Genomic DNA, 41,985 nt, shown 5'->3' with positions numbered 1-41,985 from the left:
GGCGAAGCCGCCGTCCCGGCAGCCGCGCCCTGGGGTGGGCCGTCGCCGCCGCCACCCTGATGCTGTTCTTCCTCGGGTTCGCGGAGAACTACTGGGAGGTCCCGCAGGCCATCCTGGTCGGGGCCATGCTGCTGAAGGCCGAGTACGCCACGATGGCGGCCCGGGCTATGCCCCTGGCCGAGCCCGGGCAGCGCCCCGGCATCCGGCGGGTCGCCGCGGCCCGGCCCGCCCCGACGGTGGCGTAGGGGGGAGCATGCGGGCCGACGCGATCGTGGTCGCCTACCGCTCTGGGGACGTCATCCGGCGGTGCCTGGAGGCCCTCCGGGCGGACCGCGCGGTCGACGCCATCGTGGTCGTCAACAACAGCCCCGGCGACCATACGGAGCGGCGGGCTCGGGCCGTGGACGGGGTCGTCTATCTCGAGTCCCCCGGGAACGTGGGCTTCGGCCGGGCCGTGAACAGCGCCAGGCCGTACGTGCGGCAGCCCCATGTCGTGCTGGCGAACCCCGACGCGATCCAGGAACCCGGGACCGTCCAGGCGCTGCTCGAGTTCCTGGAGTGGCACCCGCTGGCCGGAGCGGCCGCTCCCCGCATGACCACCGGCGACGGCACGCCGTTCCCGAACTCCCAGCGCGACCTCAGCCTCGGCCGCCTGGTCGCGGAAAGCGTCGGGCTCCCGGCGGCGCTCGGTGTGGCCCGGCCGCTCCGGGACCACCAGCGGGCGCACCGCACGGAGTACGTCATCGGGTCGTACCTCCTCGCCCGGGCCAGGGCCCTGGACCGGATCGGGTGGTTCGATGAGTCCATCTTCCTGTTCGGGGAGGACCTGGACCTGTGCCGGCGGATGCGACGGGCCGGCTGGGAGGTGTGGTTCGTCCCGGTTGGCCGGGTCCGGCACCTGTCGGGGCATTCCTGGAAGCAGCTGCCGGATCGGGCCCGGAGCCAGTTCATCGAGGCGCGGCACCGGGAGCTGGCCAAGGCCCGGGGCCCGGTCGAGGCGGAGGCCTATCGGGTGCTGGTGACGGCCAAGGAATGGGTAAATGGTCTGGGTGCGCGCGTGCGCCGCGTGCGCGCCCGGGAATCGCGCGTGTGGGCAGGGGGCAGCTGATGGTCAAGATCCGCTCCGTCGCTCTGGCCGGCGTCCTCCTCGTGGCCATGGGATGCTCGGCGGCCCCGGCCATCCCGGGAGCGGCCGGGGGCGGCGGGCCCGTCTCCGTGGCGGCGGGGTGCACGGTGGGCAAGGAGATCCACCCGTTCACGCCGCCGTTGCACGTGTGCGGGACCGCCATCGTGGATGCCCACAACCGGCGGACCCGACTGCTCAGCCTGAGCTTCGTCCATCTCGGTGTGGGCGACGGGACCGAGGGAACCACCGCGGACGGATGCCCGGGCTGGCAGCCGATCCCGTCCTTCGCCGCCTCCGACGTGAAGAGCTGGGGGTTCAACTCGGTCCGCGTGAACGTCTCGTGGGCGAACCTCCAGCCCAAGGGACCCCAGTCCTACAACCAGGCCTACCTGAAGGCTCTGGACGACGCGCTGGCCAGCTTCCGTGCGGCCGGCGTGCCGGTGATCCTCCAGATGTACCAGGCCCGGTGGTCGCCCGCGTTCAAGGGGCTCCCGCTGTCCGACGGGTCGATCCAGTGCGAGGGGTGGGGGCTTCCGGCGTGGCTGTACCCGAAGGGCGGCGGCCAGGCGGAGCTGGTGAAGGCGGAGAAGGCCTTCTTCTCGAGCAAGAAGCTCCAGCTCCAGTTCGCGGGGGCCTGGAAGTTCCTGCTCCGGCGCTACAAGAGCGATTCCAACATCGTCGCGCTCGACATCATGAACGAGCCGTACGACCTGCTGACCGGCCCCTACCCTCCGGCCCTGGTGAAGGGCCTCCGACCGGCCGACCTGAACCTGGCGGCGTTCTATGAGCGGGTGGCCAAGCAGATCCGAGCGGTGAACACGCGGGCCGTGCTGATCTTCGAGGACCACTTCAGCAGGCGGCTCGACACGTGGTCGGTGAACCGCAAGCCGCAGCTCTCCGACGCCGTGATGGCCGACCACTTCTACGCCCTCAACTGGGCCAAGGGCGCGCCCACCATGAAGCAGTCCGTGCAGCGGGCCGCGACGTTCCACGTCCCGCTGTGGATCGGGGAGTTCACGGCGTTCAACCGAACGATAGGGGATCCCTATCCGCAGTGGCAGGCCAGTCTGCGGAAGCTGATGGCGTTCTGCAAGAAGAACGGGGTGGGGTGGGCGGTGTGGCTGTACGGGGCCGGCGCGTTCGAGGAGCAGGACGACATCCACACGCCGAAGGCCGGGCTGCTTCCCATCCTGAGGGGTGGGTTCTGACGGCGACCGGTCGCCGGCTCCGGGTGCTCGTGGTGGGACAGACTCCCCCTCCCTTCCACGGCCAGGCCGTCGTGATCCGCGCGCTCCTGGATTCCCGGATGCCGGACGTCACGCTGGCCCACGTCCGCATGGCGTACTCGGATTCGATCGAGGAGGTCGGCCGGCTTCGGATCCGCAAGGGGGCCCACCTTGCGTCGGTGATCTGGAGGACCCTCAGCGCCATCCGGCGGTTCCGCCCCGACGTCGTCTACTACCCGCCGTCCCCCCGGCCGGTCCCCTTGGTGCGGGACGCCGTCACGCTCCTGGCCATCCGGCCGTTCTGCCCTCGGATCGTGTTCCACTTCCACGCGGGGGGACTGTGTGAGGCGCTCCCCCGTTACCTCCGGGTCCCGGTCGTGGGCAGGGCCGTGCGGCGTGCCTTCTTCCATCCCGACGGCGCGGTCATGCTGAGCCGGTGGTCGCCGCCAGACGGCCAGTTCCTGGGGGCCCGGCGCATCTACTACCTCCCCCACGGCATTCCCGACGAGGGCCGCCGGGCCGGGCCGGAACGCAGGTCACGGGCTCGCCCCCGGGTGCTGTTCGTGGGGTCCGTGACGGCCGCCAAGGGGGCCGACGACCTGGTTCGGGGGTGCCGGCTGCTGTGGGATGGCGGCCGCGACTTCGACGTCGTGCTCGTGGGGACGTGCCAGGACTCGTTCCGCCGCGAGCTGGAGCGGATGGCGGGACCGCACCGCGGGAGGATGCGGTTCACCGGAGCTCTGAGCGGCCAGTGGAAGTGGGATCGGTACGCGGAGGCGGACGTCTTCTGCTTCCCGTCGAAGCACCCAACGGAGTCCCTTCCGGTCGTGTGCATGGAGGCCGCGATGTTCGGCCTGCCCTCGGTGGCCACGAGGTGGAGGGGGATCAGGGACACGGTGGAGGACGGAGCCACCGGCTATCTGGTCGACCGGGACCGGCCGGACCAGATCGCCGATCGGCTCGACGGGCTCCTCGCCGACGCCGAGCTTCGCCGTTCCATGGGGCGGGCTGCCCGTGCCAAGTACGAGCGGGAGTTTCGCGCCGAGCGGTTCGCGGAGGACTGGCGCCGCGTCTTCCGCGAGGTCGCCCGGGGCGGGGACCCGACGACCTCCGGGCGGCCGGCGCAACACGGGCGGGAGCCCTCCACGCTTGCGGAGGTCCCCGCTTGAGGCAGCTGGCGGGACGGCGCGCTCCACACCCCGAGACCGTGGACGTGGCGGGCATCGAGGCGGAGCCCACGGACCGCTGCTACCTGTGCGGGATGCCGGGCCCGGTCGTGCTCCGGAGGCTCTCGGATCGGCTCGTCGGCGTGCCCGGGACGTGGAGCCACCGCCGATGCCCGGGGTGCGGGCTCCAGTGGCTGGATCCGCGGCCGACTGAGGCGGACATCCCGAAGCTCTACGCGGACGGGTACTTCACCCACCAGGAGGAGGCGTGGCGGCCCGGGCGGGTCCGTGAGTTCCTGACCCGCGAGATCCTGGCGGGCCGGTTCCAGTATCCGACGGTGGCGGGCTGGCGGGTCGGCCTGGGCCGGGCCCTGGCGGCGATGCCTCCCCTGGTCGACTCGGCGGGACAGTTCGTGCTGTGGCTCGACCGGCGCCCCGGGGGACGCCTGCTGGACGTGGGATGCGGGAGCGGCGACCTGCTGGAGCGCATGCGTGGCCTGGGGTGGGCGGTGCGGGGCGTCGAGCCCGACCCCGGGGCCCGGGAGGTGGCCACCCATCGCCTGGGGCCGGAGGTGGTCGCCCCCGACCTCGGGACCATCGTTTTGCGCGGGGAGGCCTTCGACGCCGTCTCGCTGGTCCACGTCATCGAACACGTTGCGGACCCGGTCGGGACGCTGGCGGCGTGCCGGCGGGTCCTGCGTCCGGGGGGCGTGGTGGTGATCCGCACGCCGAACCTGTGCAGCCTTGGCGCCCGGCTGCTCGGCGAGTTCTGGCTGGGGCTCGACGTGCCCCGGCACCTGTTCGTGTTCTCACCCGCCACCCTCCGGACCTGCGCGGAGCGGGCCGGCCTGGAGGTGCAGGAGATCAGGACTCCGGCCGTCATGGCCCGGACCATCTGGCATGCCGCCCGGCAGTTCCGTCAGCAGGGAGACCGGGAACCCACCGGCGCCATCCGCATGGGCCTGTCGGGGCTGCTGTTTCGGGGCGTGGAGGAGGTGGCCGTGAGGATGCGGCCGTTGGGGGAGGAGATCCTGCTCGTGGCGCGCGGGGGCTGAGATGAACCGCCCGAGCCGCCGGAGCGTGTGGGCGCTCGGGAAGCGGCTGAGCCTGGGCGTGGTGGACCAGTCGATCTCCAGCCTCACCAACTTCGTGGCGGCGGTGCTGGTGGCGCGGGCCCTGTCGCCGGCCGAGTTTGGGGCGTTCAGCGTGGCCTTCGCGGCGTACCTCGTCCCGCTCGGCATCTCCCGGGCCCTGGGCTCGGAGGTGCTGGTGGTTCGCTTCGCCGCCCAGTCGCAGGAGGACCGGCGCCGGGGGGTGCAGGCCTCCGCCGGTTCGGCCCTCCTGGTGGCCCTGGCCGGCAGTGCGGCCAGCCTGATCGGCGTGGCGTCCACCTCGGGACCGTTGCAGCGCACGCTCGTCGCGCTCGCCGTCACGCTCCCGGGGCTGCTCGTCCAGGACGCCTGGCGGTACGCCTTCTTCAACGAGGGCCGTGGAGGGAAGGCGGTCGCCAACGATCTGGTGTGGGCGTTCGCGCTGTTCCCCGCGCTGATCCTGCTGACGGATGCCGGGATCCTGAGCTCGTCACTGGCCTTCCTGGCCTGGGGCGGGTCGGGGACCGTGGCCGCCCTGGTCGGGATGGTCCAGGCCGGAACCCTTCCTCGCCCCGATCGCGCGCCGGCGTGGTGGCGGGCCCACCGGGACCTCGGCCCCCGCTACGTGGGCGAGTTCATGGCTTTCGGCGCCTATCAGGTGGCGGTCCTCGCCGTGTCGGTGGTGGCCGGCCTCGGCGCGGCGGGCGCCTTCCGGGCCGGCCAGCTCCTGATGGGCCCGATCACCGTCCTGTTCACGGGGGTGGGGCTGGTGACCATCCCGGAGGCGGCCCGCCTCGCCGCCATGTCCCTCGACCGGCTCCGACGGGCCATGGCGGTGCTCTCCTGGGGCCTGGCGGCTCTGGCCGCCGCGTGGGGCGCCGCGGTGGCCGTCCTTCCCGGCGCCGTTGGCCGGGGGATCCTGGAGCGGGCCTGGGGACCGGGGCACGCCATCGTCGTCCCCCTGGCCCTGGTGATGGTCGGGCTGGGGGCCACCGGCGGCGCCTACACGGGGCTGCGCGCGCTCGCGGCGGCCCGGAGAGGACTTCGCGCCAGGACCATCGCCGCCGTGCTCGTCCTCGCTTGCACGGTGGCAGGGGCCGCGGTGGACGGGGCGCGGGGGGCAGCCTTCGGCATGGCCGTGGCCACGTGGATGTCCCTGGCCCTGTACTGGTCGCAGTGGCGTCGCGCCCTCGACGAGTCCCGTCGCCGAGCGGCTCCCGCCGGTCGCGAACCCTCCTCCGCGGCTCCCCGGGGTTCGTGGGTATAGTTCCGAACGCTCATGCCGGAGAAGTACCGGATCATCGTGGCCAAGCCCGGTCTGGACGGGCACGACCGGGGCGCGAAGGTGGTGGCCCGGGCCCTCCGTGACGCCGGCTTCGAGGTCATCTACACGGGCCTGCACCAGACGCCCGAGCAAGTGGTGGAGGCCGCCATCCAGGAGGACGCCGACGGCGTCGGCCTCTCCATCCACTCCGGAGCGCACATGACCCTGTTCCCCAAGGTCGTGAAGCTGCTCCGCGAGCAGGGCGCCGACGACGTGGTGGTGTTCGGCGGCGGGATCATCCCGAAGGACGACATCCCGAAGCTCAGGGAGGCCGGCATCGAGGCGATCTTCACGCCGGGAACCCCCACCGGGGACATCGTGGCCTGGCTGAACGAGCGCCTGGCCCGAAAAGACCGGGCCCCGGCCGGCTGATGGACCTGTACGAGCACCAGGGCAAGGAAATCCTCGCCCGCCACGGCGTCCCGGTCCCGGACGGCGCCGTGGCCACCACGCCGGAGGAGGCGCGGGACATCGCGGAGCGCTTCGACGGGCGGGCGGTGGTCAAGGTCCAGGTCCAGATCGGCGGCCGGGGCAAGGGCGGGGGGATCGTCCTGGCGGGCTCGCCGGAGGAGGCGGAGGCCGCGGCCCGCCGGATGCTGGAGGAGGGCTTCCAGGGCACCCCGGTGTCCCGTGTGCTCGTGGAGCAGCTCGTCGACATCGCCGCCGAGTACTACGCCGCGCTGACGCTGGACCGCCGGGCCAGGAAGTATCTGGGGATGGTGTCGTCCGAGGGCGGGATGGACATCGAGCAGATCGCACGGGAACACCCGGCGGCGCTCCGGAGGGCGCACGTGGACCCGCTGTTGGGTATCCAGGCCTACCAGCTGCGGTGGCTGACGGGCGGCCTGCGGCCCGAGGCGCGCCAGGGCGCCGCCGACGTCCTGCGCAGGCTGTACGAGGTGGTGCTGTCGGCCGACGCCACCCTGGTCGAGATCAACCCGCTGGTGCTGCTGGCGGACGGCCGGGTGATCGCGCTGGACGCGAAGGTCACGGTGGACGACAACGCCCTGTTCCGCCAGCCGGAGATCACCGAGCTCCGGAGCAGCTTCCCCGTCGATCCCACGGAGGCCCGGGCCAGGGACAAGGGCCTCCAGTACGTGAAGCTCGACGGCGAGGTCGGGATCATCGGCAACGGCGCCGGGCTGGTGATGTCCACCCTCGACCTGGTGCAGCAGGCCGGAGGCCGCGCCGCGAACTTCCTGGACGCGGGGGGCGGGGCGGGCGCCGACGTCATGGCCACCTCGCTCGAGGTGATCCTGTCCGACCCCGACGTCCGGGCCGTCCTCATCAACATCTTCGGCGGGATCACCCGGGGCGATCTGGTGGCCCAGGGGATCCTGGAGGCGCTGGGCCGAGTCCAGGTGAACGTGCCCATCGTGGTCCGATTGGACGGCACGAACGCCGAGGAGGGACGCCGGATGCTCCAGGAGGCCGCCCACGACCGGGTGGTGGTGGCCGCGACGATGCAGGAGGCGGCGCAGCGAGCCGCCGACCTGGCCCGGAAGGCGGCGTAGGGTCATGGCCATCCTGATCGACGAGCGGACCCGCCTCGTGGTGCAGGGCCTGACGGGGGAGCAGGGGCGGTTCCACTCCCTCCGGAACCGGGAGGCCGGCACGCGGATCGTCGCCGGCGTCACCCCGGGCAAGGGCGGCCAGGACGTCGAGGGCATCCCGATCTTCGAGACGGTCACCGAGGCCGTGGCGGAGACGGACGGGAACACGGCGGTCGTCTACGTCCCGGCGCGGTTCGCCGCGGAGGCCATCCTGGAGGCGTCCGACTCCGGAGTCGACCTGGTCGTATGCGTGACGGAGGGCATCCCGGTGACCGACATGGCCCGGGTGGCCAGCCATATCGAGGGCCGAGGCCCCGTGCTGGTGGGCCCGAACTGCCCCGGCCTGATCTCGCCCGGGAACGCCAACGTCGGGATCATCCCGGCGGAGATCTGCCGGCCCGGACGGGTCGGCATGGTGTCGCGTTCCGGGACGCTGACCTACCAGATCGTGTACGAGCTGACCCAGCGCGGGATCGGCCAATCCACCTGCCTCGGCATCGGCGGCGACCCCGTGCACGGGATCGGGTTCATCGAGGCCCTGGAACGGTTCGAGGCCGACCCCGACACCGACCTCGCCGTGCTGATCGGGGAGATCGGCGGCGACGACGAGGAGCGGGCCGCGGAGTTCGTCGCCCAGCGCATGACCAAGCCCGTCGTCGCCTACATCGCCGGCTTCACCGCGCCGCCCGGCAAGCGCATGGGCCACGCCGGCGCCATCATCACGGGGTCCTCCGGTACGGCGCAGGCCAAGGCGGAGGCCTTCGAGGCGGTGGGGGTGAAGGTGGGACGCACGCCCACCGAGGTGGCCGAGCTGGTCGAAGCGGCCCTGGCGTGAGTCCAGGCCTCGCGCTGAGCTCTGGCCTCGCGCTGAGCCAGGGCGGAGCGTGAGCCGGGGCGGGACCGGATTCTCCTGGCGACCCCGGCCGGACGACGGGGAGGCGCCCTGGTCCGCCGCCCTGTTCCGCGGCGAGATCGCGTTCGTGGTGGTGGCGCTGGTCGGGGAGGTCCTGGCGTTCGCCCAGGACCTGTTCGGGAACCTCCCGTTCTCGACGGCCACGGTGGCCCGGATCGGCGGCGTCTACTTCTTCGCGTTCCACCACGTCCCGGTGGCGTTCGAGGCCACCCGGTCCCAGGTGCACGGCCCGTTCCTGGAGGCCTCGGTGGCCATGCTCACGGTGACGGGGCTGGCGGCGTTCCTGCTGTTCCGGGGGGGACGGGCCGTGGGGGACCGCGCCGGCGGCGGGACGGTGCGGCGCTCGCTGTGGGGAGCCGCAGTGGCGGTCCCCTACGCGGGCCTGGCCCTGTTCCTGTCGTACGTGGTGACGGTTCACGTGCCACTCCCGCTGGCCCTGGAGGGGGGAACGCTCCGGATCTCCGTGTCGCATCTATGGGCCTTCGTATGGCCGTTCGGGATCGCCGCCGTCGCCGGGGCCGCCGGAGGCCTGTGGTCGGCCCGCCCCGGAACCGCCAGACGATCAGCCGAGCCCTCGTGGGGTGGGCGGGCGGTGGCGGCGCTGGGGGGCGGATGGCGGATGTTCCTGTACGCCCTGGGGCTGTCCCTGGCCGGACTGTTGATCCTCGGAGCGGCCCACCCGGACGCGGCCCGCGCGTACGCCTCCGGGACCGTCGGGGGCGGCGCCCGGGGGCTGGATGCCCTGGTCCACCACGTGCTCGTGCTGCCGAACCAGTCGGTGTGGGTCTCCGCGCCGGCCCTGGGCGCGTGCGACGGCGTGTACGGAGGGACGACCTCGGTGGATCTGCTGTGCTACGGGCGGGTTCCCCGGGATGTGTTCTTCAGCCGGCTGGTGTCCTGCCCGGGCGGCCGCCCCTGGGAGTGCGTCCGGTTCGGCTCCGCGCCGCCGGGCCTCCTGGCGTTCCTGCTGGTGCCGCTCGGTGCGTCGGTCCTGGCGGGACTGGCCATCGGTTCGCGGGCGGCCGGGGCCGCGGACGCTGCGGCGCGCGGCGCGCTCGCCGGGGTCGTGTTCGCCGCCCTCATGGCCGTGGCCTCGGTCCTGGGCGGCCTCTCGATCACGGTGCGCTCCGAGACCGGGCCGCCGGCCACCACAATGGTGGGGCCGCGGCTGGGGCCGACGGTGCTGCTGGCCCTGGGCTGGGGGATCGGCGGGGGCGTGGCCGGCGCGCTGATGGCGCGGCGACGGGCGCGCCAGGGCTCCATGGCGGCCGCGCCTACCGGAACCCCCGGGGTGTCGACGTCGTGAAGATGACGATCACGATCACGCTCACCACGATGCCGGTGATCAGCATGTTCCGGGCCACGCGGCGATCGGCGTCCCGGGTGAGCAGCCATGCGATGAGTCCGCCCAGCCATCCGGCCAGGATGGGCAGGAGCCACCAGGCCGGGCTGACCCTTCGGGGCGCCACCGGCGCAGGGCTTCTGGTCGGTGCAGGTACCCCGCCCGCCAAGCCGACCTCGGTCGGGTTCGGCTCCAGCGAGCGGTAGCGGGTCCAGGCCTCCGACCACCCGTCGTCGGTGCGGGGGAAGCGCTCCACCGGCGGTCCGGGCCGGCTCCGGTCCCAGATACCGAAGAAGCCTTCACCCCATCCCAGCAGGTACTGCTGGCCCGAGTGGGAGAGCTGGATGGGATCGACCCCAGCCCCGGCGCCGGCCGAGGGCAGGGCGGAAGCGCTCGTGCCCGCGCCGGGCGGCGGCGCCTCGGAGACGCCGGGTGGAAGGGGGGCCAGCATGCTCCCGCACCACCGGCACTTGATCGCCTCGTCCTGGATCTCCTCGGCGCAGTAGGGGCACTTCTTCATGGCATCCGGAAGGCTACTCGGGGAGCCCTCCCTGGGCGGTCGGAGGCGGCGTCGCGGGGGCCTGGCCCTCTCGCCACCGCAACCAGCCGCCGTATGCGATCGCGATGGTCAGCAGCAGGCCGACGAACGCCCAGATGTAGATGTGGCTCGAGCCCACCAGCACCTTGATGACCGTGAACAGGAGCAGGCCGGCCGCCAGCCCTGCCTCCACTTGCCGCCGGCGCTTCGGCAGCAGGCCTGGGTCGGCGTTCGTCACCACGAGCACCTCCGTCACCACGAGCGCCAGCGCCAGGAGCATGTCGATGATGCCGACGCCCTGGGCCAGGCCGTTCTGGGTTCCGCAGTGGACCCCCAGGGCCCCGTAGTCGTAGCACAGCCGCCGCCACGACAGGAACAGGTCCAGGAAGTACAGGACCCCGCCGCCCAGCAGCAGGATGCTCGCCACCGGGAGCCTGGAAAGGTCGAGGCGCGGTCGAGTCTCGTTCACGACATTGGCTTGCGAGCCCGGGTCCGTTTCCTGGACGCCATCGGCAAGCAGGCTATCAAGGCCGGAGCGCCGGGCGGAGTCGGACCGCCCGAAGAAGTGAAAGGCCCGGCGCCGGAACGCCGGGCCTTTCCTCGGATCGGTCGTCAGGTCGGCTAGGCGGAGAACCCACCTGGAGAAGGAGGCGGAGGAGGCGTGGGGCCAGCTGTCTGTGGCTCCTGGTACTTCATGTAGGCGCCATAGCCCCACGCGATGGCCAGAAGAAGGCCGACGATGAGCCCCCATGAGAAACCGGCCACTCCGGCGTACTTGACCACGAGGCCGAGAAGCGTGAAGAGGATGGCCAGGCCGGCCAGTCCCATGTCGATGAACGCGAGTGGAAAGTTGACCTGGAGGTTCTTGGTGATGCCTGCCAGGCGCAGTCCCGCCCAGATGAGGGCGATGAGGGACAGCAGCGCTGCGAAAAAGGTCGTGGAGTGCCATGCGCTGAAACCCTGGCTGCATTTCAGGCCAGGCACGGAGGCGCAGCCCGGGATGGAATAGTGGAACCAGAAGGGCAGGAACGACCAGATGAAGAATGCGCCGGCTCCCCCAAGGATGAGCTTGTCCGCTTGGGACAGCTTCGACATGTCGAAACTGGGACGTTGCGCCATGAACCCCCGCTCCTTTCGAACCTCCCGGGTTGGCCCAGGGGCGGGCCTCCGCGATTTAACGCTGTGCGACCTTGCCAGTCAACTACGCGGCCCGTGGCCGAACCACTCGGGAGGCCCTGTTCACGGCGCCCCGGACCGTGTGCGGCGGGCCAGGCGGCCGTCCCACAGGAGCCCTCCGAACGCCGTGGCGGCCGCCCCCAGGGCCACCCACGGTCCAAGCCACGGGCGGCTGAACGGCGGCGGCGCGATCAGGTAGAGGACAGCGCCCGCTGCCACGAGCACGGCCATGGTCAGCAGCGCCCACCGTGCCGTCTCCCTGCGGCCGGCCTTCCATCGGGCCACCGCCCACACCGCCCCACCGATCACGGCGGCCACCGCCGCCACCAGCGACCACGAGAGCGGTGTGAACCCCCAGCCCCCGAAGAGCCCCGAGGCGTGGCTGCTGAACTGGGTGCTCCACGGTAGCGCCGAGGCGACGAGCGCTCCGGCGAACCCCACGCCCGCCAGGGCCAGGCCTGGCTGCCTCGGCTGGCGCGAGGGCGCCGCCGCCTCCCGCGCGAGATCGGGGCCCAGGACCTCCCCGACGCACTCCGGGCCCAGGATCTGGCCCCTGACCGGCACGGCGCATCCGATGCACAGCAGGCGCCCGCAGGACTCGCACCGGCCCACGGCGGCCCGGCCGGGGTGGGTCTCGCACCGGCCGCTGACCGCGACCTCGTTCGTCGACACGAGTTGCACTCTATCCGCGCCGATGGCGGAGAATGCCTGGCGCGGCGGGCGCTCCGGTGGGCGGGCCCGGCGATCGTTTCGAACGAAGGAGATGAAGTGCGGAACCGGATCATGGCTCTGCTGGGCGTGGCGATCCTGGCCTTCTCGCTCGACGGGTGCTCGAAGAGCGGGGGGAGCTTCGCGCTCCACGGGACCATCAAGTACCAGGCCACGGTGGGCTGCGCGGGGAGCCTGGCCAACGCCGTCATTACCGTGACGGGCACCGGCGGGGTGGTGGGCACGGGGAAGCCGACGTCTGTGACGGGGCAGGTCTGCGACCAGGCGGCCCTGTATTCGATCCCCATCCAGAGGTCCACCTCGTACGCCGTCTCCCTCGAGCTCAGCGCGGCGGCCAACTACACCTTCGCCCCGTACCCGTTCTCCCGGCTGGAGGGCACCCAGTTCCGGCTGGACATCAACGTCATCGGGGGCAAGCCCACCACGACGCCGGTCGCCGGTTGACAGCCGGCGGCACGGCCTCCTAGCGTCGCCGGCCGTGGACGCGCGGGTGGCCGTGCTCGCCTCTGGAGCCGGGACCAACCTCCTGGCGCTCCTCGACGACCCTGTGGTGGGGCGGTCGATCGCGCTGGTGGTGTCGGACCGCCCGGGCGCGGCCGCGCTGGAGCGGGCCCGGGCTCGCGGGGTACGGGCAGAGTTCCTGGACCCGGCCCAGCATCCGGACCGTACCGGGTACGGCCGGGCCCTCCTGGAGCTCCTGGACCGGGAGGGCGTCGAGCACGTCGTCATGGCGGGGTTCATGCGCATCCTGGCCCCGGAGGTGGTCCGGGCCTTCGAGGGGCGAATGCTGAACATCCACCCGTCGCTGCTCCCGGCCTTTCCCGGGGCGCACGCGGTCGGCGAGGCGCTCTCCTGGGGGGCCAAGGTCTCTGGGGTGACCGTCCACCTGGTGGACGAGGAGGTCGATCACGGGCCGATCGTGCTCCAGGAGCCGGTCCCGATCTCGCCCGGCGATGACGAGGCGGCCCTCCACGCCCGGATCCAGGAGGTCGAGCACCGGCTGTATCCGCGGGCCGTTCGCCTGCTCGTGGAGGGACGGCTGAAGGTGGAGGGAAGGATCGTCCACGTCCTGGGGGAAGAGCATGACCTCGAATGATCGCCGCCCGGTCCGGCGGGCCCTCCTGGCCGTGTCCGACAAGGAGGGGCTCGTCGCGCTGGCCCGGGGGCTGGCCGACCTGGAGGTCGCCCTGGTGTCCACGGGGAACACGGCGGCGGCCATCCGCGACGCCGGCCTCCCGGTGACCGCGGTGTCCGAGGTCACCGGCTTCCCGGAGATGCTGGGAGGCCGGGTCAAGACGCTGCACCCGGCCATCCATGGCGGGATCCTGGCCGACCGGCGCGACGCCGGACACATGGAGGAGCTGGCGGGCCACGGGATCGAGCCGTTCGACCTGGTCGTGGTGAACCTCTACCCGTTCGAGCGGACCCTGGCCGCCGGGGCGGCGCCGCCGGAGATCGTGGAGCAGATCGACATCGGCGGGCCGACCCTCCTGCGTGCCGCGGCCAAGAACTTCGAGTCCGTGGCCGTGGTGGTGGCGCCGGCGCGCTACGGCTCCGTCCTGGCCGAGCTTCGGGACGAGGGGGGCCTGTCCCGGGACACTCGCCTCGCGCTGGCGGCGGAGGCGTTCGCCCACGTGGCGGCGTACGACGCCGTCATCGCCGCGTGGTTCGAAGAGCTCACGGATGAAGCGGGGAGCCTGCCGGAGCGCCTGTTCCTGGTCCTCCAGCGGGAACAGGACCTTCGCTACGGCGAGAACCCGCATCAGCGGGCGGGCCTGTACCGAGCGGCCGGCTCTCCCGGCGCCCTGGCCGGCGCGCGCGTCCTCCAGGGCAAGGAGATGTCCTTCAACAACTGGCTGGACGCCGAGGCGGCCATGGCCCTGGCCGGCTCGCTTCCGGCTCCGGCCGCCGTGATCGTGAAGCACAACAATCCCTGCGGGGCGGCGGTGGCCTCGACCGCCGCCGAGGCGTACCGTCGGGCGCTCGCGTCCGACCCCGTGTCGGCGTACGGCGGCGTGGTGGCGTTCAACGTGGCGGCGGACGCGGAGGCCGCGCGCGCGGTGACCGGCGTGTTCACGGAGGTCGTCGCGGCGCCGGGGTTCGAGCCCGAGGCGCGAGAGCTGTTCGGGAAGAAGGCGAACCTGCGGGTGCTGGAAGCGCGGCCGGAGCCTGGCGCTGGCATCGAGGTCCGCCCCCTGGCGGGAGGCGGCGCGCTGATGCAGGACCGGGACGTCGTGACCGAGGGTCGGGCGGATTGGTCGGTCGCTTCATCCCGCCAGCCCACCGAGGATGAATGGCGCGACCTGGAGTTCGCGTGGACCGTGGCCGCCCGGGTGAAGTCGAACGCCATCGTGCTGGCCGTCGGCGGCGCGACGGTGGGGATCGGCGCGGGGCAGATGTCCCGGGTGGACTCGGTCGATATCGCCTGCCGCAAGGCGGGGGCCCGGGCCCGCGGGGCCGTGATGGCGAGCGACGCCTTCTTCCCGTTCCGCGACGGGGTGGACCGTGCCGCGGAGGCGGGCGTCACCGCCGTCATCCAGCCCGGCGGTTCGGTCCGGGACCAGGAGGTCCTGGACGCCGCCGAGGAGCACGGCATGGCCATGGTCCTGACCGGACGCCGGCACTTCCGGCACTGAAGGGCTCACGTGGACGGGGACGTGGACCAGGACGCGGCGCTGGTGGAACGGGCCCGGGAGCTCCTGCGGCGGGCACCTGTGGTCGACGGCCACAACGACGTGCTGTGGGAGGCGCGGGACCGGGTCGGCTACCACTTCGACCGCCTCGACCTCGCGGAGCCGTGCCCGGACCTGATGACCGACATCCCGCGGATCCGAGCGGGCGGCCTGGGCGGCCAGTTCTGGTCGGTGTACGTGCCCTCGGACCTTCCGGGCGACACCGCGGTCACCGCCACGCTGGAGCAGATCGACGCGTTCCACGCTCTGGTTCGGCGCTACCCCGAGACGTTCCAGGAAGCCCGCACGGCGGACGACGTCGAGCGGGCCACGGCGGCGGGCCGGGTGGCATCCATGGTCGGCGTGGAAGGCGGGCAGTCCATCGGTTCCTCGCTGGGCGCGCTCCGGGTCCTGGCGTCGCTCGGCGCCGCGTACATGACCCTCACCCACAACCACAACACGCCGTGGGCGGACTCGGCCACGGACGCGCCGGTCCACGGGGGGCTGACCCGGTTCGGCGAGGAGGTGGTGCGGGAGATGAACCGGCTGGGCGTCCTGGTCGACCTCAGCCACGTCTCCGCCGACACCATGGCCCACGCCATCGAGGTCAGCGAGGCCCCCGTGATCTTCTCCCACTCCTCCGCCCGCGCGCTGTGCGACGTGCCCCGCAACGTCCCCGACGAGGTCCTGGTGAAGCTCGCCGGGAACCGCGGGGTGGCGATGGTGACCTTCGTGCCCGTGTTCCTGACCCCGGCGGGAGCGGAGGCCAACGCCGCGGGATGGGCGGAGTACCGGCGCCTCCAGGCGGAGCATCCGGACGACCGGGAGGCCGTGGCCGCCGCCATGGAGGCCTGGTTCGAACAGAACCCCGGTCCGTCCGCCTCCGTGGCCGACGTCGCCGACCACGTCGACCACGTCCGCGAGGTCGCCGGGATCGACCACGTCGGCGTCGGGAGCGACTTCGACGGTGCGCCGTCCATGCCGGAGGGCCTCGAGGACGTCTCGTGCTACCCCAACCTGTTCGCGGAGCTCATGGCGCGCGGTTACTCGGAAGAGGACCTCGCCGGGATCAGCCGGGGGAACGTGCTGCGGGCCATGCGGGAGGCGGAAGCCACGGCGGAACGCCTCCAGGCGGAGCGCCAGCCCTCCCTGGCCAGGATCACGGATCTCGACGGCCGGTAGGATCGGGAACCAGTGACCGCGCGCATCATCGACGGGAAGGCCATCGCGGCCGAGGTCCGGGCCGAGGTGGCCGAGCGGGTCCGGACCCTCGCGGAGCGGGGCGTCGTGCCGGGGTTCGTTGACCTGCTGATCGGCGACGAGGCGGCCTCCGCCACCTACGTCCGGATGAAGAACAAGGCCTCGGCCGAGGCCGGCATGAGGGCCCTCGACCGAACCCTTCCCGCCACGGCCACGGCCGAGGCGGCCCTTGGCGTGATCCGGGAGCTGAACGCGGACCCCACCGTGCACGGCATCATCGTGCAGAGCCCGCTCCCGGAAGCCTCCCCCATCGACATCTTCGACCTCCAGCGGGCCATCTCGCCGGAGAAGGACGTGGACGGATTGCATCCCGAGAACCAGGGGCTGCTGGCCATGGGGCGGCCCAGGTTCGTGCCGGCCACGCCCGCCGGGGTGGTGGAGCTGCTCCGCCGGAGCGGCATCGAGGTGGAGGGCCGGCGGGTTGTGATCGTGGGCCGTTCCACGCTGGTGGGCCGGCCGCTGTCCATCCTGCTGTCCTCGAAGGGACCGGGGCTGAACGCGACCGTCACCATCTGCCACACGGGGACGAGGGACCTGGTCGTGGAGACGCTCCGAGCCGACGTGGTGATCGTGGCGGCCGGTAAGCCACGCACGCTGACCGGCGACATGGTCGCTCCGGGAGCGGTCGTGGTCGACGTCGGGACGAACCGCGGTCCCGACGGGAAGCTGGTGGGGGACGTCGACTTCGACCAGGTGTCGAAGGTGGCCCGCGCCATCACGCCGGTGCCGGGCGGAGTCGGCCCCATGACCGTGGCCATGCTGCTGCACAACACCGTCACCGCGGCCGAGCGCCAGAGCGAAGCGCCCCCGGCGACGTGATCCGGGCCGGAAGCCGCCTGGAGCGCATCCTCCACCAGGGAACGTTCGCCGTGACCGCAGAGGTCGTCCCGCCGCGCTCGGCGGACGGATCAACGGTGACCGCGCAGGCCCGGGCCCTGGTCGGCTACGCCGACGCGGTGAACGTCACCGACAATCCGACGGGGGCCGCCCACATGTCGCCGGTGGCCGGCTCGCACCTGGTGGCCGCGGCCGGGCTGGAGCCGGTCCTCCAGCTGACCACCCGGGACCGGAACCGCCTGGGTCTGACCGGGGACCTCCTGGGGGGCTGGGCCCTAGGAGCCCGGAACGTCCTGTGCCTGACCGGGGACCCGCCTGGCGGCGACGACCGCGGGGACACGCGAAGCGTCTTCGACCTGACCGTGCTCGAGCTGATCGGGCTGGCGGCGCGGCTCCGGGACGAGGGCCGCCTCCTCTCCGGCGCCGAGGTCGACCCCGCACCCCGCTACTTCATCGGGGCGGCGGACCTCCCGCTGGCGAGGCCCTATGATCCGAACCGGCTGGAGCAGAAGGCCGACGCCGGCGCGGACTTCGTGCAGACCCAGATCGTCCTGGACGTGGATGCCTTCGGGGAATGGGCGGAGTCGATCCGCCCCCGCGGGATCTTCGAGCGCATGTTCCTGCTGGTGGGGGTGGCCCCGCCCCGCAGCGCGAAGACCGCCCGTTTCATGCGCGACCACCTTCCCGGCGTGGTCGTCCCGGACTCGCTGATCGCGGAGCTGGAGGCCGCCGGCCCACGGGCCGAGGAGGTGGGGGTCCGGCTGACCGTGGACATCTTGGCCAAATTGCGAGCTATCCCCGGGGTGGCCGGCGTCCACGTCATGGGCCTGGGCCAGGAGGACCCCGTCCGCAAGGTCATCGAGGGCGCGGGCCTGCATCCGCGTCCGGCGTTCCTCCCGCAACAGGCCGACCGCTCCGGCCAGTAAACGAACGCCAACCGGCTACCGGCGGGTCTCCTTCCCGTCCCAGACATCTGTTGCTACGCTCCCCAACCATGGCCGGCGGCGAGCGCATCGGCAGCCTCGTGGGGAGCTATCGCATCGATTCGCTGGTGGGCCGGGGGGGCATGGGGGTCGTCTATCGGGCCCAACACACCCGACTGAAGCGCCTGGCCGCCCTCAAGGTCCTCGCTCCCGAGGTGGCAGACGAGCCCGACTTCCGGGAGCGGTTCGAGCGCGAATCGGAGCTCGCTGCCGCGATGGACCACCCGAACATCATCCCCATCTACGACGCCGGAGAAGCCGACGGGACCCTGTACATCGCGATGCGGTTCGTCGAGGGCACCGACCTCCGCGCCTTGCTCGAGGGAGTGGGCCCGCTGACGGCCTCGCGGGCTGTGGACCTGCTCGAGCCGGTGGCCTCGGCGCTCGATGGGGCTCACCGTCGTGGCCTGGTACACCGGGACGTGAAGCCCGGGAACGTGATGGTCGAGCAACGGGGGGGTGAGGCCGACGAGCACGTCTTTCTGACCGACTTCGGACTGGTCAAGCGGGTCGACGCACCGGGTGGCCTCACCCGTACCGGCTACTTCGTGGGGACCGTCGACTACGCGGCACCGGAGCAATTCCGGGGGGAGCCTCTGGACGGCCGCACGGACCAGTACGCGCTGGGGTGCCTGCTGTACCACTGCCTGGCCGGGCACCCGCCGTTCCCTAGGGACGACCACGCGGCCACGATGTTCGCCCATCTGTCCGAGCCCCCGCCGTCCCTGGGGGAGGTGGCGGGAGGGTCCGTCGGGCTCGACCCGGTCATCCGCAGGGCCATGGCGAAGTCGCGGGACGACCGTTACGCCACGTGCCTGGACTTCATCCGGGCGGCTCGCCAGGCATTCTCCGACGCCGCGGGCCGGTCCACCGAGCCGCTCCTTGTGCTTCCACGGCCGACGCCGCCAATGCCGCCCCCGGGCGCAATCCCCTTGTCCGGAGCGTCGATGCCTCCGGGATTCGCCGAGCCCTCAGCTCGTTCGGCGGCCCGGCGCCCGACGCTGCCCCTGACCCCGATCGAACGGCCATCGAGGGCTCGTCGCCGCGGACTGCTCGCCGCCGCGACCGTCGTCCTGGTTGCGGCGGTCGTGGCCGTCGTGCTGGCAATCGGCAGCCGGGGGAAATCGACGCCACCCCACACTTCGCCGTCTTCCCAGGGCAACTCGGGCCTGGCCCGGTCGACGTTCGTGTCTTCGCTGAAGCCACAGGGTCCTCCGCCAGTTGTCGCAGCGACCAGGATCTCCGGCTTCCTGTTCACCCACAGCCTGATCTACCAGCCCAGCTTCCAGGCAGCCACCACTGCCTACGCTCTCCCGGGGAACTTCACCACCTTCAGCTCGCAGCTGGGATGGGAACCAGATGTGAACAACCTCTCCTCTCAATGCCCCAGTGTCACGTTCAAGGTGCTAGCGAACGACGGGAGCACGTCTCTGCAGCTACTCGATCAGACCGTCTACCCGGGCCGTGGCGACCACGTGAGCGTCCCCCTCGGGAATGCGAGGCACATCGAGCTTCAGACGATCTTCCCCTCGGACTGTTCGGGCACCGCGGTGTGGGGAAACCCCGCGCTGCTCGGATCGGGTCCGGCGCTCCAGGACGCCGGCCAGCCCGAGGTGACGCCCGGTCGCACCGGCTACCTTGCGGACCTGGACCCTGCGCTGGCCCAGTTCGAGGGACCCCCACCGGGCGTTGCCGCCGAGGACCTCGGGGACCAGGCGTTCCCCGAGAGCCTCACCTATCGGCCAGAAGGAGCCGGCACCGCCACCTACGAGCTGGGCGGCAGCTACGCGAGGTTCACCGTGACGCTCGGGTGGCTCCCGGACGCGAACAACCTCTCCTCGCAATGCCCGGCCGTGGCGTTTCAGGTGCTCGGGGACATCACGGACTCTTTGTTCAACGTGCAGGTTTCTCCGGGCCACCCCGTTCCCGAGAGTGTGTCTGTCAAGAATGTCGGGGAGATCCGTCTGGTCACGACGTTCCCCTCGGACTGCTCCGGGACGGCCGTGTGGGGGAGCGCGAAGGTCATCGGCACCGGGTAGGCGGACGGCGCGGGGGCGTCGTCGGTTCGAGGCCTACAGGGCACGGTCAGAGCCGACCGGTTGAGCGGGTCCCGGGACGCCAACTAGACTCGGCCGACTCGAAACGGGGAGGGATCGATGGCCGAGGTGCTGAACATCGGGGGTCAGGAATTCAAGAAGCGGAGCCCGCTGGGGTCCTGGGGTCTGCTGTTCCTGACGATCGGGATCTACTACTTCGTCTGGTACTACAAGATCAACGACGAGTCACGCCGCTATCTGGGCGACGAGAACATCAAGCCGGGAGTCTCCTTGCTCGCCATCATCCTGGGGTGGGTCCTGATCGTCCCGCCGTACATCTCGCTGTACCGGACCGGGCAGCGGATCCAGCGGATGCAGCAGAAGGCCGGCGTCACCCAGGAGATCTCTCCGGCCCTCGGGCTGCTGGCGTCGTTCTTCCTGGCGGTGAACGTCCCGTACATGCAGGAGAACCTGAACAAGGTGTGGCGGCGCTACGAGCAGCCCGCGCCCCAGGCTGGAGTCCCGGCCCCCGGGCAATTCACCGGGTAGCTCTGGCTCAACCGCTAGTCCCAGACGCCGCGTTCGATGCGGCGGAGGCGCTGCGCGCGGGCCAGCTGGCTCGCGTCCACCAGCTGCTGGAGCGCCTCGGGCTCGTTCAGCGCCCCGGCCAGCACCCCGGCCAGGTCCCGCTGGGAGATGATCCCGACTACGTTGCCCTGCTCCACCACCGGCAGGTGACGGATCCACTTGTCGGCCATGACCGCCGCGGCCTCCCGCAGCGTCATGGCCGGGGGCACCGTGACCAGGTCCTTGGTCATGGCCTCGGACACCCGGGTCCCATCCAGCGGCCGCCCGGTGGCCACGGCTCGGAGGATGTCCCGTTCCGTGACGATGCCGAGCAGCTCGTCGCCGTCCATCACCAGCAGCGACCCGGTCTGCTGCTCCCACATCTTGCGGGCGGCCTCGGCCAGCGTGTCGTCGGCCCGGTCGGTCACGGCGGCCTCGGTCATGATCTCGGAGACCTTCACGACGCCACCTCAGACTCCGACTCGGACTCGGAGCGCTCCTCGATCGGGACGTAGTGCTGGTCGAGCGGCCCGATGTACTCGGACTCCGGCCGGATCAGCCGGTTGTCCGCGTACTGCTCCCGTACGTGCGCGGTCCATCCGGCCATCCGGGCCAGCGCGAAGATCGGCGTCATGAGGTCCGTGGGGATGCCCATGGAGTGGTACACGCTGGCCGCGTAGAAGTCGACGTTCGGGTACAGGCCCTTCTCGTCGAACACGACCTTCTCGATGCGTTCCGAGATCTCGAACCACCGGGTGTCGCCGGTGCGCTCCCCGAGCTCGCGGGACAGCCGGCGGAGGTGGGTGGCCCGGGGGTCCTCGGTCTTGTAGACGCGGTGCCCGAACCCCATGATCCTCTGCTTCCGGGCCAGGCGCTCCTTGATGTACGCCTCCGCCCGGTCCACGTCGCCGATCTCCTCCAGCATCTTCATCGCTTCCTCGTTGGCCCCGCCGTGCAGCGGGCCCTTGAGGGCGGCGATGGCGCCGGTGATCGCGGAGTGCATGTCGGACAGCGTCGACGCGATCACCCGAGCCGTGAAGGTGGAGGCGTTCAGGGTGTGGTCCGCGTACAGCACCAGCGTGATGTCGAGGGCCCGGGCGGTCTCCTGGTCCGGCTCCTCGCCCAGGAGCATGGCCAGGAAGTTCGCCGCGTGCGGAAGCTTCGGGTTCGGCAGGACCGGCTCCTGGTCCGTGCGCAGGCGGTGGTAGGTGGCGAGCAGCGTTGCGGTCTTCGCCACCAGGCGCAGGGCCTTGCGGAGGTTGGCCTCGGAGCTCTGGTCCCACCCGTCCGGGTCGTATGCGGACGCCGCCGAGATGGTGGTGCGAAGCATCGACATCGGCGAGGTCTGCCGGGCCAGCGTGGGCATGAGGTCGTACAGGAACCCGGAGATCTCGCGCTCCCCGGCCAGCTGCTCGGTGAGGTCGTCCAGCTCGGGCTGGGTGGGGAGCCGCAGGTGGTGGAGGAGGAACACGACCTCCTCGAACGTGGACTGGGTGGCCAGGCCGTTGATGTCGTAGCCGACGTACCAGAGCCGCCCCAGCTTGCCGTCGATGTCCGACAGCTTGGTCTGCGCTGCGACGACCTCTTCCAGACCTGACTGCTTCGCCACTCGGGCTCAGCTCCCGCTCTCGAGACCTGTCCCAATTTCACCACAATCCGCTGGAGCCGGTTCCACCCCCCGGATGACGGGCGGCCGGGACGCGGGCCGGGGGGCCGCGGAGGATGCCTGCGGGGGATGTCCAAGGTCCGTGTCGAAACGGCCATTCGGCCCCTCGGCTGGCCCGCTGCTTCTCGCCGATATGTCCGAGAAGCAAGCGGGCTGAACGCCCAGGGAGAGGAGTGGTCGTGGAAGACATCAAGCTGTGGCTGAAGAGAGCGGGCGTAACGGTGGCCGTGCTCGCCATCGCGCCGGCCGGCGTGCTCATCCGCACGGCGGGAGCATGGGCGCACGGGGCATCCGGGGCGACGACGTCCGCCTGCACCGCGTCGTCCGCGGACACCGACCGGGACGGCATCCCGGACTGCTGGGAAGGGCCCAACGGTCTCGTGGTGGGGGTGCGTGACGCCGGTACGGACAAGGACCACGACGGCCTGAAGGCCAAGGTCGAGTACACCCTGGACAAGGCGACCACCGCCGACGGCTTGTTCGCCCCCTACGTCGCGAACCTCGACGACTCCGACGGGGACGGAGTCGAGGACGGCGACGAGGACCTCGACGGCGACGGGCTCACCAACGAGGACGAGGGCGAGTCCGGCACGAACGCGCTGGTCTCGGACTCCGATCACGACGGCATCGGGGACGCCCAGGACGACACCGACGGCGACGGCCTGACCAACGAGACCGAGGCCGGTTCGGCCGACGAGGACGGCGACACCCAGGGTGTCGACGACGTGGTGGACGAAAACGGCGACGGCATCAACGACACCAACCAGGACTTCGACTGCGACGGCGTCTCCAACGGGGCCGAGCTCAACCCGCGATCGGCCGACTCCGACCAGGACGGCGAGTCCGACGCCCTGGACGACGACGACGGCGACGGCATCGACAACGTCGACGAGCAGGGCTTCGACGACCAGGGCCTCGACGAGGGCGTCCTGGACGAGGACGCGAACGACGACGGCGTCGTGGACGGCGACGAGGACCAGGACGGGGACGGCCAGAACGAGGGCGACGAGGACCAGGACGGTCCGGACGACCAGGGCAACTGCGACTCGCAGGACGGCCAGGCGCTGACGTTCCACCTCACCGGCGGGACGTTCCGCATCGCCGTCAGGTAGCCGGTTCCCAGGAAGGGAAGCCTCGACCAGGGGCGGGCCAACGGCCCGCCCCTGGTGCTTTCTGGGACCACGCACCACCCGGTTCGCGGCCGAGTTGCCGGTCGGGCCGGTCGGGTAGCATCGGCTGACGACATCGACCGCCCGTTCGAGGAGGCCCAAGCCGATGGCACACCGCGTGACGCTCATCTCCGGGGACGGGGTGGGGCCCGAGCTGTCCGAGGCCACCCGGCGAGTCCTCGAGGCCACCGGCGTGGAGTTCGAGTGGGACGTCCAGGACGCCGGCGCCGACGTCGTCGACCAGTACGGCACCCCCCTTCCCGAGCACGTCCTGGAATCGATCCGTGAGAACGGCGTGGCCATCAAGGGACCCATCACCACGCCGGTGGGGAAGGGTTTCCGCAGCGTGAACGTGGCCCTGCGCAAGGAGCTCGACCTGTATGCCTGCCTCCGCCCGTGCAAGTGGTATCCGGGGGTGCGGTCGCGCTACGAGGACGTGGATGTGGTGATCGTGCGGGAGAACACCGAGGACCTGTACGCGGGCATCGAGTTCGAGCAGGGAACGCCCGAGGTCCACAAGCTCATCGACTTCATCGCCGACCAGACCGGCAAGCGCATCCGGGAGGACTCCGGCATCTCCATCAAGCCGATCTCCGTGACCGGGACCCGTCGCATCGTCGGGTTCGCCTTCGACTACGCGAAGCGCTACGGCCGCAGGAAGATCACGGCCGTGCACAAGGCCAACATCATGAAGTTCTCCGACGGGCTGTTCCTGGAGACGGCCCGCGAGGTGGCCACAGAGCACCCGGACGTCGAGTTCGAGGACCGCATCGTGGACAACCTGTCCATGCAGCTGGTCCAGCGGCCCGAGGAGTACGACGTCCTGGTGCTACCGAACCTGTACGGCGACATCGTCTCGGACCTGTGCGCCGGGCTGATCGGCGGCCTGGGAGTGGCCCCCGGCGCCAACATCGGCGACGACGCCGCGGTGTTCGAGGCCACCCACGGCAGCGCGCCCAAGTACAAGGGCCTGAACCGGGTGAACCCGATGGCCATGATGTTCTCGGGCGTGCTGATGCTCCGGCATCTCCAGGAGGACGAGGCCGCCGAGCGGCTGGAGGCGGCGCTGGCCGCGGTCATCGCGGAGGGGAAGTCGGTCACCTACGACATGAAGCCGAGCCGCGACGACCCCACGGCGGTGGGGACGTCGGACGTGGCGGACGCGGTCATCGAGAAGCTTCGGGCATAGGGCGGGAACGAAGGGAGTGCACCACGTGGAGGAACGGAACAACCTGACCCGGGACGAGGCCCGCGCGCGCGCCTCGCTGATCTCCGATCCGGACTACCGGGTCGACCTGGACCTGGCTGCATCGGACGAGCACTACCGCTCCGAGGTCGTCGTGCGCTTCGCGTGCTCCGAGCCTGGAGCCTCGACGTTCCTCGACCTGATCGCGGACGAGGTGGAGTCGGTCGAGCTGAACGGCGCGGCGATCGACGCGCCCTACGACGGCGCCCGGATCGCGCTGCGGAACCTGGCCGGCGAGAACGAGGTCCACGTGGTGGCGCGGTGCCGGTTCAGCCACACAGGGGTCGGCCTGCACCGCTTCACCGACCCCGTGGACGACCGGGTCTATGCCTACACCGACTTCGAGCCGTTCGACGCCCACCGCGTGTACGCCTGCTTCGACCAGCCCGATCTGAAAGGGGTCTTCCGGTTCTCGGTCCGGGCGCCCCAGGGGTGGGAGGTCGTGTCGAACATGGCCGCCGCCGCCGACCCCACGCCCGACGACGGGGCCATGCGGTGGGAGTTCCGACCGACCCCGCGCATGTCCACGTACATCACCTGCGTCGTGGCCGGCCCGTACCACGCGGTCCGGGACCGCCACGGCGAGATTGACCTCGGGATCTACTGCCGGCAGTCCATGGCCCGGCACCTCGATCCCGACGAGATCTTCGAGATCACCAAGCAGGGCTTCGACTTCTTCGAGCAGTCGTTCCAGTACCCCTACGTGTTCGGGAAGTACGACCAGGTCATGGTGCCCGAGTTCAACTCCGGGGCCATGGAGAACGCCGGCGTCATCACGTTCAACGAGAGCTACATCTTCCGCTCGAAGGTCACCGACGCGTCCAGGGAGCGGCGGGCCGAGACCATCCTGCACGAGATGGCGCACATGTGGTTCGGCGACCTGGTGACCATGCGGTGGTGGGACGACCTGTGGCTGAATGAGAGCTTCGCCTCGTTCGTGTCCGTGCTGGCGATGGTCAAGGCCACCCGGTTCACCAACGCGTGGACCACGTTCGCCAACAGCGAGAAGACGTGGGCGTACCACCAGGACCAGCTGCCCACCACGCACCCCATCACCGCCGACATGCCGGACACGCTCTCCATCCGGAACAACTTCGACGGCATCACCTACGCGAAGGGGGCATCCGTCCTGCGCCAGCTGGTGGCGTGGGTGGGGGAGGACGAGTTCCTGGCCGGACTGGTGGCCTACTTCCGCCGCCACGAGTTCGGGAACACCGACCTGTCCGACTTTCTGGCAGCACTGGAGGAGACCTCCGGCCGGGACCTCCACGCGTGGGCCAAGGAATGGCTCCAGACCGCCGGGCTGAACACCCTGCGGGCCTCGTTCGAGACCCGGGTGGAGGACGACCAGGAGGTGTTCGACTCCTTCGCGGTGCTCCAGGAGGCCCCCGCCGAGTGGCCCAACCTGCGGCCCCACCGCCTCGCCATCGGCCTGTACGACCGGACCGACGACGGGCTGGTACGGCGGCGCCGGGTGGAGCTCGACGTGGCCGGTTCCAGCACGGCGGTGCCCGAGCTGGCGGGCGAACGCGTCCCCGACCTGGTGCTGGTCAACGACGACGACCTGGCCTACACGCGGATTCGGCTGGACCCCCGCTCGCTGGCCACGGTGACGACGGGGCTCGGCGAGCTGCAGGACTCCCTGGCTCGGGTCCTGTGCTGGGGGGCGGCGTGGGACATGGTCCGGGAGGCCGAGCTGCCCACCCGCGACTTCACCACGCTGGTCCTGGGAGCCATCCACGCGGAGGATGACATCGGCGTCGTGCAACGGGTCCTCGCGCAGCTGTCGTTCGCCATCGACGTGTACGGCGACCCCCAGAACCGCGACGCGGCGAGGCAGGCGCTCGCGGAAACCGCGCTCGAGGCGCTTCGGGGGGCCGAGCCGGGGTCGGACTTCCAGCTGGCATGGGCGCGGACCTTCGCATCCGCCGCTTCCACCGCCGACCACCTGGCGGTGGTGGCCAGCCTGCTGGAGGAGACCGAGGTGGTCCAGGGGCTGGCCATCGACACCGAGCTGCGGTGGCACTTCATTGGCGCACTATCGGCGGCCGGGAAGGCGACCGACCAGGCCATTGCCGCGGAGCTCGAACGGGACCCCACCGACCAGGGCCGAAGGCACGCCGCCGCGGCGCTGGCCGCCCGCCCCACCGAGCGCGCCAAGCGGGAGGCCTGGGACGCCGTGGTCGGCGACCCGTCCCTGTCCATCGCCACGATGTCCGCGCTGATGCGCGGGTTCCAGCAGCCCCGACAGGTGGAGCTGCTGCTTCCCTACGTCGGGCCGTACTTCGAGGCGTTGGGTCCCACGTGGGAGAGCCGGTCGCTGGAGGTCGCGCTGGCGTTCGCCGGGGGCATGTACCCGACCTTCGTGGTGTCGGAGGACGTCGTGGCCAGGACGGATCGGTATCTGGAGGAGTCCCAGCCGCCCGGGCCCATCCGTCGCACCGTGGTGGAGGGACGCGACGGCGTCGCGCGCGCGCTGCGGGCCCGGGCCCGAGACATCGCCGCCCGTTCGTAGCACACGCGAGCCACCTGAGGAGTGATCCCATGCGAGTGACCGTCGTCGGGAGCGGGTTCGTCGGGGCCACCACGGCCATGCGGGTCGTGCAGAAGGGCCTGGCCGAGGTGGTCCTCATCGACATCATCGACGGGCTGCCCCAGGGCATCGCCCTGGACATCCGGGAGTCCTCGCCGGTGGAGGGGTTCGAGCCCCGCATCACCGGCACGAACGACTACGCCGACACGGCCGGCTCCGACGTCGTGGTCATCACGGCGGGCCTGCCCCGCCAGCCCGGCATGAGCCGGATGGACCTGCTGGAGAAGAACGCGGGCATCGTTCGCGGGGTGGTGGAGCAGGTCCGCGAGGGCTCGCCCCAGGGCATCCTCATCGTGGTCACCAACCCGCTCGACGAGATGACCTACCTCGCCGCCGAGGTCTCGGGGTTCCGCCGGGAGCGGGTGATGGGCATGGCCGGCGTGCTGGACTCCGCCCGGCTGCGCTACTTCATCGCCGAGGAGCTCGGCGAGTCCCCGCAGGGCGTGGAAGCCATGACGCTCGGCTCTCACGGAGAGTCGATGGTACCGCTTCCCCGCCAGGCCACGGTGAACGGCAAGCCGCTGACCGAGCTGGTGGACGAGGCGACGCTGGAGCGACTGTACCAGCGCACCCGCGACGCCGGCGCCGAGATCGTGGCCCTGCTGAAGAAGGGAAGCGCCTACTACGCGCCCTCGGCGTCGATCGCCCAGATGGTGAACGCGATCGCCGGCGACACCAAGGAGGTCTTGCCGGTGTGCGCGTGGTGCACCGGCCAGTACGGCATCGACGGAGTGTACGTGGGTGTGCCGGCCCGGCTCGGGGCGGCCGGCGTGGAGGAGATCGTCGAGCTCGATCTGACCGACCCAGAGCTGTCGGCGCTGCGCGAGGCCGCGGAGGGCATCCGCGCCAAGTGCGCGGACCTGGCCAACCTGTAGCGGCATGGACGGCGCCGTTGACATCAACGCCGTCGCCGCCTCCATCGAGGAACCCTGGAAGCCCGTCGACCTGGTCACGGCCAACGAGGCGATCGTGCGGGTGGCCCGCCTGCACGGCGAGTTCCCATGGCACCACCACGACGAGGACGAGCTCTTCCTGTGCTGGTCCGGCTCGTTCCGCATCGAGCTCGAATGGGACGAAGTCGTAGAGCTCTCCGCCGGCACCCTGTTCGTCGTCCCGCGCGGCGTGCGCCACCGGCCCGTGGCCGAGCAACCGGCGGTCGCGCTCCTCCTCGAACGCCCCGAGACGAAGCAGTACGGGAACTGACGAGCGCTCCGGTGGGCCGGTTGACCATTGTGTCGTACCGGCCATCCATGCTCGGACGCGGTGAGGGTGCGCTTCCACACTCGAATCCGTTCGTCAAGCGAGATGACGATGTGGCCGGGGCGGTGGGAGGATCGGCCTCATGGCCCAACCCCATCTCGCGCGCCTCCTCCAGGAAGCCCAGCGGACGCTGTCGGGCGAGCTGGTCCAGGGGCTGGTGGAGCGGGGGTACCCGGACGCCCGGGCCGGGCACGCCGCCGTGTTCATGAACATCGACCGGCGCGCTGGTACGCGCCTGACCGAACTGGCCCGGCGTGCCAGGATGAGCAAGCAGGGAATGATGCTCTTGGTGGACGACCTCGAGGGTCGGGGCTACGTCCGCCGGGTCCCCGACCCCGAGGACGGGCGGGCCAAGGTGGTCCGCCTCACGGCCCGGGGGCGGCGTTACGTCGCGGAGGCGCGGCGGACCCTGCTGGCGGTGGAGGGCCGGGCCCGGCGGCAGCTGGGCGATCGCCGGTACGACCAGCTCCGGTCGTCGCTGGAGATGCTGATCGGCGAGGAGGAGGAGATCGAAGCGTGACGGAGACCGGGCTCCAGGGGGCTGTCCAGGACCGGCTGGCCGCGTTCCAGGAGGAACACATCGGCCGGCGGATCTGGGAGAAGGACCACACGGTGTGGAGCCCGGACCCGACGGAGATCACCGACCGCCTGGGGTGGCTCACCGTGGCCGCCGACATGCGCGAGCACGTCCGCGAGCTCCGTGCCTTCGCCCGGGAGTGCGCGGACGACGGTCTCACCACCGCGGTGCTTGCCGGGATGGGCGGCTCCAGCCTGGCCCCGGAGGTGTTCCGGGAGACCTTCGGCGCCGCTCCGGGCGCGCTCGACCTGATCGTGCTGGACACCACGAACCCGGATCAGATCCTGGCGGTCCAGGAGTCGCTCGACGTATCGAAGACGCTATTCGTGATCGCCAGCAAGTCGGGGACCACCACGGAGACGCTGTCCCACCTGGCGTACTTCTGGGAGCAGATCCCCGACGGATCGCATTTCGTGGCGGTCACCGATCCTGGCACGTCCCTCGGCCAGACGGGACGGGACCGGGGGTTCCGGCGGGTGTTCGAGGCGGATCCCAACCTCGGGGGGCGCTACTCGGCGTTGTCGCACTTCGGGCTGGTGAACGCGGCCCTGGTGGGAATGGACCTGGACGGACTGCTGGAAGGCGCCGTGCGGATGGCGTCGGCGTGCGGGCCCACGGTCCCCGCCGAGGACAACCCGGGGATGGCCCTGGGGGCGACCATGGGCGAGGCCGCCCTGGCCGGGATGGACAAGCTCACACTGGTGCTGCCGGTGCCCATCGCCAGCTTCGGGTACTGGGTCGAGCAGCTCATCGCGGAGTCCACCGGCAAGCAGGGGCGGGGCATCCTTCCCGTGGAGGGTGAGGACGTGGGCCCGCCCGAGGTCTACGGCGACGACCGCCTGTTCGCCGTGATGGGCGAAGCAGGCAAGAGCGTGGAAGCCATGGCCGTGGCCGGCCACGCGGTGGTGCGGCTCCCGTTCGAAGAACCGATCGAGCTGGGCGCCGAGATGTTCCGGTGGGAGTTCGCCACCGCGGTGGCGGGGGCGGTGCTGGGCATCCAGCCGTTCGACCAGCCAGACGTCCAGTCGGCGAAGGACGCCACGAAACGGATCCTGGCCGCCGGCGAGATTCCGGCGGTCGACCCGGGCCACCTCGACCAGCTGCTGGAGCAGGCGGAGCCCGGGAACTACCTGGCCATCCAGGCGTACGTGCCCCGCAACGACGGCACCATCCGGCGGCTCCACGGCGTCCGGATGCGGCTGCGGGACCAGCTCCGTCTGGCCACCACGGTGGGGTTCGGCCCACGCTTCCTGCACTCGACCGGGCAGCTGCACAAGGGCGGCCCCAACACCGGGCTGTTCGTGCAGGTGGTGGAGGAGCCGTCGAGGGACGTGCCGATCCCCGGCCAGCTGTACACGTTCGGGCACCTGCTGGCGGCGCAGGCGGCGGGGGACCTCATGGCCCTGCGCGACCGGGGCCGGCGCGTCGTCCGGGTGTCGTTCCCGGAGCTGGAGAGCGCGTGAGCCGGGAGCTGCGGGTGGTGGACGACCTGCCCGGGGCGGCCGTCGACCTGTTCCTGGAGGCGGAGCCGAGGACGGTCGCGCTGTCGGGCGGCTCCACGCCCCGGCCGGTCTACGAGCGCCTCGCCGAGACGCCGTATCCCTGGGACGAGGTCGACGTGTTCTTCGGGGACGAGCGCTGTGTCCCGGCCGACCACCCCGACTCGAACTTCGCCATGGCCAACCACGCCCTGCTGTCGAAGGTGCCGGCCCGGGTGCACGCCATGGTGGCCTGCGATCCCGGGGGGTACGAGGAGGCGCTGCGGTCGGTGTTCGGGGACGGGGTGCCCCGGTTCGACCTGGAGTTCCTTGGGCTGGGAGAGGACGGGCACACGGCGTCGCTGTTCCCCGGCGACCCCGCGCTCGATGTCACCGACAGGCTCGCCCTGCTGGTGGAACGCCCCGACCACACCCGGATGACCCTTACCCTGCCGGTGCTGTCCGCGGCCCGGCTGGCGGTGTTCCTGGTGGAGGGGGAGAACAAGCGCGGTCCGCTGGAGCAGCTCCTGTCGGACGGAGACGTCCCGGCGGCGCGGGTGGCGGCGGGCCGGGTGGTCGTGCTGGCGGACCGGGCCGCCGCGGAGGGCCTGCCCGGCTGACTGGAGCAGCGCCGCTCAGACCGTCGCGCCGCCGACGTGGAGCAGGCGTCCCACACCGTACGTGATCCCGGCGGCCACGGCGCCGACCAGCAGCATCCGGACCCCGGACGTGTAGAAGCGCTTGCCGGTCAGGATCGACATCGCCGCGCCGACGGCGAACAGTGTGACGGCGCTGGCGGCGATGGCGGCGAGCGCCGCGGCCACGCCGGAGCCCACCATGAAGGGGATCAGCGGCACGATGGCGCCGAAGGCGAACGTGACGAACGACGATCCGGCCGCTCCCCACGGTGACCCCAGGCCCGACTGCGGGTCGAGCCCGAGCTCCTCGCGGGCGTGCGTCTCCAGGGCCAGGTCGGGGTCGCGGTGCAGGACCTCCACGAGCTGCTCGGCGATGTCCGCCGGCACGCCCTTGTTCCGGTAGATCTCGATCAGCTCCTCGCGCTCCTCCTCCGGCTCGGTGGCGAGCTCGTGGGCCTCCAGGTGGATCAGCCGCTCGAACACCTCGCGCTGGGTCCGCATTGAGATGTACTCGCCAGCGGCCATGGAGAACGCCCCCGCCATCAGCCCCGCCACGCCGGCCAGCAGGATGACGCGGTTGCCGACGCCGGCCCCGGTGACGCCCATGATCAAGCTGAGGTTCGACACCAGCCCGTCGTTCACGCCGAAGATGGCGGCACGGAGCGTCCCACTCTTCCCGGTCGCGGCCACGGGCTTGTCGTCGTCGGTGGCCACCGGCCCGCGGTGCGGGCTGATGGGTGGCGTCCTCGGTCTCAGCAGGCCTCGAAGCACATTTCCCCCTACCGCTCCTCGCCGTCCCGGCCCTCCTGTCCGATGTCGCGGAGGAACCGTTCGACCTCCGCGGCCAGGGACTCGCCGGACACGTTCGGCGTGGGAGGGGTGGCGGCAGCCTCTTCCAGCCGCCGGACGTACTCGGCGAGGGTCTCGTTCTCTTCAACGAGCTCCGTCACGCGTTGTTCCCATGCGGTGACGGCCGGCGAGAGCTCCTCCACGTCCACCGGGACGTCCAGGAACGAGCCGATCCGGGACACCAGCGCCAGGACGGCCTTCGGATTGACCCCCGCCGGCACGTAGTGGGGGACCGCCGCCCAGAAGCTCACCGAGGGCAGGCCGGCCCGGTTGGACAGGTCGTGCACCACGCCCACGATGCCGGTGGGGCCCTCGTAGCGGGAGGTGGCGAGGTCGAGGCGGACGGCTTCCTCGGGGTCGGGCGCGGAGCCCACCACCGGGACCTCGCGGGTGTGGGCCACGTCGGCCAGGAACGCGCCCAGGGTCACCAGCCGCTCGGCGCCCAGGGTCCGGCCCATGTCCACGATCGCCGTGGCGAAGGTCCGCCACCGCACGTTGGGCTCGCCCCCGATGAACAGCACCACGTCCCGCCCCGCCACCCGGGCGTGATGGAACTCGTTGGCGGGCCACTCGATGACCCGGCTGACCCCGTCCACCAGTCTCACCACGGGCCGGGTCACCTGGAAGTCGAAGAACTCCTCGGGGTCGAGCCGGGCGAACATGGTGGCCTTCCACCGGTCCTTGAGGAACGAGGCGGCGGCGCTGGCCGACTCGCCGGCGTCGTTCCATCCCCGGAACGCCGTGACCAGCGTGGGCCGTTCCAGCGTTGGATGGCTCGAGAACAGGATGGGGTCCACGCGCAGAGATTACCCCGCGGTCGTGACGGCCAACGTGAGCGGCTCAGGCGCCGGCGCAGGCGGGCTGGGGGCCGAGGTCGGCCGGGAGGGTGGGCAGGAGCCAGGCCCGAGCCGTGGCCCCCACCACCTCCGCCAGCCTGCCCGGGACGCCGGAGTGCGAGCCGGCGTCGCCGTCGATGATGCCGCGGATGAGCTCCTGCACCTGGGCGCTCTGGACCAGGCCGCCGTGGGTGGACGCGATGACATAGGTGGGCACGCCGGGGGGCGCCGCGGGGGGCGGGTCGACCCAGTCGGCCAGGGCCTCTACCTGTACCTCGGTCACCCCCGGCGGTGGTGGGGACGCGGCCTGCTGGGAGAGCGTGGTCCGGCAGTCCAGCACCTCCCGCATCAGGGGTGAGTCCGCGGAGAGGTCGAGCGGGGCGATGGCGCCGAGCAGGTGGGCCAGCCCTCGCAGTCCCCACCCCGTCCCGACGCCCCATCCCTGCTGTCCGCGGGGCGGGAAGTACACCCCGGCCACGCCGGAGGGCATGTCGAGCGTGATGAAGCGGTCGACGTCGTGGGAGTCGGGCCGGTAGAACTTCAGCAAGTAGGTCCGGGCCACCAGGGCTCCCTCGCTCTCGCCCACCAGCGTGACGGGCTCGCCGTAGGCGCGGTGGAGCTCCTCGACCTGCAGGGCCATCAGCCGGGCCGACCCTGCCAGGGAATGCTGCGTGGCCCCTGGGCCATACGGCAACGGCCGGCCCTTGCCGTCCAGTCCCCGGTAGGAGAACCGCCACCCCACGTAGCCGCCGGGCAGGTCGAGCGGGGGGACCGGTGCCAACCGGCTGTGCAGGCCCGCCGCGAGCAGCACGGGGTGCTCGCCGGGCTGCGCCGCGGGAGGGGGACCGACCGCTTCCGACCGGTGGCCGTGGCCCGAGGTCACCGCGAACCCGATGGCGGTTCCGCCCACCGTCACGGCGAAGATCGCGCCCACCAGAGCGGGCGCCAGCGCCCGGAGGGGCCGGCGCTCCCGGCGGGTGGCGATGTCCTGGACCACCCCGAACCACGCCCGGGCATTGGCCAGCCCCGCGGCGGCCGCCGCGAGCACGGCGACCGGCAGCGGAGTCGTCGCGGTGATCGCGCCGGCGGCGCTCAGCCACATGAACGCGGCCAGGACCCAGCCCGCGCTCCGCCAGGTGGGCCGCCATTCCCACAGCCGTCCCGCCGCGTGGCTGGCCGCGGCCCGGGGCAGGACGGCCGCGATGGCCAGCGCCGGCGGGAGGGCAGCGAAGAACAGGAACGAGACGTGCGAGATGGCCTGACCGGCCAGAACGATGACCCAGGGCACGAACAGCACGATGGCGATGGAGTAGAAGATGGCCACCCAGCGTGCCGAGGCCAGCAGCGACGGCAATGGTTTGGACGGCGGGTCCTGTCCAGGGCCCAAGGGGCCAGAGCCGTCCGACGGCCAGGACCGGTGGACCGCCCAGGCCACCCACAGGCTCCGCAGGGCCACCATGGCGGACAGCTCGAGCGCGAGCCCGATCCACGAGTTGTGGAACACGGAGATCCAGCGGAGGTCGTGGAACAGGTCGAGCGGAGGCGGTGCGGTGACCTGGGGGGCCAGTGCGGCCGAGCCCGCCGGTCCCTGGAGCCGGACCGCGATGGTCTCCACCACCGGCCCCAGCACCGCCGGGAGCAGAAGCCCGGGGCGCCGGAAGAAGCCCGCATCCCTCATCTGCTGTCTCCAGTGCGTCCAACCGATGTTCTACCTCGTTTGATTCCCCGGCGAAACAGCGAACCAAGCTCGGGCTAGGACCTTCGTCTCAAAGCTGCTGGGCCAGCTAAAGGCCCCCCATCCGGAGCCGACATCTCCTGTGACCGCCCTGGTGCAGGGTGATGCGGGAGGAGTTCGTGCAGGACCTCAGGGCGTCCGTGGAAGCGGACGGTTCACATCGCGTGCTCTCCGACGTGGCGCGGCTGCTGGTGTCGGAGTCCGATCTCACCCGCCTGCTCGATTCCATCGCGGACGCGGTGGCCACGCTCATCCCGAACGACTCGCTGATCATCTACGAGGCGGACGCGGCGATCCGCGAGCTCCGGGCGGTGCTGGTCCGCGACCCGCACGAGGACGAGATCCTGGCCCAGGGCATCTGCCGGTTCGGGGAGGGCATCACCGGGGCCGCCGCCGAGCGCCGGGAGGCCGTGCTGGTGAACGACGCCGACCTCGATCCGCGAGCGCGCCACATCGAGGGCACCCCGGTGGAGGAGGAGTCGCTGCTCACGGTGCCGCTGGTGGCCCGGGGCGAGCTCAAGGGCATGCTGAACCTGTACCGCCACGGCCGCGGGAACGGCTTCGCCGAGACCGAGCTGGAGCTGGCGGAACGGTTCGCGGAGCTGGCGGCGCTGGCCGTTGACAACGCCAAGATCCGGGAGCGCCTGGAGGCGGAGATCGTCACCGACGCGCTGACCGGCGTGTACAACCACCGCTACTTCCAGGAGCGCCTGGCGGAGGAGCTCCGGCGGGCAGCCAGGGGGCGGGTGCCGGTGTCCCTGGCCCTCATCGACATCGACGACTTCCAGCGAGTCAACCAGCAGCACGGCCACCTGGCGGGCGACCACGTCCTGGCCGGATTAGGAACCTTGATGCGAACGGAGTCGCGGCCCCGGGACGTGGTGTGCCGGGTGGGCGGCGAGGAGTTCGCGGTCATCATGCCGGTGACCGGCTCGGCGGACGCCGTCTCGCTGGCGGAGGCCCTCCGGGAGCGGATCGCCGACGCCGCCTTCAACGGGGACCCCACCAAGGTGACCGTGAGCATCGGCGTGGCCGAGGGGCCCTCACAGGCCGCCGGGCCGCAGGAGCTGATGGCCTGCGCCAACCACGCGCTGCTCACGGCGAAGTCGGCGGGCCGCAACCGCGTGTCCTCCTACCTGGAGGAGGAGTGGAGCGGCGTGCGCGCCGTCCCGCAGCACGAGGCCCGGATGGTGGGGCACCTGAAGCTGCTCCAGACCCTGTCCAGCAAGCTGAACCGGCTCCAGGACGTCCGGCGCATCGGCGAGACCGTGCTCCAGGAGCTCCGCAACCTCCTCGACTACCACAACTGCCGGATCCACCTGCTGGAGGGCGACGGCCGGACCCTGGTGCCCGTGGCCTTCAAGGGCGAGCTCACCGAGTACCAGGGGGAGACCTACGAGCACCTCGTCACCATGGTGGGGGAGGGGATCACGGGCCGGGTGGCGGAGACCGGCGAGCCCATCTACGCGGCCGACGCGGCGCAGTGCGAGTTCGCGGTGCTCATCCCCGGCACGCCGGTGATCGACGAGTCGATCCTGGCCGTGCCGATGAAGTTCGACAACCGACCGATCGGGACCATCGTGCTGTCGAAGCTCGGGCTGAACCAGTTCGACGCCGACGACCTCCGCCTGCTGGAGTCACTGGCCTCCCACGCCGCGGTGGCCTTCCAGAACGCCCGCCTGTTCGAGGAGGAGCGGCAGTCCGCCGAAACCGCGAACGCGCTGCTCCGCGTGTCCCAGGCCCTGACCCGGACCCGCGACCCCGGCCGGGTCACGGCCGAGGTGGTCGGGTCGCTCTCGGAGCTGTTCGGGGGCATGAGCGTGTCGGCGTGGCTCCAGGGCCCCGAGGGGAGCTTCCGGTGCCGCGCCACCGTGGGGTTCTCGAGCGCGGATGCCGATCGACTGCGCGTCATGACCTTCCCCGCCGAGCTGGGCCAGCGCTACCTGCTGTCGGTGGAGGAGCCCTTCTTCCTGCCCGCCGAGGTGGTCGCCGAGATCCCCGAGAAGTTCCATCTGAATCCGGCCGGCCAGCCCACGCTGGTGGCTCCCATGCGGTGGGAGCCGGACGGTCTGGGCGTCCTGGTGGCCTCGGGTCCACCCGAGGCGACCTTCTCATCGCGCCAGTTCCGCCTGGCCCGGGGGGTCGCGGACATCGCGTCGCTCGCGCTCGGCAACGCCACCCGGTTCGCCGACCTGGAGCACGCGTTCCTCCAGACCGTGGAGGTGCTGGCGAACGCGCTGGAGGCCAAGGACGAGTACACGCACGGCCACGCCCGGGAGGTCGCCGAGCTGGCCCTGCACGTCGGTGAGGACATGGGGATGACCGACGAGGAGCTCCGGACCCTCGAGCTCGCCGGCATCTTCCACGACATCGGGAAGATCGGCGTGTCGAGCGACATCATCAACAAGCCGAGCGCCCTGACCGAGGAGGAGATGGCCGTCATGCAGCGGCATCCCGAGATCGGGGAGCAGATCCTGGCCCCGGTGGAGTTCCTCCAGCCGGTCCGTCCCGTCGTGCGTTCCTGCCACGAGCGGTGGGACGGCATGGGGTACCCCGACGCCCTGGCCGGCGAGGACATCCCGCTGGCCGCCCGGATCATCTTCGTGTGCGACGCCTACCACGCGATGACCTCGGACCGGTCCTACCGGAAGGCGCTCCCGGAGGAGGAGGCGCTCCGCCGGCTGCGCGACGCGGCGGGGGCCCAGTTCGACCCGAATGTGGTGCAGGTGTTCCTCCGGCTGCATGCCGGCGGGCTGCGCCACCACTCGAACGACGCCCGGTAGTCCTCGGCGCGCCGCGCGGCCGCGGGCCGCGGCCGAGGCCATCCAGCCAGGCCCGGCGGACCCTCAGGTGCAGGAGATGGTCACATCCGCGGGCGGCGCTGCCACTCCGGGGATGGAATGCCGCAGGGTGACGCTGCCGTGCGCCGGGACCGGCGGGGTGAGCACCATGTCACCCGCGACCTCGGTGTGGCTGGCGTTGCGTGCCGAGATCCGGCAGGTGGACCGGGCCGCTTTGGAGCCCTGGTTCTCCACGGTCGCCACCACCGTGAGCGACTGGCCCGCCGAGAGCCGGAACTGCGTGACCGAGCCCTGGAACGGGCCCACGCCGTGGTGGGACCAGAACGCGAACACCGCGATGCCCACCAGCACCAGGAAGACCGCGACCATGACGGTGGCGTGGTACTGGACCGGGCTGGGGCGGGGCATCTCCGGCGGCCACCGGCGGACCCGCTCCTGAAGCTCCGGCGGGGGACGGCGCTCCCTCGTGGCGGTGGCCCCGGTGGTCCTGGTGGCGACCGGCCCGGGACCTTCCTCCCGGCACACGGCGCACAGGTGCTCCCCGGGCTCGACGGGCCGCCCGCACCGGGCGCATCGGTCCTTTACGGCACCCACGGTCCTCCAGGCTACTTCCTCGGCGCGAGGGACGGTCGGGAGGCCCGGAAGCGCTCCAGGGGCACGGGCGGGGGGTCGCCGGTGGCCAGCGCCGCGAGGCACTCGCCGATCAGCGGCGCGAACTTGAACCCGTGCCCGCTGCACGCCGAGCCCACCACGATCGGGCCGAGGCGATCCAGCACGAAGTCCTCGTCCGGAGTCGTCGTGTACAGGCAGGTCTCCGATACGCGAGGGCGGAGGCCGGCGAAGCGCCGGGCCGCCCAGGCGTGGACCCGGGCCTCGGCGACCGGGTCCGGGTCGAAGGTACGAAGCTCGGGGTCGACCACGGGACCGGCCAGGTGCTCGCCGAGCTTGAGCGTTCCCGGGAGGCTCGGGTCGGGCACCGCGTACCGCGCGGGGCCGGGATCGGTGGGATCTGGCCATTCGATGAGCGTCGGGAGGCCGGATGGCCGCCGTTGTTCGAAGTAGGTGACCTGTTCCCGGGTGACTTCGAGGGCCAGCGGCGTCTCGAGGCCCATCGCGGGAAGGAGCGCCGGCATCCACGCCCCCGCCGTGAGGACCGCGACACGGGCCCCGATCGACCCTCCCGGTGTCCGAACCTCGACGCCGTCCCCGTCCGGGGTGACGGCTTCCGCGGGCGTGTCCTCCCGGATCTCGGCGCCGGCCCTCCGGGCCGTTCGGGCCATTGCCAGCAGGGCCGCTCCGGCCGACACCACGCCGGCGTCCGCCTGAAACAGAAGCCGCTCACCGGCCCGGACCACCAGTCCGGGCCACCGCTCGGCCGCATCCTCCGGGCGCATCCACTGGAAGGGCACGTTGGCCTCGGCCAGGGCCTCGGCCGCCACGCCGGCTCCCGGCCCGACGTCGAGCCCGCCGGTGGTGTGGAGCAGATTCTCCCCGGCCCCGCGCTCCAGCTCTCGCCATCCGTCCCGGGCTGCCACGGCCAGCCGCACGTAGTCGGGATGGTGGTAGGCGAAGCGGAAGATGCGGGTGGGCCCGTGCGAGCTTCCCCGCCGGTGGCCGATCTGGAAGCGCTCCAGCAGCAGCGTGCGCCGGCCCCGGCGGGCCAGGGCCCAGGCCGCGGCGGTGCCCATGGCCCCACCCCCCACCACCACCGCGTCCCACCGTTCTCGCACGACGGACAGGGTAGTGGCCGCGGCCGGCGAGGATTCCCCCGGTTCGTTCATCTTCCGGCCTCCCAGAGCCGATACTCCGTCAGGGCCCCACGTCAACGGCCCCATCTGGCATGTCCGAACCTCACATCGAACTCCCGCTCGGCCGCCTGCCCCACGGACCCGTTGGCCGGACGATGGCGGAGGCCCGGCCGCACCCTCGCGGGGCCGTGCTGGAAGCGGTCGCCCACGCCGCCGAGGCCCTGCTGGGGGCCGCGTCGTGGGAGGACGTCGTCGCGGATGTGCTCGCGGCGCTGGGCCAGGCCGCCGTGGTCAGCCGGGCCCACCTGTTCCAGAACGCGGTCGCCGGGGGACAGCGCACCGCGGTGCTGCTGGCGGAGTGGACGGCGCCCGGCTCGAAGCCGCGGGAGCCCGCGGCGGAGCTGCCCGGCCCGTTCGACACCGGGTTCGAGCGGTGGGCGAGCTCGCTGGCCCGCGGCACTCCCATCCACGGCCGGGTCGACGCGTTCCCGGAACCGGAGCGCCGAGCCCTGGAGGGGCACGGCCTGCACTCGATCGCCGTGGTCCCGGTGTTCGCGGGGAAGGAGTGGTGGGGGACCCTGGGGTTCGACGACTTCGACGACTCCGGCGAGTGGTCGCCGGGAGGGCTCGAGGCGCTGCGGGCCGCGGCCGGCGTGCTGGGCGCGAGCGTCCAGCGGCACCGGCAGGACCAGGCCCTGATGGAGACGGAGGAACGGTACCGGAGCCTGGTCGAGCTCTCGCCCGACGCCATCGCGGTGCATCAGCATGGCGTGGTCGTGTTCGCCAACACGGCGGCGGCGCGGTTGCTGGGGGCCCGCCTTCCTGACGAGCTGCTGGGCCGGTCGTTGCTCGAGTTCGTCCACCAGGACTCCCGCCCCGGGGTCCTCGGCCGCCTCCAGCGGCTCCGTGAGGGGAAGAGCGTCCCGCTGGTCGAGGAACGGTTCGTGAGGCTCGACGGGACGCCGCTCGACGTCGAGGTGGCAGCCACGCCGTTCACGCTCCACGGTGAGAGCGCGGTCCAGGTGGTGGTGCGCGACGTCACCGATCGCAAGGTCGGGGAACGGCGCCTCCAGGCGCAGCGCGAGTACCTGGAGGCCCTGCACCAGACGGCGCTCGGCCTGGTCCGCCGGCTGGACCTGGACGACCTGCTGGAGGCCATCGTCAGCCGGGCCGGGGCATTGGTGGGCACGGAGCACGGCTGGGTCTACGTGGTGAACGAACCCGAGGAGGCCATCGAGGTCCAGGTGGGCCTGGGCCTGTTCGCGGGGAGCGTGGGCTTTCGCCTGCGCCGCGGGGAGGGTCTCGGCGGAAAGGTGTGGGAGACGGGCGAGACACTCTGCGTGAAGGACTACGACACGTGGGACGGGCGCGCCCCCGACTGGCCCACCGGGATGTTCCACGCGGGGATGGGAGTCCCGCTCACCTCCGGCGACAAGGTGATCGGGGTGCTCGGCCTGGTCCACGTGGAGCCGGGGGCCACGTTCACCGACGACGACGTGGCCGTGCTGTCGCGGTTCGCCGAGCTGGCGTCCCTGGCCCTCGACAACGCCCGGCTGTACACGTCGGCCCGGACCGAGCTCACCGAGCGGCGCCGGGCCGAGGAGGCCTTGGGGTTCCAGGCGCATCTGCTCGACATCGTGGAGAACGCGGTGGTGGCCACCGACGGCGACGACCGGATCACGTACTGGAACGCGTTCGCCGGGCGGCTGTTCGGCCGGTCCGCCGAGGAGGCCATCGGGCGGCGGTTCCGCGAGGTCATCCCCATCCCCGCCGACCTCGCGGTCCGCGTGAACACCGAAGCCGTCGCGGGCGACACGTGGTCGGGCGACTTCGACGTCCTCCGTCCGGACGGGACCTCCTTCGTGGCCTCGGCCCGGGTCTCGCCGATCCGTGAAGGGGACGGGGAGCGGGTCGGGCTGATCGGGGTGTTCATGGACGTGACGGAGCGCCACCGGGCGGAGGAAGCGCTGCGCGTCGCGTTCGAGCGGGAGAAGGACGTCTCCAGCCGGCTGCTGGCGCTGGACGAGATGAAGAACACGTTCCTGGAAGCCGTGTCGCACGAGCTGCGGACGCCGCTGGCGGCCATCCTCGGGCTGGCCCTGACCATGGAACGCCAGGGCGACCATCTCCCGCCGGACCGGTCACGGGAGATGCTGGAACGGCTCTCGGTGAACGCCCGCAAGCTGGACCGGCTGCTGTCCGACCTCCTCGACCTGGACCGGCTGTCCCGGGGCATCGTGGAGCCGCGGCGCCGTCCCACCGACGTCGGGGAGCTGGTCGAGCAGGTGGTGGCGGGCCTCGAGCTGGCCGGGGACCGCGCGGTCGAGATCGAGGTGCAGGACCCGCCGGTGACGGCGGAGGTGGACGGCGCGAAGGTGGAGCGGATCGTGGAGAACCTGGTGGCGAACGCGGCCCGCCACACGCCGGACGGACTGCCCATCTGGGTGCGGGCCCGCCGCGACGGCGACGGCGTGCTGATCACGGTGGAGGACTCGGGCCCCGGCGCGCCCGAGCACCTCAAGGAAGCCGTGTTCGAGCCGTTCCGGCAGGGGCCCCAGTCCCGGTCCCATTCTCCCGGCGTCGGCATCGGGCTGTCCCTGGTGGGCCGGTTCGCCGAGCTGCACGGAGGCCGGGCGTGGGCGGACGACCGCCCCGGCGGCGGCGCCGCGTTCCACGTGTGGCTGCCCGACCGCCATCCCGCGGAGGACGAGGCGCCCTAAGGGTCCGGAACGGAATTACATGACTGTAGTTAGCCGGCGGGCGACGGCGGGACGATCGTGTAGTTCCACTCACCATGGAACGTGTGCCCCTTGATGCGCGGGCCGATCGCGGCCATCTCCTCATCGCTGA

Annotated in this window: 39 protein-coding genes; 28 read left to right on the top strand and 11 right to left on the bottom strand. The window is 71.7% G+C overall.

The window, feature by feature from the left end:
• The 10 genes from M3Q23_14905 to M3Q23_14860 all read left to right on the top strand — a co-directional run.
• The coding region (locus tag M3Q23_14905) for a hypothetical protein (protein MDP9343349.1) at positions 1 to 245 on the top strand (245 nt) is incomplete at its 5' end.
• An 8-nt stretch (positions 246 to 253) separates the two neighbouring features.
• Positions 254 to 1,108 (top strand): glycosyltransferase family 2 protein, encoded by an 855-nt coding sequence (locus M3Q23_14900; GenBank protein ID MDP9343348.1) that lies wholly within the window; start codon positions 254 to 256, stop codon positions 1,106 to 1,108.
• Positions 1,108 to 2,334: a glycoside hydrolase family 5 protein gene (locus M3Q23_14895; protein MDP9343347.1), complete on the top strand. Its 1,227-nt coding sequence runs from the start codon at positions 1,108 to 1,110 to the stop codon at positions 2,332 to 2,334. Before M3Q23_14900 ends, M3Q23_14895 begins: the two co-directional genes overlap by 1 nt.
• Before the next feature lie 32 nt (positions 2,335 to 2,366).
• Positions 2,367 to 3,521, top strand: coding sequence for a glycosyltransferase family 4 protein (locus M3Q23_14890; protein MDP9343346.1), 1,155 nt, complete (start codon positions 2,367 to 2,369; stop codon positions 3,519 to 3,521).
• Positions 3,518 to 4,573, top strand: coding sequence for a class I SAM-dependent methyltransferase (locus tag M3Q23_14885; protein MDP9343345.1), 1,056 nt, complete (start codon positions 3,518 to 3,520; stop codon positions 4,571 to 4,573). Before M3Q23_14890 ends, M3Q23_14885 begins: the two co-directional genes overlap by 4 nt.
• 1 nt (position 4,574) lies before the next feature.
• Positions 4,575 to 5,876 (top strand): hypothetical protein, encoded by a 1,302-nt coding sequence (locus M3Q23_14880; GenBank protein MDP9343344.1) that lies wholly within the window; start codon positions 4,575 to 4,577, stop codon positions 5,874 to 5,876.
• Positions 5,877 to 5,888: 12 nt separating this feature from the next.
• Positions 5,889 to 6,305 carry a cobalamin B12-binding domain-containing protein gene (locus M3Q23_14875; GenBank protein MDP9343343.1) on the top strand — a complete coding sequence of 139 codons (417 nt, stop codon included), beginning with the start codon at positions 5,889 to 5,891 and terminating at the stop codon, positions 6,303 to 6,305.
• Positions 6,305 to 7,447: an ADP-forming succinate--CoA ligase subunit beta gene (sucC, locus tag M3Q23_14870; GenBank protein MDP9343342.1), complete on the top strand. Its 1,143-nt coding sequence runs from the start codon at positions 6,305 to 6,307 to the stop codon at positions 7,445 to 7,447. The genes M3Q23_14875 and sucC overlap by 1 nt, the downstream gene beginning before the upstream one ends.
• Before the next feature lie 4 nt (positions 7,448 to 7,451).
• Positions 7,452 to 8,321, top strand: a complete 870-nt coding sequence (sucD, locus tag M3Q23_14865) for a succinate--CoA ligase subunit alpha (GenBank protein ID MDP9343341.1) — start codon at positions 7,452 to 7,454, stop codon at positions 8,319 to 8,321.
• Between the two features lie 49 nt (positions 8,322 to 8,370).
• Positions 8,371 to 9,705 (top strand): hypothetical protein, encoded by a 1,335-nt coding sequence (locus M3Q23_14860; GenBank protein MDP9343340.1) that lies wholly within the window; start codon positions 8,371 to 8,373, stop codon positions 9,703 to 9,705.
• Here the strand turns inward: M3Q23_14860 and M3Q23_14855 are convergent.
• The 4 genes from M3Q23_14855 to M3Q23_14840 form a co-directional block, all read right to left on the bottom strand.
• Positions 9,674 to 10,261: a zinc ribbon domain-containing protein gene (locus M3Q23_14855; protein ID MDP9343339.1), complete on the bottom strand. Its 588-nt coding sequence runs from the start codon at positions 10,259 to 10,261 to the stop codon at positions 9,674 to 9,676. The two genes, M3Q23_14860 and M3Q23_14855, sit on opposite strands and share 32 nt — an antisense overlap.
• 13 nt (positions 10,262 to 10,274) lie before the next feature.
• Entirely contained in the window at positions 10,275 to 10,748 is a 474-nt protein-coding gene (locus tag M3Q23_14850) for a hypothetical protein (GenBank protein MDP9343338.1), read from the bottom strand.
• Between the two features lie 152 nt (positions 10,749 to 10,900).
• Positions 10,901 to 11,398, bottom strand: coding sequence for a hypothetical protein (locus M3Q23_14845; protein MDP9343337.1), 498 nt, complete (start codon positions 11,396 to 11,398; stop codon positions 10,901 to 10,903).
• A gap of 120 nt (positions 11,399 to 11,518) precedes the next feature.
• Positions 11,519 to 12,127 (bottom strand): B-box zinc finger protein, encoded by a 609-nt coding sequence (locus M3Q23_14840; GenBank protein MDP9343336.1) that lies wholly within the window; start codon positions 12,125 to 12,127, stop codon positions 11,519 to 11,521.
• A gap of 96 nt (positions 12,128 to 12,223) precedes the next feature.
• Between M3Q23_14840 and M3Q23_14835 the strand changes: the two genes are divergently transcribed.
• The 8 genes from M3Q23_14835 (at position 12,224) to M3Q23_14800 (ending at position 20,521) form a co-directional block, all read left to right on the top strand.
• Positions 12,224 to 12,628, top strand: coding sequence for a hypothetical protein (locus M3Q23_14835; protein MDP9343335.1), 405 nt, complete (start codon positions 12,224 to 12,226; stop codon positions 12,626 to 12,628).
• Between the two features lie 34 nt (positions 12,629 to 12,662).
• Positions 12,663 to 13,280, top strand: coding sequence for a phosphoribosylglycinamide formyltransferase (gene purN / locus M3Q23_14830; protein MDP9343334.1), 618 nt, complete (start codon positions 12,663 to 12,665; stop codon positions 13,278 to 13,280).
• Positions 13,267 to 14,820: a bifunctional phosphoribosylaminoimidazolecarboxamide formyltransferase/IMP cyclohydrolase gene (gene purH / locus M3Q23_14825; GenBank protein ID MDP9343333.1), complete on the top strand. Its 1,554-nt coding sequence runs from the start codon at positions 13,267 to 13,269 to the stop codon at positions 14,818 to 14,820. Before purN ends, purH begins: the two co-directional genes overlap by 14 nt.
• Positions 14,821 to 14,829: 9 nt before the next feature.
• A complete protein-coding gene (locus M3Q23_14820; GenBank protein MDP9343332.1) occupies positions 14,830 to 16,038 on the top strand; it encodes a dipeptidase in 1,209 nt (402 codons plus the stop codon).
• A 12-nt stretch (positions 16,039 to 16,050) separates the two neighbouring features.
• Positions 16,051 to 16,935 (top strand): bifunctional 5,10-methylenetetrahydrofolate dehydrogenase/5,10-methenyltetrahydrofolate cyclohydrolase, encoded by an 885-nt coding sequence (locus M3Q23_14815; protein MDP9343331.1) that lies wholly within the window; start codon positions 16,051 to 16,053, stop codon positions 16,933 to 16,935.
• Positions 16,932 to 17,879, top strand: coding sequence for a methylenetetrahydrofolate reductase (locus M3Q23_14810; protein ID MDP9343330.1), 948 nt, complete (start codon positions 16,932 to 16,934; stop codon positions 17,877 to 17,879). The genes M3Q23_14815 and M3Q23_14810 overlap by 4 nt, the downstream gene beginning before the upstream one ends.
• Positions 17,880 to 17,947: 68 nt before the next feature.
• Positions 17,948 to 19,975 (top strand): protein kinase, encoded by a 2,028-nt coding sequence (locus M3Q23_14805; GenBank protein ID MDP9343329.1) that lies wholly within the window; start codon positions 17,948 to 17,950, stop codon positions 19,973 to 19,975.
• 117 nt (positions 19,976 to 20,092) lie between these two features.
• Entirely contained in the window at positions 20,093 to 20,521 is a 429-nt protein-coding gene (locus tag M3Q23_14800; GenBank protein ID MDP9343328.1) for a DUF4234 domain-containing protein, read from the top strand.
• A 14-nt stretch (positions 20,522 to 20,535) separates the two neighbouring features.
• Here M3Q23_14800 and M3Q23_14795 read toward each other — a convergent pair whose 3' ends face one another.
• Positions 20,536 to 21,000, bottom strand: a complete 465-nt coding sequence (locus M3Q23_14795; protein ID MDP9343327.1) for a CBS domain-containing protein — start codon at positions 20,998 to 21,000, stop codon at positions 20,536 to 20,538.
• Complete coding sequence (locus M3Q23_14790) at positions 20,997 to 22,148, bottom strand: citrate synthase (GenBank protein MDP9343326.1); 1,152 nt, start codon at positions 22,146 to 22,148, stop codon at positions 20,997 to 20,999. Before M3Q23_14790 ends, M3Q23_14795 begins: the two co-directional genes overlap by 4 nt.
• A 236-nt stretch (positions 22,149 to 22,384) precedes the next feature.
• On the opposite strand from M3Q23_14790, the gene M3Q23_14785 reads away from it, so the two are divergent.
• From M3Q23_14785 to pgl, 8 genes are all read left to right on the top strand, one after another.
• Entirely contained in the window at positions 22,385 to 23,317 is a 933-nt protein-coding gene (locus tag M3Q23_14785; protein MDP9343325.1) for an MSCRAMM family adhesin SdrC, read from the top strand.
• Positions 23,318 to 23,480: 163 nt separating this feature from the next.
• On the top strand, positions 23,481 to 24,563 hold the full coding sequence (locus M3Q23_14780) for an isocitrate/isopropylmalate dehydrogenase family protein (GenBank protein ID MDP9343324.1): 1,083 nt from the start codon (positions 23,481 to 23,483) through the stop codon (positions 24,561 to 24,563).
• Between the two features lie 25 nt (positions 24,564 to 24,588).
• On the top strand, positions 24,589 to 27,135 hold the full coding sequence (gene pepN, locus M3Q23_14775; GenBank protein MDP9343323.1) for an aminopeptidase N: 2,547 nt from the start codon (positions 24,589 to 24,591) through the stop codon (positions 27,133 to 27,135).
• 29 nt (positions 27,136 to 27,164) lie between these two features.
• Positions 27,165 to 28,088: a malate dehydrogenase gene (gene mdh, locus M3Q23_14770; protein MDP9343322.1), complete on the top strand. Its 924-nt coding sequence runs from the start codon at positions 27,165 to 27,167 to the stop codon at positions 28,086 to 28,088.
• A 4-nt stretch (positions 28,089 to 28,092) separates the two neighbouring features.
• A complete protein-coding gene (locus M3Q23_14765; protein ID MDP9343321.1) occupies positions 28,093 to 28,416 on the top strand; it encodes a cupin domain-containing protein in 324 nt (107 codons plus the stop codon).
• A gap of 139 nt (positions 28,417 to 28,555) precedes the next feature.
• Positions 28,556 to 28,993 carry a MarR family transcriptional regulator gene (locus M3Q23_14760; protein ID MDP9343320.1) on the top strand — a complete coding sequence of 146 codons (438 nt, stop codon included), beginning with the start codon at positions 28,556 to 28,558 and terminating at the stop codon, positions 28,991 to 28,993.
• Entirely contained in the window at positions 28,990 to 30,513 is a 1,524-nt protein-coding gene (locus tag M3Q23_14755) for a glucose-6-phosphate isomerase (GenBank protein MDP9343319.1), read from the top strand. The genes M3Q23_14760 and M3Q23_14755 overlap by 4 nt, the downstream gene beginning before the upstream one ends.
• A complete protein-coding gene (gene pgl / locus M3Q23_14750) occupies positions 30,510 to 31,148 on the top strand; it encodes a 6-phosphogluconolactonase (protein MDP9343318.1) in 639 nt (212 codons plus the stop codon). Before M3Q23_14755 ends, pgl begins: the two co-directional genes overlap by 4 nt.
• 15 nt (positions 31,149 to 31,163) lie before the next feature.
• On the opposite strand, the gene M3Q23_14745 is transcribed toward pgl, so the two are convergent.
• The 3 genes from M3Q23_14745 to M3Q23_14735 form a co-directional block, all read right to left on the bottom strand.
• Positions 31,164 to 31,880 (bottom strand): VIT1/CCC1 transporter family protein, encoded by a 717-nt coding sequence (locus tag M3Q23_14745; protein ID MDP9343317.1) that lies wholly within the window; start codon positions 31,878 to 31,880, stop codon positions 31,164 to 31,166.
• A gap of 65 nt (positions 31,881 to 31,945) precedes the next feature.
• Complete coding sequence (locus M3Q23_14740) at positions 31,946 to 32,812, bottom strand: PAC2 family protein (GenBank protein MDP9343316.1); 867 nt, start codon at positions 32,810 to 32,812, stop codon at positions 31,946 to 31,948.
• 43 nt (positions 32,813 to 32,855) lie between these two features.
• Positions 32,856 to 34,529 (bottom strand): hypothetical protein, encoded by a 1,674-nt coding sequence (locus M3Q23_14735; protein MDP9343315.1) that lies wholly within the window; start codon positions 34,527 to 34,529, stop codon positions 32,856 to 32,858.
• A 197-nt stretch (positions 34,530 to 34,726) separates the two neighbouring features.
• On the opposite strand from M3Q23_14735, the gene M3Q23_14730 reads away from it, so the two are divergent.
• Positions 34,727 to 37,369 (top strand): GAF domain-containing protein, encoded by a 2,643-nt coding sequence (locus M3Q23_14730; protein ID MDP9343314.1) that lies wholly within the window; start codon positions 34,727 to 34,729, stop codon positions 37,367 to 37,369.
• A gap of 63 nt (positions 37,370 to 37,432) precedes the next feature.
• On the opposite strand, the gene M3Q23_14725 is transcribed toward M3Q23_14730, so the two are convergent.
• On the bottom strand, positions 37,433 to 37,981 hold the full coding sequence (locus M3Q23_14725) for a DUF4307 domain-containing protein (GenBank protein MDP9343313.1): 549 nt from the start codon (positions 37,979 to 37,981) through the stop codon (positions 37,433 to 37,435).
• Positions 37,982 to 37,992: 11 nt separating this feature from the next.
• Positions 37,993 to 39,117 carry an N-methyl-L-tryptophan oxidase gene (solA, locus tag M3Q23_14720; GenBank protein MDP9343312.1) on the bottom strand — a complete coding sequence of 375 codons (1,125 nt, stop codon included), beginning with the start codon at positions 39,115 to 39,117 and terminating at the stop codon, positions 37,993 to 37,995.
• Between the two features lie 173 nt (positions 39,118 to 39,290).
• Between solA and M3Q23_14715 the strand changes: the two genes are divergently transcribed.
• A complete protein-coding gene (locus tag M3Q23_14715; protein ID MDP9343311.1) occupies positions 39,291 to 41,855 on the top strand; it encodes a PAS domain S-box protein in 2,565 nt (854 codons plus the stop codon).
• The last annotated feature ends 130 nt before the right edge of the window (positions 41,856 to 41,985 follow it).

This window comes from Actinomycetota bacterium (assembly GCA_030774015.1).
Classification (GTDB): Bacteria; Actinomycetota; UBA4738; order UBA4738; family JACQTL01; genus JALYLZ01.
The sequence above is the reverse complement of the archived record's forward strand: the minus strand, read 5'-3'. Positions and strand labels throughout refer to the sequence as shown.

Excerpts from the sequence above, each read along its gene's own strand:
- M3Q23_14900 (MDP9343348.1), top strand. The coding sequence starts at position 254 with ATGCGGGCCGACGCGATCGTGGTCGCCTACCGCTCTGGGGACGTCATC.
- M3Q23_14760 (MDP9343320.1), top strand. The coding sequence starts at position 28,556 with ATGGCCCAACCCCATCTCGCGCGCCTCCTCCAGGAAGCCCAGCGGACG.
- M3Q23_14880 (MDP9343344.1), top strand. The coding sequence starts at position 4,575 with ATGAACCGCCCGAGCCGCCGGAGCGTGTGGGCGCTCGGGAAGCGGCTG.
- M3Q23_14845 (MDP9343337.1), bottom strand. The coding sequence starts at position 11,398 with ATGGCGCAACGTCCCAGTTTCGACATGTCGAAGCTGTCCCAAGCGGAC.
- M3Q23_14780 (MDP9343324.1), top strand. The coding sequence starts at position 23,481 with ATGGCACACCGCGTGACGCTCATCTCCGGGGACGGGGTGGGGCCCGAG.
- M3Q23_14765 (MDP9343321.1), top strand. The coding sequence starts at position 28,093 with ATGGACGGCGCCGTTGACATCAACGCCGTCGCCGCCTCCATCGAGGAA.
- M3Q23_14735 (MDP9343315.1), bottom strand. The coding sequence starts at position 34,529 with ATGAGGGATGCGGGCTTCTTCCGGCGCCCCGGGCTTCTGCTCCCGGCG.
- mdh (MDP9343322.1), top strand. The coding sequence starts at position 27,165 with ATGCGAGTGACCGTCGTCGGGAGCGGGTTCGTCGGGGCCACCACGGCC.
- purH (MDP9343333.1), top strand. The coding sequence starts at position 13,267 with ATGACCTCGAATGATCGCCGCCCGGTCCGGCGGGCCCTCCTGGCCGTG.
- M3Q23_14715 (MDP9343311.1), top strand. The coding sequence starts at position 39,291 with ATGGCGGAGGCCCGGCCGCACCCTCGCGGGGCCGTGCTGGAAGCGGTC.
- M3Q23_14805 (MDP9343329.1), top strand. The coding sequence starts at position 17,948 with ATGGCCGGCGGCGAGCGCATCGGCAGCCTCGTGGGGAGCTATCGCATC.
- M3Q23_14895 (MDP9343347.1), top strand. The coding sequence starts at position 1,108 with ATGGTCAAGATCCGCTCCGTCGCTCTGGCCGGCGTCCTCCTCGTGGCC.
- sucD (MDP9343341.1), top strand. The coding sequence starts at position 7,452 with ATGGCCATCCTGATCGACGAGCGGACCCGCCTCGTGGTGCAGGGCCTG.
- sucC (MDP9343342.1), top strand. The coding sequence starts at position 6,305 with ATGGACCTGTACGAGCACCAGGGCAAGGAAATCCTCGCCCGCCACGGC.
- M3Q23_14855 (MDP9343339.1), bottom strand. The coding sequence starts at position 10,261 with ATGAAGAAGTGCCCCTACTGCGCCGAGGAGATCCAGGACGAGGCGATC.
- M3Q23_14800 (MDP9343328.1), top strand. The coding sequence starts at position 20,093 with ATGGCCGAGGTGCTGAACATCGGGGGTCAGGAATTCAAGAAGCGGAGC.
- M3Q23_14875 (MDP9343343.1), top strand. The coding sequence starts at position 5,889 with ATGCCGGAGAAGTACCGGATCATCGTGGCCAAGCCCGGTCTGGACGGG.